Here is a 54,132-nt window from a genome sequence, read left to right as displayed (position 1 = left end):
TTCGGGCGCCCGAGCAGCTCGATCACCAGCACGATTTTCCAGGCGAGCGACAGGCCCGAGCGCGCCGCCGCCACCGCGAAGGGCTGCAATTGCGGCACCAGCACGTGCGCGATCCAGGTGCGGCGGTCGAAGCGGTAGGTGCGGGCCATCTCCTCCAGCTGCGGATCGAGGCCGCGCGCCCCTTCGCGCAGGATCACCGCCACGTTCGGCAGCTTGTTCAGCACCACGGCGACGATCGCCGCCGCCTCGTTCAGCCCGACCCAGATGTAGGCCAGCACCGTGATCACCAGGGCCGGCGTGTTCAGGAGGATGAGGAGCGGCGTGTCGAGGACGAGGTTGAGCCGGCGCGAGCGCCCGAGCGCGATGCCGAGCAGCACGCCGAGGGTCATCGCCAGGAGAAAGGAGATGCCGACCCGCGTCAGCGTGATCCCGACATTCCACCACAGATCGCCGGTCGCGGATTCCCGCGCGATGAAGCCGAGGATCGCCAGGGGCGCCGGCAGCAGCCGGGAGCCGGCGGCCGAGGCCGCGACCTGCCAGCCGGCGAGCAGCACCAGCACCGAGACGAGACGGGTGGCAAAGCCCATGGTTCAGGGCGTCAAGGACGGCGCGTGCGAGCGCGGCTGCGCTTCAGCCATTTCCGCTGCCGTCGAAGTAGAGGCCCGGCGGCAGCGTGGAGCCCGCCCCGACGAGGCGTTCGCCCCCGAGCCGGGCCATGACGGCGAACAGCTTCTCGCCGTCGCCGCGCTCGCTGGCGAGCGGACGGCGCGGGATGCCGGCCAGGAAGTCGCGCTTCAGGGCCAGGAAGGTCGCTTCGTCCTCGACTGCCATCAGCGGGCGCACCACGTCCCAGGCGGAGGCGTCGTTGGCGAGCGCCTCCTTGGCGGCCTTGGAGGCGCGGGCGAAGCCCGCCACCGCCTCGGGCTTGTCCCGCAGGGTCTCGGCGTCGAGGAGGTAGCCGATCAGCGCCATCGAGCCGGTGGCGCCGAAGGCGCGCATGATGTCGTCCGAGCCGATCAGCCGGCGGAAGCCCTTGGGCTCCAGGCGGGCGCAGTAGGTCCAGTACAGGAGCCCGGCATCGAGTTCGCCCTGCTCGAGCTTGAGCGCCAGGAGCGGCGGTGCCCCGAAGGCGAGGGTCGCCTGGGTCTCGAGGTCGATGCCGGCGGCGTCCCGGGCCTGCGCCTTCAGGAGAAGCCAGTTCTTGTCGAGGGGGCCTCCGGCGACGCCGAGGCGCTTGCCCTTGAGGTCGGCCAGGGTCCGGATCGGGCTGTCGCCCGGCACCATCAGCGATCCTTCGGTGGTGGAGTAGGGAAAGAAGCGGATCGCGCGGCCCTCGTTGCCGAGGCGCGCCGCCCAGAGCAGGTCGCCAACGATGGTGTCGACCTGGGCGCCGAGGAAGGCGATCCGCGCCGCATCGTTGCCGGCGAGCTTGACGACGTCGAGGGTGAAGCCGTTGGCGGTGTCGAGGCCGCGCGCCTTGATCACGGCCGCCTCCCAAGAGACCGTGCCGAAGGGCAGGCTGCCGACCCGGATCGTCGGGGCCGCCGCCCGTGCCGGCCGTGCCAGACCCAAGGACAGAGACAATCCGGGCAGGGGCAACAGTGCCGCCGTCGCGAGCAATCCGCGCCGTGACAGCATGGGGCACACTCCCTGGATTCGACGTCGGACGCTCGGATCGCCCCGTGAAGGCCGGCGTCGGTTGGACCCCTTCATAGGAGGTCGGGCCTGGGGCGTCCACAGGACGATTCGGCAAGGCGTCGCGTGGGGCGGGTGGCTGATGGTCGCTGCCGCTTGGGTGGCTTGCAAAGGTCAGGCCCGCTTGCACGGGCCCGGAACCCGGCGCACGCTTCAGCGCACTTTCGGGGAGGATGACGATCATGGCCGGCACACGCGACGACGTGCTCGACGACGCCACCATTACGGCGCGGTTGGCGCAGGACCTACCGGCCTGGCGCCTGGAGGAGGGCTGGATCAAGCGCACCTACAAGACGGCCGGCTGGAAGGGCACGCTGATGGTCATCAACACGGTGGGGCACCTGGCGGAGGCCGCCTGGCACCACCCGGACATCACCGCGTCCTATGCCTGGGTCGAGGTGCGCCTGACCAACCACGCGGCCAAGGGCGTTACCGAGAAGGACTTCGCGCTCGCCTCCAAGATCGAGGAGGTGGTCGGCTGGCAGCCCGGCGCGGAGGGCGGCGCGCTGGAGGGCACCCCCACCGATCCGCGATTCGCCTACATCAAGTATGAGAAGTAGCGGGGCGAGGCCGATACCGGCCGGTCAGTCCGCCTGCTTCACCCGGCGGCATTCGGTCTTGAGGTAGCTCGTCTTGCCGACCTCGTCGCGCAGGTCCGTGCGGGCGATGATCTCCTGCCAGCCGTTGGTGCAGCCGAGTTCGTTGGCGACGCGGACCTTGCGGACTTCGCTCGCCTTGTCGTCGGTGCAGGCCTCGATCGGGATGCCGTTGGCGCAGACGAGGACGACGGCGATGAAGGCGTTCATGAAGGATCTCCGGCAAGACTTCAGGACATGTACGCGGCCCGCTCGGCTCCGGTCTCAATCGATCGTGAGAATGTGATCGGCCGAGAAGTCCCGCCCCTCCACCGGGTTGGCGACCCAGCGGGTGCGGCCGACCCGCAGGTCGTGTCCCGCGTGGAAGTGCCCCGAGACCCAGAGGTCCGGCCGGGCCGCGTCGGGCAGGTCCTCCAGCACCGTGGTCGCATAGAAGGCCGGCAGCCACCAGGGCACGCCGGGGGCGTGGCGGAACGCGTCCGCCGCGCGCGGGCTCGCCGGATGGTGCGTGACGCAGACGGTCGGGCCGTCATGGGGCCGCGACAGGGCGGCGATCAGGCCGGCCCGCTCCCGCGCATGGGCCGCCATCGCGTCGGCGGGCGACCAGACCGTGCCGTCCCCGTTGCGGATCGAGCCCCGGAATTCGCGCGAGCCGGTGACCGGGTCGGTCATCCGCGCGGCCGCATAGGCGACGGGGTCTTCCGGAGCGTCGGGCACCGTCCCGTCGAGCCAGCGCCCGGCCAGGGACCAGTCGCTCCACAGGGTGGTGCCGACGAAGCGCACGCCATCGAGCACGATGGCCGAACCCCTCTGGAGCAGGTGGATCGCCGCCCCCGCCCCGTTCAGCCGCGAGACCTCCGTCTCCAGGGCGGCGAGGAGTTCGGGGGCGGTGCGCCCGTCTCCGGTGGGGGCGTAATGCTCGTGATTGCCCGGCACCAGCACGATCGGACGCCCCTGCGCCAGGGCCAGCAGCGCCGCGAGGCCGGATTCGGGCCGGCCCTCGTGCAGGTCGCCGGGGCAGACCAGCACGTCGAAGGCCTCCGTCGGGCGCGGGATGACGTCGAGGCGACGGCGTTCCAGGTGGAGGTCGGAGATCGGGAACAGGCGCATGGATGCCGCTCGAAGTCGCTGACGGAAATTCGCTTAAGGCGTGGGGGGCTCGGGCAGGGCCTTGGCCGCGCGCCACTCCGCCCGGGCCGCCCGCAGGATGTCCCCCGCCGAATCCGCGTTGAGGATGGCGATACCGGCCGCCGCGATGAGGTCGGGCCAGGCGGACAGGGTCAGGGCGGTGGCGATGCCGGCGGCGATGATGGCGAGGTTGGCGAAGGCGTCGTTGCGGGCGGACAGGTAGGCCGCCCGGGTCAGGCTGCCGCCGCCCGCGCGATGGCGGGCCAGCATCATCGCGCAGGTGAGGTTGACGGCCAGCGCCCCCAGTCCCGTGAGCGTGAGAGGAATCGGGGCCGGCGCCGCCATCGTGGCGAACTTGGCCCAGGCCGCGTAGGCGGTGGCGAGGGCCGGCAGCAGCAGGATGAGGGCCAGCACGCCCCCGAGGCGGGCCCGGTTGCGCACGCTCCAGCCGATCCCGGCGAAGATCAGCAGGTTGATGGCCGCGTCCTCGAGGAAGTCGAGGCTGTCGGCGATGAGCGCCAGCGAGCCGATCGCCAGGGCGACGCTGATCTCGATGCCGAAATAGGCCAGGTTCAGCCCGGCGACGCGGGCGACCACCGGGCGCAGGGTGGCAGAGGGGGTGGTGGACACGGGGGGTACGGCTCGACCTTGGTTCGGGCGGAACGTCCGCGCGGCATCGGGAATCACGCCGCGCGGTGGCGATCTCCTTGGCGCGGGAGGCGGCCGGCTGTCGAGGCCCGCCTCACGCACTCCCGCCTTGCGCCCTTGTGCTTTTCAGGGCGCCGATACTGGATTTGACCCGCTGCCTGTGCGAGGCGGAAGGCCAGCCGCGCGAAATGTCGCGTGCGACGAACCGAAATCAACGCCCGACGTCGGAGGGAAGCCGCCCATGATGCCCGAACTGCGCGTCCTGTACTTCGAGGATCTCGAAGTCGGCCTGTCCGAGACGCTGAACAAGGTCATCGCCTCCTCCGACGTGGTGGGCTTTGCCGAGATCACCGGCGACCGCAACCCGATCCACCTCTCCGAGCATTTCGCGGCGCGCACCCCCTTCGGCACCCGCATCGCCCACGGCCTCTACACCGCCGGCCTGATCTCGGCGGTGCTCGGCACCCGGCTGCCCGGCCCGGGCGCGGTCTACATCAGCCAGACCCTGAACTTCCGCGCGCCCGTGCGCATCGGCGACACGGTCGAGGTCACCGTCGAGGTGGCCGAGCTGGTCCCCGAGCGCCGCCGCGCGCGCCTCAAATGCACCTGCTCCGTGGCCGGGGAGGTCGTGCTCGACGGCGAGGCCCTGGTGAAGGTGCCGACCAAGGCCGAGGCCGATCCCCTCGCGGTGCGCATGGGTGGACGTCCGGCGACCCCCTGACGCCCCCTTCGCGATCCCCCTGGTGACGTTCTCGGCGGTTCCCATCGACGACCCGGCGGACCCGCGCCTCGCGCCCTACACGGCGATGCGCGAGCGCGACCTCGTCGGGCGCGAAGGGCGGTTCATCGTCGAGGGCGAGGTCACCCTGCGTGTCATGCTCTCGGGCCGGGCCCGGTTCGGCCTCCAATCGGTCCTGCTCGCGCCGGAGCGCCTGGACGCTTTGAGCGAACCCCTCGCCCGGCTGCCCGCCGACGTGCCGGTCTTCTGCGCGTCGAAGCCGGTGATGAGCGCGATCACCGGCTTTCCGATCCATCGCGGCGTCCTCGCCGTCGGCCTGCGCGGTGCCGAGACGGAGCCGGATTTGCCCGCCGCCCCCGGGCCGGCCCTCGTGGTCGGCCTCGTCGGCCTGACCAACCACGACAATGTCGGGGGCCTGTTTCGCAACGCCGCCGCCTTCGGGGCCGACGCGGTGCTCCTCGACGCGGCCACCTGCGACCCGCTCTACCGCAAGGCGATCCGGGTCTCGGCCGGCGCGGCGCTGACGGTGCCGTTCCGGCGTCTCGCGGATGCCGACGCGATCCTGGCCCATGCGGCCCGCCACGAACTGGTCCCCCTGGCGCTGAGTCCGAGCGGCGCCGAGACGCTCTCCGCCCTCAGCGCCCCGTCCCGGACCCTGCTCATCCTCGGGACCGAGGGCCCAGGCCTCGCGCCCGCCCTGATGGCGCGCCTGCGCACCCTGCGCATCCCGATGGCGCCGGATTTCGATTCCCTCAACGTCGCGACCGCGGGCGCCATCGCGTTGCACCACCTCGCGGCTTCCCGCTGATGCGCGGCACGTTTCCGCGCGGTCCCGCAATACGCGCGACATTGCGCCCCCATTGTCGCCCGCGCCGCTACGGTCAAGATTACGCGCACGGGCCCCGAGGCCTGGACGGACCAGCGTTCCGCGCCACATGCGCTTCGGGATGAGGGCACTGACGAAGGAGTCGCGAGCGTTGTTGCAGTCACGGGACGGCCTGCGGACCCTGTCCGGACGCCGGGTCATCATCGTCGGTGCCGGTCCCGGCGGCCTTGCCACCGCGCTTCTCCTGGCCCGCGCCGGGGTCCACGTCACGCTGCTGGAGAAGGATCCGGCGGTGGGTGGGCGCACCAAGACCGTGGAGGCCCCCGGCGGCTACCGCTTCGACATCGGGCCGACCTTCTTCCTCTATCCCCAGATTCTCGCGGACATCTTCGAGACCTGCGGCGAGCGCCTCGAGGACCACGTCAAGCTCGAACGCCTCGATCCGCAATACCACCTCGTGTTCGAGGGGAAGGACGGGATCTCGGGCGAGATCCGCGCCACCAACGACATGGACCGGCTCGAGGCCGAGGTGGCGCGCATCGCCCCCGAGGACGCCAAGAACGTCCGCAAGTTCTTCGCCGACAACCGGGTCAAGCTGAAGTTCTTCAAGCCGGTGCTGGAGCAGGCCTTCCACACCCTGCGCGCCATGGCCTCGCCCGCCATGATCGCCGCCCTGCCCCATCTTCATCCGGGGCGCAGCGTCGACAAGGATCTGCAGCGCTACTTCAAGGATCCCCGCGTCCGCCTCGCCTTCGCGTTCCAAACCAAGTATCTCGGCATGTCGCCGTTCCGCTGCCCGAGCCTGTTCACGATCCTGTCGTTCCTCGAATACGAGCACGGGGTCTATCACCCGGTCGGCGGCTGCGGCGCCGTCTCGGAAGCGATGGCGGGCCTGGCCCGCCGGATGGGCGTCGATGTCCGCCTCGGGGCCGGCGTCGAGCGGGTGCTGTTCGAGGGCAAGCGCGCCAGCGGCGTGATCTGCAACGGCGAGACGATCCCCGCCGACGCGGTGGTCATCAACGGCGACTTCGCCAAGGTGATCCAGGACCTCGTGCCCCAACGGCACCGGCCGCGCTGGCGCGATGCCAAGATCGACAAGGCGCGCCTCTCCTGCTCGACCTTCATGCTGTATCTCGGCCTCGACGGGCCGATGCCGGAGGCGCTCGGCCACCACACCATCCTGCTGTCCGAGGATTACGCGCGCAACATCCGCGAGATCACCGACGGCATCCTGCCGATGCAGCCCTCGCTCTACGTGCAGCATGCGGGCTTCACCGATGGCGGCATGGCTCCCCCCGGCCAGACCAGCCTCTACGTGCTGGTGCCGGTGCCGAACCTGAAGGCGGACATCGACTGGAAGGCCCTGCGCGCCACCTATCGCCAGCTCGTCCTCGACCGCCTGAAGCTGCTCGGCCTCGACGACATCGAATCGCGCATCCGCTACGAGCGCATCGTCGATCCGACCGAGTGGCGCGACGACTTCTTCGTGCACGAGGGCGCCACCTTCAACCTCGCCCACGACCTGATGCAGATGCTCTACTTCCGGCCGCACAACCGCTTCGGGCCGGGCCTCTATCTCGTCGGCGGCGGCACCCATCCGGGCTCAGGCCTGCCGGTGATCTACGAGGGCGCGCGCATCACCGCCCGCCTCCTGATCGAGGAGCTCTCCGCCGGGCGCGTCGCGGCGACGAGCGCCGGCATCCCCACCACCGCACCGCTCGCCGCCTCGGGCGACGCCACTTGAGGCGCGTGGCCTTCGCCCCCGCCCTCCTCGCCTTCTGTCTCCTCGGCCCTGGCCACGTGCGAGCCGCCAGCGTGGCGGTGGAGGTCGAGGGCATCGAGGCGGGCGGCCTCGTCTTCGTGGCCCTGTGCCAGGACGGGCTGACCGAGGCCGAGTGCCGGAACGGGCAGCAGGCCGCGCCGCGTGGCCCCACCCAGCGCTTCGTCTTCGCGGACGTGGTGCCCGGCACCTACGCGGCGATCGCTTACCAGGACACGAACGGCAACGGGCGCCTCGACCGGACCGGCCTCGGCCTGCCCCTCGAACCCTACGGCTTCTCCGGGGACGCGGCCCGCTCGGCCCGCCCGGATTTCGCCCGCGCGCGCTTTGGCGTGCGCGAGCCGGGCGCCGGCGTGCGGGTCCGCCTGTCGCGCGCCCTGCCCCGCCGCTGAGCGCGCCGTGAACGCCCGCCCCGAGCCGCTCCTGCGGGTGGCCGGCGCCGCCCTCGCCTATCGCGGCACCCGGGTGCTGGAGGGCGTCGACCTCGTCCTCGGCGCCGGCGAGACCCTGGCCCTGCTCGGCCCCAACGGTGCGGGTAAGACCTCCCTGATGCGCCTCGTCGCCGGCCGGCTGGCGCCGGGCGCCGGCCATGTCCGCATCGACGGCGACGATCCCCATCGCGCCCGCTCCGCGCGCCGGGCCATCGGCTGGGTGCCGCAGGAGATCGCCCTCTATCCCCGGCTCTCCGTGGCCGAGAACCTGTCCGTCTTCGCGCAACTGGCCGGGGTCGCGCGGCGCGAGCGGGCGGGCGCCGTCGCCACCGGCCTCGACCTCTGCGCCCTGGCGGACGTGGCGACGCGTCCGGTGGGCCTGCTCTCCGGCGGCTACCAGCGCCGCGTCAACATCGCCGCCAGCCTGATGGCGCACCCGCGCCTCGTGCTCCTCGACGAGCCGACGCAAGGGGTGGATCTCCACGCCCGCGCGGCGATCCACGCCGTGCTCGGCCGCCTGCGCGAGGCCGGCACCGCCCTCCTCGTCGCCACCCACGATTTCGCCGAGGCCGAACGCCTCGCCGACCGCGTCGCGATCCTGGCGCGGGGCCGCATCGTCGCGGAAGGGCGCCTGTCCGAACTCCTCGCCCGCATCCGCGCCGACGCCCCCGAGCACGAAGTGGCCCTCGCCGAGCCCGCCGACGCGGCGGCAGGGGCGCACCTGCGCCGGACCGGCTTCCAGCCGGTGGATACCGGCTCTACCTGGCGCGCGAGCCGGCTGGCCGGCCCCCAGCGTGACGGCGCCGCCCTGCTCGAAGCCCTCCGGAGCGCGGGCGTGCCCGTCGCGGAGATCCGCATCCGCGCGCCTGGCCTGGAGGCGGTCTATCGCGCGGCCCTCGCGGAGGGAGAGGCCGGGCTCGAGGACCGGAGCGTCGCGTCATGATCTCGGCCGCTATCCGCGTGATGCTGCTGGGGCTGGTGCGCGACCGCGCCGCCCTGGTCATGGCCTTCGTGCTGCCGACCGTGATCTTCGTGATCTTCGCGGCGATCTTCTCGGGGGCGCTCGGCGAGCGCATCCGCATCCATCTCGGCCTCCTCGATCTGGCGCGGACCCCAACGACGCAGCGCCTGATGCAGGCGCTCGAAGCCGACCCGTCCTTGCGCGTCGGGCACCTCGCGGCGGCCGACCTCGACGGGGCCGTCGCGGCGGTGCGGCGCGGCGAGGTCGATGTCGCCCTGGTTCTGCGCGGCGACCTCGACGCGGGATCGACGGGCGCCGGCCAGCCGGTGGTGCTCGTCGAGAACCCCGCCAAGGCCCTGGCGACGCCGATCGCGCTGGGCCAGCTCCAGCGCGTCCTCAACGAGGCCCTGCCCGACGTGGTCCTGGCCCGGATCGTCGCCGACGTGGAGCGCTCGGGCAAGATCGGCCCGGACGAGCGCGCCTTCCTCAACGACGCGTTCGCCGAGCAGCGCGCCCGCAAGGAGCCCTTCGCCTTCGCGTCCCTGGTGGAGCGGCGCAGCACCGCCTCCGGGCTCACCAACGACCGCGTCAGCTACTATGCCGGGGCCATCACCGCGGTGTTCCTGCTGTTTGCCGCCATGCAGGGCGCCCTCTCCCTGGTCGACGAGCGCCAATCCGGCCTCGCCGACCGGCTGATGGCGGGGCCGGGCGGGCTCGGCGTGGTGGTGCTCGGCAAGTTCCTGTTCCTGGTGGGCCAGGGCCTCGTCCAGGCCGGCCTGATCTTCACCGCCGCCGCCCTCCTGCACGGCGTCGACATCCGGCCGCATTGGGCGGCCTGGCTGCTGACCTCGCTCCTCGTCTCCGCCATGGCGGCGGGCCTGGCGCTCGCCGCCTGCGCGGCCTCCGCCACCCGCCAGCAGGCGCATCTGGCCGCCACCTTCGGCGTGCTCCTGCTCTCGGCGGTGGGTGGCAGCATGGTGCCCCGCTTCCTGATGCCGCCCTGGCTGCAGGAGGCCGGCTGGCTCACCCCCAACGCCTGGGCCATCGAGGGCTACCAGAACGCCCTGAGCGAGGGCTGGGCGGCGGCCCTGCCCGCCTGGGGCGTGATGGGGCTGGTGGCGATGGCCGGGCTCGGGGCCGCGCTGGGGCTGGTGTCGCGGCGGGCCGTCTGACGATCGGGACAGGGACGACGAAAGTCTGCGCCGCGACGGGTTAGCGCGTTGACCGCGCGCCTATCCGGTCTAGCTTCATGACAGCTAAGGGCTTTCGAACGAGCCCGGGGAGTGACACGAACATGCGGGCTGGGTCTTCGGTCGCCGTCGTCGGCGCAGGGTTGGGCGGCCTCGCGGCGGCCTGCGTGAGCGCCGCGCGCGGCCACACGGTCACGCTCTACGACAAGAACGATTGGCTCGGCGGCAAGGCGGCGGTCCTGCACGAGGGCGGGTTCCGCTTCGACATGGGCCCGACCATCCTCACCGTGCCGAAGGTGCTGGAGCGGATCTTCCAGGAGGCCGGGCGCGACATTCACGACTACCTGGATCTGCGCCGCCTCGATCCGCAATGGCGCTGCTTCTTCGACGACAACACCCATCTCGACCTCATGGCCGACGTGCCCACCATGGCCGCCGACATGGAGCGCTTCGCCCCCGGCACCGGGGCCGGCGAGGGCTACAAGAAGTTCCTCGAGATCTCCGAGCACCTGCACGACGTCTCGAACAAGTTCTTCTTCTGGAAGCCGGTCGAGGACCTGTTCGACACGATCAACATCCGCGCCAACATGAACCCGGGGACGCTCCGCGACGTGCTCTCCCTGCGCATGGGGTCGTCGGTGGCCGGCACCATCCGTTCGAAGGTCAAGGACGCGCGCCTCGCGCAGATGCTCGACCACTTCGTGCAATATGTCGGCTCCTCGCCCTACGGCGCGCCGGCCGTGCTCTGCGCCATCGCGCACATGCAGACGGCGGAGGGGGTCTGGTATCCGATGGGCGGCACCCGCGCGGTGGCCGAGGCGCTCACCAAGCTGGCCTCCGAACTCGGCGCCACCCTGCGGCCCGGCGACGAGGTCACCGGCCTTTCCATCGAGGGCGGCGCGGTCAAGGGCGTGAAGACGGCCTCCGGCATCACGCCGTTCGACGCCGTCATCTCCAACATGGATTCGGTGCGCACCTACCGCGAACTCGTCGGGGGCGCCGTCGGCAAGTCCTATGAGAAGAAGAGCTTCGAGCCGGCCTGTTCCGGCGTGGTGCTCTATCTCGGGCTGAACAAGCGCTACGAGCACCTGAACCACCACGACTTCGTCTTCTCCCGCGACCCGGAAGAGGAGTTCGACTACATCTACCACAAGGGCGAGCCGGCTCCGGACCCGACGGCCTACCTCGCGGCCCCCTCCTCCACCGATCCGTCCGTGGCGCCCGAAGGCGGCGAGGCGCTCTACGTCCTCGTGCACACGCCCTATCTCAGGCCGCACCACGACTGGTCGAAGATGTTCCCGGCCTACCGGCAGGTCATCCTCGACAAGCTCAAGCGCACGGCCAACATGCCCGACCTCGAGGAGCGCATCGTCGTCGAGCGCCACCTGACGCCGCAGGACATCCACGAGCGCTACAAGGTGCTCAACGGCGCCATCTACGGCCTCGCCTCGCACGGCAAGTTCATGGGCGCCTTCAAGCCCGGCAACCGCTCCCGGCAGGTGCGTGGCCTGTATCTGGCCGGCGGCGCCGCCCATCCCGGTCCCGGCATGCCGATGGTGATGATGTCGGGCTGGATCGCGGCCGACGCCCTCGACACTGACGCCCGCGCCGAGGTCCGTGCCAGCGCCTGAGGGTTCCTTCCGTGACGCGTGAGGAGGGACCCGCCCGCTCGCCCGCCCTGTGGCGGTTCATGGTCGTGTATTTCGACCGGTACGTGCGCCGCCACCTCAACGCCCTGCGGCTCGCCCGCTGGGGCGTGCCGACCTGCGCCGACCACCCCGGTCCCATCGTGGTCTATTGCAACCATCCGGCCTGGTGGGACGCCGCGATCGTCATCCTGCTCGCCGGGCGGCTGTTTCCCCGCCGCGAGAGCCACGCGCCCTTCGACGCGCGGATGCTGGCGAAATACGCGGTCTTCGCCCGCATGGGCGCCTTCGCGGTCGATCTCGATTCGGCCCGGGGCGCCGCGCAGTTCCTTCGGGCCTCGCGGCGCATCCTCGCCGCGCCGGACCGGATGATCTGGATCACCGCGCAGGGGCGCTTCGCCGATGTGCGCGCCCGGCCACTCGGCCTGCGCGCCGGCATCGGACGCCTGCCCGAAATCGCCCCCGACGCCCTGTTCGTGCCGCTGGCGCTGGAATACGCGTTCTGGGATGAGCGCGGCGGCGAGGCCTTCGCGGCGTTCGGCACGCCGGTCCCGGGCACCGCGCTGCTGGCCCTGTCGCGGCCCGAGCGCCTGGCCCGCATGGAGGCGGACCTCACCGCCACCCTCGATGCGTTGAGCGCCGACGTGGTGTCGCGCGAGGCGGAGCGCTTCACGCCGCTCGCCTCCGGTGCGAAAGGGGTCGGCGGGGTCTACGATCTCTGGCGCCGCCTGCGCGCCATCCTGGGCGGCCGGCGCTTCGAACCGGCCCACCGACAGAAGGGAGACCCGGTTCCGTGATGCTCGCCCTCGCGATCCTGGCACTGGTCTGCGCGGGTCTGTCCGGCCTGATCGCCTGGGTGAACCTCTCCCTGCTGCGTACCCCCGAGCCCGACCTCGACGTCCGCGCCCGGGTCTCGATCCTGATCCCGGCCCGCAACGAGGCCGCGATCATCGAAGCGACCGTGCGGGCGGCCCTGGCGAGCCAGGGCGCGTCGGTCGAGGTGCTGGTGGGCGACGACCAGTCCACCGACGACACCGCCGCGATCGTCTCGGGCCTCGCGGCCGGGGACCCGCGTCTGCGCCTCGTCCCCATCCCGCCCCTGCCAGAGGGCTGGACGGGAAAGAACCACGCCTGCGCGCGGCTCGCCGAGGCCGCGCAGGGCACGCATCTCCTCTTCGTCGACGCTGACGTGACCCTGGCACCCGCCGCCGCCGCCGCCCTCGCCGCCCATGCCCGGCGCACCGAGTCGGCCCTCGTCAGCGGCGTGCCGCGCCAAGTCATGGGCTCGCTCGGCGAGCGCCTGACGGTGCCGATGATCAACTTCCTGCTCGTCGGCTACCTGCCGATGGCGATGATGCGGGCGTCCCTTCGCCCGAGCCTCGGCGCCGCCTGCGGGCAGCTCGTCCTGGTGGCGCGCGAGGCCTACCGGGAGATCGGCGGCCACGGGGCGTTGCGCGCCAGCCTGCACGACGGCGTCGCGCTGCCGCGCCGGTTCCGCCGGGCCGGCCACCGCACCGACCTCGTGGCGGCGCACGCGCTCGCCACCTGCCGGATGTACCGGGGCTTCGCGCAGAGCTGGGCGGGTTTCTCGAAGAACGCCCACGAGGGCATGGCGACCCCCCGCGCCCTCCCGGTCTGGACCCTGCTGCTGGCCGGCGGACATGTGTTGCCTTGGGCGCTCCTCGGGCTCGCCCTTTGCGGGTTCGGCTCGGGCCCGGCCACGTTCGTGGCCTTCGCGGCGGCCCTGGTCTCCCTGGCGACGCGGGCCGCGATCACCCTCGTCACCCGCGAGCCGGCGGTCACGATCCCCCTGCACCCCCTGGCCGTGCTGGTGGCGCTGGCGATCCAGTGGGGCGCGCTCCTGCGGCGCAAGGGCGCCGGGACGCCCCTGTGGAAGGGGCGCAGCTACCCGATCGGTCCCTCCTGAGGGTCGGGCGTCGTCTCCGCCAGGATCCAGGCGACCGTGTCGGGGTCGGCGCCGGCGGTGGGGAGATGCAGGATGATCGGCGTCTCGTAGGGGTGGCGCGCCTTCAGGGCGGCGCCGAGCGCCTCGACGAGACCCTCCCGGCTCTTCAGGATCGCCACCACCTCCGTGCCCCGCTCCACCACGCCCTTCCAGGCGTAGACGGATTGCATCCCGGGCAGGACGTTGACGCAGGCCGCGAGCCGCAGGCGCACCAGTTCCTCTCCCACATCCAGGGCGGTGCTGGCATCCGGGAAGGTGGTGTAGACGAGAAGCGCGCGCTCCATGCTATGGGTCTCCGACCAGGGCCCGGACGTTCCGGCGGCGCGCGTGCCGACGGAACCGGGTGGGAGACGCTGGCGCGAAGGCTTCGCGCGGGCAAGGTGTTCGGCAAGGCGGATGTGAGCCCATGGCGCGGCGTTTCGAACGGCTTGCCTTCGTCGCGAGTCCCACGCCGGACGCCCGGCAGGCCGCCGACACCCTGATGCGGCGCTACGACCACGTGCCGCCCGACGAGGCCGACGTGGTCGTGGCGTTGGGCGGCGACGGCCTCATGCTCCAGACCCTGCACCGCTTCATGCATGCCGGCACGCCGATCTACGGCATGAACCGGGGCACCGTCGGCTTTCTCATGAACGAGTTTCGCGAGGAAGGGCTGATCGAGCGCCTGGAGAACACCAAGCGCAGCATCATCCACCCGCTGATGATGACGGCGGTGGACACCGAGGGGCGCCGGCACGAGGCGCGAGCGCTCAACGAAGTCTACATGCTGCGCCAGACCCATCAGACCGCCAAGCTGCGGATCTCGGTCGACGGGCATGTCCGGCTGCCGGAACTCATCGCCGACGGCGTGCTCGCGGCGACGCCCGCCGGCTCCACCGCCTACAACCTCTCGGTGGGCGGGCCGATCCTGCCCCTCAACGCCCGCCTGCTGGCGCTCACGCCCATTTCGGCCTTCCGGCCCCGTCGCTGGCGCGGCGCGCTGCTGCCCGACTTCGCCCGCATCCTGATCGAGGTGCTCGACGCCGAGCACCGCCCCGTGGCGGCGGTGGCCGACCACACGGAGTTCCGGCGCGTCTGCACGGTGGAGACCTGGCTCGACCACGCCACCAACCTGACCCTGCTGCACGACCCCGGCCACAGCCTCGACGAGCGCATCCTCCGCGAGCAGTTCGGCTGAGAGCGGTTCAGGCGGCGATCCGCGCCCGGTCGTCGCGGTAGCTGGCGATCAGGGCCTCGGGGATCGCATCGAGCACGACCTCGACGGCCACGGCGCGCGTCCGCTCGCGGCCGCCCTGGAACGCGGCCAGGATCGCGTCGGGGAGCGCGTCCAGGATGAGGCCGACCGGATCGGTGCGGGCCGCGTCCTCGCCCTGTGCGATCTCTCGGACCTGCGCGATCTCTCGGACCTGAGCGGCGTCGGGCGGGTCCAGCACGTTCGGAGCCTGGGCGATGTCCGGAGGCGACGGGACTTCCATGACCGCCGCGACCTCGAAGACCGGCGTGATCTCCGGCGCCTGCTGGGCTTCCACCTCCGGGGTCGCCTCGGGGGCCGGCGTGGCTTCCGGCATCAGGTCCGGCGCTGAAGCGGTCTCGAAGGTCTGGGTGATGAGGCGCTGGGCCTCGCGCCACTCGCCGTCGAGGATCTCGTTCTGAAGGCGCAGGGTCTCGGCCTCTTCGGCCTCCGCCGCGAGTTCGCGGGCGATCACGCGCGCCTCCTCGCGGGCGGCCTCGGCCTCGAAGCGGGCGAGCAGCGCCATCACCCCTTGCGCCTCGGCGAACGGCATGGCCTCGCAGGCGGTCAGGGCCCGCTCGATCATCAGGCGGGACAGGCCGGCCCCGGTCCTGGCGATGCCGCCCTGGCTGGCCTCGCGCCACGCCGACAGGGCGGCGGTGAAGGCCGGGAGCAGCACGGGCGGCAAGCCGGCCTTGCGGTGGAGGGCGGCGAAGGCGGCGGCGGGCGCATCCTGCATCAGCCCCGCCACCCGCCGCGCGGGCAGGCCCGCGAGGTCGGCCAGCGCCGTTTCCGCGAAGGCCATCTGGCCCGACAGGATGGCGCGCAGGAGCAGGCCGGCATTCAGCTGGCCGCAGGCCTTCAGGTGGGCCACTAGGCGGGCGAGGTCGACGGGGTGCGCGTCGGCGCTGAAGGCGAGGGTCGCGCGCTCCTGCGCCTCGCGGCTGGCGCGCTCGCTGCGCGCCGGGGTGAGCCAGCCCGAGGACACCGCGAAGGCCGAGAGCGATTCGGCGAGCCGCGTCGTCACGCTCTGGCGCACCTCGAGGGGCAGGTCGGGCCGGGCGAGGACCGCCTCGCGCAGGCGGGCCGCGTCGCCGTGGCGCTCGACCATGCGCATCAGGCTGCCGGTGGTGATCTGGGCGCCGCGGTTGCGGGCGAGCGCCACCAGGGCCTCGGCCTCGCCGATCTCCGCCAGGGCTCCGGCGACGGCGGGCGACAGGTTCGGCCGCCGGGCGATGGCGAGGCGGACGGTGAGGCACCCGATGGCGACGCCGTCCACGAGGTCCGCGTCGCCGAGGACCGGCGAGCGGGCGAGGACGATGGCGGCGATCTCGGCCTGGTCGCCGGCGAGCCCGACGATCAGCGTGCGCGGTGCCGTGGCGCAGCCGGCACAGGCCTCCGCCAGGGCCCGCCGCACGAGGCTCGAGGGATCGTCGAGGAGCGCGAGGAGGGTGGCCTCCGCTTCCCAGGCGATGTCGTCCGAAAGGCCGTCGTAGAGGTAGGCGCGGGCCAGGGCGCCCGCCGCCTCCGCCCGGCGCGCGGCGGAGCTGTGCTGCGTCCAGGCGAGGAACTGGCGGATGATCATGAGCCGCTCCGGATCGTGAAGAGGGACAGGTCGAGGGGCGCGCCCGGCCGGGGCGCCTGGCCCGAGGCACCGAATTCCGCCGGCCGGCGCGGCGGCAGCGGCGCGCCGACCAGGGCGGCGCCGGGAGCCGGGATCGTGGCGGCGGGGGCGGGATCGGTGCCGGTCGCCACGGTCGGTGCCGGGGCGGTGTCGGTGCCGTCCGAGCGCGGGAAATAGGTCGGGGCGCTGCGGCTCGCCTGCGGGTTGCCTGCCGGCTGCCCGCTCATCTCCTGCCTGCCCGTATCCTGGCCGCGCGCCTGCCACAGGCGCGCGACGCCGGCGGAGACGCCGCCCTGCTGGCGCGGGTCGGTCTGGAACATCGAGCGCAGGCCCCCCTCGTTGAGGGAGGCGTAGGCGGTGGTGCCCTCGGGCAGCGCGATCGTGGCGGTGGACGCGGCCGGCTGTGCGCCCGTGCGGGCGGTCGCCAGATGCGCGTAGAGCTCGGCCGCGCCGCGCGGGCGCCCGGACCTGTCGTAGAACAGGCCGCGGTTGGCGGCGGCCGCCTCCGGCATGTCGAGGGCGGCGGCCCGGGCCGGGCTCGCCTGCGCCGTCGAGATCAGGGACGCCGCGCCCCGCGCGCCGAGGACGTGGGCGGCGTAGAGGTCGCCGCCCGTCGGCTCGCGCCCGAGGGCCGCCGTCAGGGTCTCGCGGTTCCGCTCGGTGAGCGCGCCCGCCATGGTGGCGGCGATCTTCGGGTCGCGCCGGAGGTCGAGGATGGTCTGCCGGGCGCCGGCGTCGCTCACCGTGTAGGTGCCGTCGGCCCCCTTGGTGATCGCGTCCGCATAGGTCGAGAGGCCGAGCCGGGGGCCGGCATTCTTCATGGTGCCGAGCCAGGTCTGCTCGATGAATTGGAACAGCCCGGTGGCCGAGGAGGTCCCGGCTTTGGCGGAAGGGTCGAGGGAGGATTCGCGCTGGGCCGTGGCGAGGAGATAGTCGAAGCCGGCACCCGAGGTCTGCGCCCCGTCGCGGATCGCCTGGACGACCCCGTTCGACCCGGCGGCCCGCCCGGTCGCACCCGCCGGATCGCGCGTGCCCGCGTCCCGGCTGGCGCCGGTGTCGCGGGGGTTGGCGGTGGGCGTGGTGAAGAGGAACATGGCCGTCCGGCTGGGGGCGGAATCCGGTGCTGCCCCGCCGACAACATTTGTCTCCGCTATGGTAAAGAAAGCTTGAAAGAACAGGCGTAATCGCACGGCTCATCGTGGGATTCGATGGGCGGCACCGTGGCACCTCGCGCGAAAGCCAGCCCCTCGTCCGCCCAACCCGTGAGGCCCCCGAGCATGAGCTTCACCGGCCGTCCGAGTTCGGCGAGCCGCAAAGCCGCCCGGTCGGCGCCGTTGCAATGCGGCCCGGCGCAATAGACCACGAACAGCGTATCCGCGGGCCAGGCGGCCACGCGCTCGGCCGTGATCAGGCGATGGGGCAGGTACACCGCACCGGGAACGTGGCGCGCCTCGAACGCCGCCTGCGAGCCCGCCACGTGGAGCAGCACGAAGTCGACGGGGCCGCCCTCCAGCGCCGCCGCCACCTCGGCACAGTCGGTCTCCAATCCCAGGCGGCGGCGGAAATGCTCGCGCGCGATCGCGGACGGGCTGGCGGGAACGGCGCTCACGAGGCTCATCTTGGCGTCTCCGGGTTGGTGGAGGACAGGAGGCGGTGGAGGACAGGTCTAGCTTCGGGCGTGCAGCTTGGCGCCGGGCCGGATTGCCAGTTAGCGTTGCGTTCATGCCAAAGCCGCAGGTGCCCCTCTCCCCCGCCCGTCGCCTCGTGGTGGTGCTGGCCTATGACGGGCTCTGCACCTTCGAGTTCGGGGTCGCCGTCGAGATCTTCGGCCTGCCGCGCCCCGAGATGGGCGAGGCATGGTACCGCTTCGCGGTGGCCGGCCTCGATCCCGGCCCGATGCGGGCGGAGGGCGGCGTGCGCATCCTCGCCGACGGCGGGCTCGACCTCTTCGAGCAGGCCGGCACCATCGTGGTGCCGGGCTGGCGCGGACCCGGGATGCCGGTGCCCGAGCCCCTCGTCACGGCGCTGCGCGCGGCGGCGGAGCGCGGGGCCCGCATCCTGTCGATCTGCTCCGGCGTCTTCGTCCTGGCCGCCTCCGGGTTGCTGGAGGGGCGGCGCGCCACCACCCATTGGCGCCACGCCCGCGCGCTGGCCGAGCGGCATCCCGGCATCCGCTTCGTCCCGGATGTGCTCTACGTCGACGAGGGCGCGATCCTGACCTCCGCCGGCAGCGCCGCCGGGATCGACCTCTGCCTGCACCTCGTGCGCCGCGATTTCGGTGCCGCCGCCGCCAACCGGGTCGCGCGCCGCCTCGTGGTGCCGCCCCACCGCGACGGCGCGCAGGCGCAGATCGTCGCCGAGCCCGTGCCGGTCGTGCACGAGGCCGCGCGGCTCGGGCCGCTGCTCGATGCGATGCGGGCGGAGCCGGGCCGCGACTGGCCGATCGCCACCCTCGCGACACGGGCCGGGATGAGCCGGCGCACGCTGCTGCGCCGCTTCTCGGCCGCGACGGGGACCACACCGGCCCGGTGGCTGCTCGGCCTTCGCCTCGACCGGGCCCGCGACCTCCTGGAGCAACCGGACCGGGCCCTGGAGGCGGTCGCCGAGGCGGCGGGCTTCGCCACGGCCGCCACCCTGCGCCGGCACTTCCGGCGGCGGTTCTCGGTGACGCCGTCCGCCTACCGCGCGGGGGCGACCACAAACACGAACGGCGCCCCGGAGGACGCCTGATATGTCGCGATGGATCGGAGAAGGAAACTGGAGCGGGCGAAGGGATTCGAACCCTCGACCCCAACCTTGGCAAGGTTGTGCTCTACCCCTGAGCTACACCCGCTCACAACCGTCCTGGCGGGCGAACCCATGACGGATCGTCGTCTCAACGAAGGATGACGCCGCTCTGCAACGGCGCCGCTTCGGTCGTCTCGTTCGGTAAATTGGAGCGGGCGAAGGGATTCGAACCCTCGACCCCAACCTTGGCAAGGTTGTGCTCTACCCCTGAGCTACACCCGCTCACAACCGTACCGCCGATGGATAGACCCGCCGGCGGCCCCGGACGGCGTCTCTAAACACCATTCCGCCGGGTGTTGCAAGCGCTGAATCCGGCGCCTGTTTGCCGGCGTCTAAGGCTGCCACTGCGCGGCGGGCGGCAGGCCCTCCCGGATCTCGCGCAGGCGCACACGGGTGGCTTGGGTGGTTTCCGGCGGGAGCGCGTCGAGGGGAAAGAACCCGCAGGCCGCGATCTCCCGGTCCGGCGCCTTCGGGGCGCGCACCGAAAAGGCGGGGGCGACGTAGAGCGCGACGTGGTCGCGGCCGGCCGCCGCCCGGTTGTGGTAGAACCCGTGCAGCCGCAGGGGCTGCGCAGGATCGACCACGATCTCGGCCTCCTCGCGGAACTCGCGGATCATCGCCTCCGCCGCGCTCTCCCCCGCCTCGATGCCCCCGCCCGGCAGGTGCCAGCCCGCCACGTAGGTGTGCCGCACGAGGCAAACCCGACCCGCCTCGTCGATGGCGGCCCCGCGCACGCCGAGCGTCATGCCGCGGGTTGCCAGCGCCCCGAGGTGGAACAGCCGCCGGGCCCAGGAATGGTCGAGGATCAACCCTCAGACCACGTGGAGATGGATGGCGCCGAGGCCGTCGATGGCCGCGTGCATGGTCTCGCCCCGCTTGACCGCGCCGACGCCGGACGGCGTGCCGGTGAAGATGAGGTCGCCCGGATGCAACTCGAAATAGGTCGAGAGCAGCGCGATCTGCTCGGGAAGCGACCAGATCATCTCCGAGAGGTCGCCGCGCTGGCGTTCCGCCGCGTCCACCGCCAGGGTGATGGCGCCCCGGGTCGGATGCCCGATCGCGGAGGCCGGATGCAGCGGCCCGACCGGCGCCGAGGCATCGGCGGATTTGGCGAGATCCCAGGGCCGCGCCAGGCGCTTGGCCTCGTCCTGGACGTCGCGCCGGGTCATGTCGAGGCCGACCGCGTAGCCGTAGACGTGCCCGAGGGCGTCCGTCTCCGGGATGTCGCGGCCGCCGAGCGCCAGGGCCGCCACCATCTCCACCTCGAAATGGTAGTTCTCCGTGCGCGGCGGATAGGGGTGATCGACCGCCTCCGTGCCAGCCACGACCTGCAGGGTGTCGGCGGGTTTCATGAAGAAGAACGGCGGCTCGCGGTCGGGGTCCTTGCCCATCTCGCGGGCGTGGGCCGCGTAGTTGCGCCCGACGCAATAGACCCGCCGGACCGGGAACAGGTCGTCGCTGCCGACGATCGGCAGGGCGATGCGGGGCGGGTTCGGGATCACGGACAACATGGGATTCCAACCTCGACAGATGGCGGATGCGGCGGAGCGCCCCGTTCCTCGCCCTGCACAGGGCGCACCGCCTCCCCTATCATAGGGGCTGGACCCGGCCGCGCCATCCCAGCTGGTCCCCACCGCCCGCGCGAGACCTCTTCGTGACCGACGCACCCGCCCTTCTGACCCGTCTCACCGAGCGACTCGGGCGCGCCCATGTCCTCACGGATGCCGCCGACCTCGCTCCCTACCTTTCGGAGACGCGGGGCCTGCGCCGGGGCCACGCCCTCGCGGTGGTGCGGCCGGCCGACACCGCCGAGGTCGCCTTCACGGTGCGGGCCTGCGCCGAGGCGGGCGTGGCCGTGGTGGCGCAGGGAGGCAATACCGGCCATGTCGGCGGGGGGCTGCCGCAGGGGGGCATCGTCGTCTCCATGGCGCGGCTGACGCGCCTGCGCGCGGTCGATCCGGTGAATGCCAGCATCACCGTGGAGGCCGGCATGGTGCTCAGCGAGGTGCAGGCTGCGGCGGAGGCCGCCGGGATGCTGTTCCCGCTCTCGCTGGCCTCCGAGGGCTCGTGCCGCATCGGTGGCAACCTCTCCACCAACGCGGGCGGCACGGCGGTGCTCGCCTACGGCAATGCCCGCGACCTCGTCCTCGGGCTCGAGGTGGTGCTGGCCGACGGCCGGGTCTGGAACGGGCTCAAGGGCCTGCGCAAGGACAATGCGGGCTACGACCTCAAGCACCTCTTCCTCGGCTCCGAGGGCACCCTGGGACTGATCACGGCGGCGGTGCTGAAGCTCCACCCGCGGCCCTTGTCGCGCGCGGTGGCCTTCGTGGGCCTCGCCTCCGCCGAGGCCGCGCTCGGCCTGTTCCGGGCGCTGCGGGACGAGGCCGGGGCGGCGCTCACCGCCTTCGAGTACATGGTGCCCTTCGGGCTGGAGATCGTCCTGCGCCATCGCGCCGGGGCCCGGCCGCCCCTGGCGGGCAGCCACGGGGCCTATGCCCTGGTGGAGGTCTCCACCACGCGGCCCGACGAGGACGCCGGCGAATTCCTGGCGGCGATGCTCGCCCGGGCGCATGGCGAAGACCGGATCGGGGATGCCGCCCTTGCGTCGAGCGAGGCGCAGGCTCGCGATTTCTGGGACCTGCGCGAGAGCCTGTCCGAGGTCCAGAAGGCCGAGGGCGGCTCGATCAAGCACGACGTCTCGGTGCCGCTCTCGCGCCTGCCCGAATTCCTCGACCGGGCCACGCGAGCCTGCGAGGCTGCGTTGCCGGGCCTGCGCGTCTGCGCCTTCGGGCATTTCGGCGACGGCAACATCCACTTCAACCTGAGCCAGCCGGTCGGCATGGACCGGGCCGCCTTCCTGGCCCTGTGGGAGCCCTTCAACCGGATCGTGCACGACATCGTGTACGCCCTCGACGGATCCATCGCCGCCGAACACGGCGTCGGCCTGCTGAAGCGCGAGGAACTCGGGCGCTATGCCGATCCGGTCGCCCTCGACCTGATGCGCACCCTCAAGGCGGCCCTCGATCCGCGGAACATCCTCAATCCGGGCAAAGTCCTGCCCATCAAAGTCCTGCCCGGCGAAGTCAGGCCGGGCTTCGACGTTTGAACCGGCATCAACAAAAATTTAGCCGGAACTCCGTCGCGGGCTGCGGGATTACTATTGTGCGTCGCACAAAGAGACGTCAGATTGTTGACCGCAACGCGCCATAAATCGGCTGCGCTGGTCAGAGTAAGAGTTTGAACCGCAACGGTGGCGGGTTGGGTGCGCTGCGGCGGGTTAGCCCGGCCTTAACCCTTTCGCCCTCTCATCGGAGAGGACAGCGCCATCGCGACACGGCGGCCCGCCGGGGTGGGTCGACGACCGAAGACCGAGCAGGAGACGCGTTCGATGCCGACTTCCCAGGCGAGAGTTCCGACGGCCGAGGCGAGCCGCTACCTGAAGCAACTCTGCCGCCACTGGAGCCACAAATTCCCGGTGGAAGCCACCGATGCGGCCGGCCGCGTGCCGTTCGGCGAGGACCGGGTCTGCACCTTCGAGGCCGGTCCCGACGCCCTGCTGATGCGGGTGGCGACCCCCGATCCGGCGGCGCTGACGCGCCTCGAGAACGTGGTCTCCGACCATCTCCTGCGCTTCGCCTTCCGCGAGAACCTCGGCGAGATCACCTGGTCGCGCGCCGCTTGAGCACCCAGACCGGTCGGCCCGTCGAGGCTTGACCTGCGGTCCCGGGACCCGATCTTGAGCGCGGGACGCTCGAGGTAGGACCGGGAGAAAAGCATGGACGGGATCGCGCAGACAGCCCACGGGGCCGCGCCGTCGAGCGCACCGCTGCACGCCGAGCGTTTGCAGCGCCTCGCGGAGGTCGCCGTCAAGGTTGGGCTCGGCCTGAGGGCGGGCCAGGAACTGGTGATCACCGCGCCCCTCGAGACGGTGCCGCTCGCCCGCGCCATCACGGAGGAGGCCTATCGGGCCGGCGCCTCCCTCGTCACCACCTTCTACTCGGACGACGCCGCCACCCTGGCGCGTTTCGCCCATGCCCCCGACGAGGCCTTCGATACGGCCGCCGGCTGGCTCTACGCGGGCATGGCCGAGGCCTATCGCAACGGCGCGGCCCGCCTCGCCATCGCGGGCGACGACCCGTCCCTGCTGGCGGGCCAGGATTCGACGAAGGTCGCGCGCGCCAACCGCGCCCGCTCGAAGGCCTACGTGCCGGCCCTCGAACTCATCGCCAATTTCTCCACGAACTGGACCATCGTCTCGGCGGCGACCACGCCCTGGGCCCGCACGGTGTTCCCGGACCTGCCCGAGGCCGAGGCCGTGTCCCGCCTGTGGGATGCGATCTTCGCCGCCTCGCGGGTGGACGGGCCCGATCCGGTGGCGGCCTGGGAGGCGCACAACGCGGCCCTTCACACCCGCATGCACGCGCTCAACGCGCACCGCTTCGCGGCCCTGCGCTTCGGCGGGCCCGGCACCGATCTCACCGTAGGGCTGGCCGACGATCACGAATGGTGCGGCGGTGCCTCGGCCTCGCGAAGTGGCATCGTCTGCAACGCCAACATCCCCACCGAGGAGGTGTTCACCACCCCCCACAAGGACCGGGTCGACGGCACCGTCACCAGCACCAAGCCGCTCTCCTACCAGGGCACCCTGATCGACGGCATCACGGTGCGCTTCGAGGGGGGCCGCATCGTCGAGGCGAGCGCCCGGACCGGTAACGACGTGCTCGCCAAGGTGCTGGAGACCGACGCGGGCGCGAGGCACCTGGGTGAGGTGGCCCTGGTGCCCGCCTCTTCGGCGATCTCGGCCTCGGGGCTCTTGTTCTACAACACCCTCTACGACGAGAACGCCGCGAGCCACATCGCCCTGGGCCAGGCCTACAGCAAGTGTTTTCGCAACGGCGGGGCGGATTACAGCGAGGACGATCTCGCGGCGCGCGGCGCCAACCGCAGCCTGATCCACATCGACTGGATGATCGGCTCCGACCGGATCGACGTCGACGGCCTCTCCGCCGAGGGGCGCGCCATCCCGGTGATGCGGGCCGGCGAGTGGGTCGACTGAGACGATCCTCCGCGCGATTGCCAGGGATGCCCTGACGGGGAGGCCCACAATGCGCAGCCTGGGGCCCGAATGCACCGGGCGTGCGGGACCACACGACATTCGCGTGCGTACCGTTGACGTGGGTAAATTTCCCACGCAATGAGAGGGGGTGGTCACGACGACCACGGACCCAACGACCGTCCGGGTGAGGCCGATGACCCGAACCTCGCCCCATCCGCCCGGTTCACCGATCATCGCGCCACGCGCGCTGGCCGGCGCTTGGAAGCCGGGATGTGGGCGGCCGGCCCCCTGAACGGGCGACCGTCGCAACCTGTCCCCGCATGCGCCATCTCCTCAGGGAGACAACGAGGATCTCATGATCAAGCCTCTTCTGCTCGCCGGCCCCGTGGCTGTCTTTGTTTCCGGAGCGGCCTTCGCCGCCGATCTGCCGCGCCGCGCGGCCCCACCCGTCTTCACGACGGTGCCGGTCTTCAGCTGGACCGGCTTCTATGCCGGTCTCAACGCCGGATACGGGTTCGACGCGGGCAGCGGCACCAGCGGGTCCACCGTCGTCACCACCTCGGCGGCCTCCGGCCTCATCGCCAATGGCGGCGCGCCGGGCGTCGCCACCTTCAGCAACGACCGGGCGAACAATGGTTTCTCGGGCGGCGGCCAGATCGGCTACAACTACCAGTTCACGCCGGGCTCCGGCTTCGTGATCGGTGTCGAGGCGGATGCCCAGTATCTCGGTTTCGGCGCCAACCGGAACACGGCATCCTTCACCGGCACGCCCAATGCCGACTTGACCTTCGTCAACCCGAACGGCCTGTCGAACCTCGATTACTTCGGCACCGTGCGCGGCCGCCTCGGCTATGCCTTCGACCGGACCCTCGTCTACGGCACCGGCGGCTTCGCCTATGGCGGCGGGGGCGGCTCCAGCTTCGGCCTGCCCAACAGCACCAGCGACTCGTTCCGCACGGGCTGGGCGGCCGGCGGCGGCATCGAGTACGCCCTGCCCACCGACTCGTTCCTGAACTTCTTCCGGTCCTCGGCGGTCACGGTGAAGGTCGAGGGGCTCTATGTCAGCCTCGACCGGAACAGCACCAACGGCGCCTTCGCGTATTCGAACAGCACCGGGACCGTCTACAACGTTTCCGGCACTGGATATGCGTCCACCACCGGCTACACCAGCCGCCGCTCGGACGAATTCGCCGTCGTGCGCGCCGGTCTGAACTACAAGTTCGGCACCTACTAACGCGGGGCCGGCACACCGGTTTGGCCTGAGCATCCCCAGCCCGATCAGACTGGCCGCTCGGTCAGACGGCACCCCGGGAGCGATCCCGGGGTGTTTCTGGTTCGGCCGAGCCCGCCCGCGAAAAAGCGTTCCTAGAAACCCGGTGCCTTGGCGGCGCCGAGGATGCGGCTGGGGCGTCCCTCGCTACCGCCCTGCAGAACCACGACGTAGGAATCGGCCTCCGCCACGCGGGCCGCATGACGCGAGACCTCGAAATGGGCCGCGCGCCCCGTCCAGGGGCCGATCCGGTGCATCCCGCGCACGACGTTGATGTAGTCGAAGACCTGGCCCTTGTTGTCGCCCCCGCCGATTTCGATGCGGCGGCGACGCATCACCGGCAGCAGCCAGAGATCGGCCGGGGCGTCCGCTTCGCCGCCCGCGCCGACATCGACGCAGATCCGGTCGCCTTCCTCCCAACTCCTGACCGAAACCTGGGACGGGCTGCCCGCCCGGGCCCGGCGCAGGGCGCGCTCCAGGGCGTTGCGGTCCGAGCGGATCATCGAGGGCTTGCCGTTGACGATGGCCTGGGGCGTGAAGACCTGTCGCTCGCCGCGCAGGGCCGCATAGGCACGCTGGCGCGCCGTGAACGCGGCCATGCCGTAGACGTCCTTCCAGCCGAGATAGTCCCAGTAGGTGATCGGGAAGGTCAGGGCGATCACGCCGGGCTCACGGGCGAACTCCGCGAGCACCCGCGACGCCGACTGGCAGGAGCCGCAGCCCTGGCTGGTGTAGAGCTCGATCACCACCGGATGCCGCTCGCTCGCGCTCGCCCGCGTCGCGCTGGCGCCCAGGGCGCCGGCGAGCAGCAGGCCGACGGTTCGGCGAGGCAGGAGGGTGGCGTCGCGGCTCATGCTGTCACGATACCGCCGGCTGGCGGTCGGCGGGTGTCACGGTCCCTCGATCGGCCTGTACACTCGCCGCCACTTCGGCACCTGGTGCCTTTTGGGTACTCGCCGCCTGCGGCCCACCGGGCTTCGGTTTGGGCAGCATGGCGGGGCGCCAGCGCCGGTGCATCCAGAGCCACTGGCCGGGGTTCTCGCGGATCCAGTCCTCGATCACCCGCGTCATCGCCTGCATCGCGCCCTGGACGTCGATGGCGCCGGTGGCGTCGCGCGGCAGGTCGAGGGGGGGCGTGAGTTCCAGGTGGAAGCGCGTGCCCTCGCGGCGCACCACCCGGGCCCCGTGGACCGGACACTCGTAATGGCGGGCGAGCTTGCCCAGGAGCGGGTTGACGAGGACGGGCTTGCCGAAGAACTCGACCACGACGCCACGGGTGAAGTGCTGGTCGATGAGCTGGCCGAGATGGCCGCCGCGATCGACGACGCCCTGCATGGCGAAGACCGCCCCCTGGCCGGCGGCCGCGAGACCCCCCATGGTCTGGCGGCGCACCTCCTGCACCAGCTGGGCGGAGGCCGCGTCGTTGGGCGGACGGAAGATCGCGGTGGCGTCGAGGCCGAACTTCGCCGCGCAGATCGCGGGCAGTTCCCAGTTGGCGAGGTGGGCGGAGAAGATCAGCCCGGGCTTGCCGTCGTCGCGCAGGTCCGCGAAGTGGTTCTCACCCGAGACCGTGATGTGCCGGCTCGCGGAGAGATCCGCCAGATCGAGGTCGAACAGGGTCTGGAGATGCGCGTATTCGGCGCCCGTGCGGCCGAGATTGTCCCAGGCCTGCCCGGCCAGGGCGCGGATCGCGGCCTCGTCGTGCTCGGGAAAGGCCGCCCGCAGGTTCGCCATGGCGGTGCGGTGGGCGGGGAGGAAGGGGCCAATGGTCCGGACGAGGCGTCCGCCGACCCGGCTCGCGCGCTCGGCGCCGAGCGCCCGCGCCAACAGGAACAGGCCCCGGATCAGGGGAATCATCGCGAGCCCGGCGAGCCGTGGCAGGTTACGCTTCAGGACGAGGGCAAGGCGAAGCAAAACGAATTCCGTGACGCGGGACGTTCCGGCGACGGCCCTGGTTCCTGGCATAATTCATTTCGGCGCGGGTGGGCACCCGTGCGCGCTGCAACTCAGAGCGTCACCAGGATTTTGCCGAAGACCTTGCGGGATTCCAGGCGCTCCAGCCCTTGCGCGAAGTCCGCCAGCGGCAGGATCGTGTCCACCACCGGCGTGATGCCCTGCGCCATCTTGGCCAGCGCGTCGCGGATGTTGGCCATCGAGCAGCCGAACGAGCCGGTGATGCGGTATTGCTGCTGGAACAGCTGCATCAGGTTCATGGTGGTGGAGACGCCCGAGGTGGAGCCGCAGGTGACGAGGCGCCCGCCGCGCTTGAGGCAGAGCAGCGAGCCGTTCCAGGTGTCGGGCCCGACATGCTCGAACACCACGTCGACGCCCTTGCGCTTGGTCAGGCGACGGACCTCGCCCTCGAAGCGCTCGTCGCGGTAGTTGATGACGTGGTCGGCGCCGAGCGCCCTGGCCTTCTCGCCCTTGCCGTCGTCGCCCACGGTGGTGAACACCGTGCAGCCGATGGCTTTCGCCATCTTGATCGCCGCCGTGCCGATGCCCGAGCCGCCGGCATGGACCAGGATGCTCTCGCCGGGTTCCAGGCGGGCATTGTCGAACAGCATGTGCTGCACGGTGCCGAAGGCCACCGGGGCGCAGGCCGCATCCGTGAAGCGGACGCCCTCCGGCATCTTGACCACGAGGCGGGCCTGCATGGTGACCCGCTCGCGGGCAAACCCGTCGATGTGGAAGCCCATGACGCCGGAGACGTTCTCGCAGAGGTTGTCGCGGCCCTCGCGGCAGGCCTTGCACTGCCCGCAGGTCTGCGCGCCGTACATCGCCACGGGGTCGCCGGGCGCCAGCCCCTCGACGCCCTCGCCGACGCAGACGATCTCGCCCGAGGCCTCGGCGCCGACGGTGAGCGGCAGCTTGCGCTTGGCGAAGGCCATGCCGCGAAAGCCCCAGACGTCGATGAAGTTCAGGCCCACCGCCCGCACCCGGATCTGGACCTCGCCGGGACCGGGGGCGGCGGGCTCCGCGACGTCCTCGAGGCGCAGGTCGCGGTCACCGTAGAGCTGGAGGGCTTTCATGAATGCGTCTTTCCGCAGGGATCGGACGGTCGCCCGTTCGAACAGCGTGCGAGATCTTCGGAATCGATCTCGGGTCCAAGGAACTGCGCCCGTCCTAAGCACGCCGTCCCGACGCATCAACCCGGCTCACTCGGGCGAAAGGTAGCGCCGTCGCGCCCAGCCCAGGATGGGGCCCGCCTTGACCCGGCACCATGTCAGCCCGCTCGGGGTGTCGCTGGTGCAACCGAAGCCGCGGATGCGGGCGCCGACCGGGACTTGGCCGAGGGCCGGCGCGGCGGCGTCCGGCGTCTCGCGGATGCTCAGGGTCTCGCTGCGCGGCAGGCCGCCGACGAAGAACGCCTCGGCGGCCGAAGCCGGGCCGGCGGCGAGCAGGACGAGGGCCAGGGCGGGGCGGAACGGGGACATCGAAGACCTGATCTCAGGAGCGGTGGACGCCCATCATCGCGGTGAGGCCGCCATCGACGGGCAGCACCGCCCCGGTGATGTAGGCCGCCCCCTCGCCCATCAGGAAGGCCGCGAGCGCCGCGACGTCCTCGGGTGTCGCGAAGCGCCCGGCGGGGATCTGGCGCTCCATGGTGGCCCGGTGGGCGGCATAGGGGGCCATCATCCCGGTGTCGATGAAGCCCGGCGCGATCACGTTGACGGTGACGCCGCGCTTGGCCGATTCGATCGCCAGCGTCCGGCAATAGGCGATCAGCGCGCCCTTGGTGGCGGCGTAGGCCGCGTTGCCGGGATTGGCCTGGAGGGCGGCCACCGAGCCGATGGCGACGATGCGCCCGGAGCGCGCGCGGATCATGCCCCGCACCAGGGCTTTCGCGAGCCGCGTCAGCGACCAGAAGTTCACCTGCATGGCCGCCTCGGCCCGGTCCTGGTCCAGCATCGCCGCGAGCGCGTCGTAGGACTGGCCGGCATTGTGAACGAAGCCGTGGAAGCCCACCTCCTCGGCCCGCTCGCAGAAGGCGTCGACCGCCCCGCGATCCGCCAGATCCAGGGCCTCCGCCGTGACGATCCGGTCCGGGTGCCGTTCCGAGAAGTCGGCGACGAGGCGTTCGGCCGCCTCCCCCGACGAGCGATAGGTGAAGGTCACGTCGTACCCGGCGGCGGCGAGCGCCCGCACGATGGCGGAGCCGAGGCCGGAAGCCCCCCCGGTGACGAGGACGCGCTTGGCGGGTTCGGAACTCATGCGGGCTCGTCCGCCAGCACGAGGCAGGTGTTCTGGCCGCCAAAGCCGAAGGAGTTCGACAGCACCCGGCGCACGGGCACGTCGCGGGCCTGCGCCACGATGTCGAGGGGGATGGCGGGGTCGGGCACCGCGTAGTTGATCGTGGGCGGGATGCGCCCATGCGCGAGGGTGAGGAGCGAGATCACCGCCTCGACCGCGCCGGCCGCCGTGAGCGTGTGCCCGATCATCGACTTGTTGGACGAGACCGGCAGGGTGCGGATGCGATCGCCGAACACGGCCGCGCAGCTCATCGCCTCCATCTTGTCGTTCTCCGGCGTCGAGGTGCCGTGGGCGTTCACTGTGTCGATGGAATCGGGCGCGGTGCCGGCATCGTCGAGGGCCGCGCGGATCGCCGCGATGCCGGGGGCCCCGTCGGGGCTCGACCGGGTGCGGTGGAAGCCGTCGCCCTTCTCGCCGCAGCCGAGGACGTAGCCGAGGATCGTCGCCCCCCGCGCCCGCGCGGCGTCCGCGTCCTCCAGCACCAGGGCGCCGGCGCCCTCGCCCATGACGAAGCCGTCGCGGTTCTTCGAGAAGGGTTTTGACGCGCCCTCAGGCGGATCGTTCTGGGTCGAGAGGGCGGAGAGCAGCGAGAAGCGGATCAGGGATTCCGGGTTCACCGAGCCGTCGGTGCCGATGCAGAGGGCGGCGCTCACCTCGCCGCGCCGGATCGCCTCGACGCCGAGCTGGATCGCGGTGGCCCCCGACGAGCAGGCGGTGGAGAGCGAGATCGGCGAGCCCTTGGTGCCGAAACGTTCGGCGATGTGGTCGGCCACGGTGCCGAAGATGAAGAGGTCGTGCCAGGAATCGAAGCGCCGGCTCGCGGCGGCGCGCTGCAGGTCGGTGTAGGTGATCGGCCCGTTCTGGCCGGAGGCCTCGGCCAATGCCTGGCGCTGCGGCCACTCGATCTCCACAGGGGGCACCGCGATGAACAGCGCGCCGGGAAAATCCCCCGGCCGGCCGATTCCGGCTTGTGCGATCGCCTCGCCGGCGGCCTCCTCGGCGAAGCGCTGCGACAGGGCGGGTGCCACCAGCGGATCGGTGTCGAGGAAGTCCACGGTGCCGGCGATGCGGGTGCGCAGGCCTTCCGTGGGGAAGCGCTTGATCGCGTGGATGCCCGAGCGGCCCGCCGTGAGGGCGGCCCAGTTGTCGGCCTGGCCCTGCCCGAGGGAGGTGACGATGCCGAGGCCCGTCACCGCCACCAGGGGGCGGCCTTTCGCGTCGCGGAGGGATCGGTTCGTCATCGCGCCGTTCTACACCGTTTTCCTGGAAGCCACCCGTGCCCGGGGCAGGCGCCGCGCGGTCAGGCCGCCATCACCCGAATCACGCCCTCGCCGCGCCGGTGGCCCACCACCGTGATCGCCACCTCGCCCAGCCCCCTCTCGGAGACCAGGGCCGCGGCGAGCGCGGCGCCGAGCGGTGCGGCCGTCTCCAGCGTATGGCCGGTGACGTCGCCGAGCGCCGTCACCGCGGCGCCGGGGGCGAGGCGCGCCAGGGCCGCGCCCTCCTCCACCGTGACCGGCTGGACGCCGGTGGCGGCGGAGATCACCGCGTCCGGTGCCTCGAGCCCCGTCGTCGCCCAGAGGGCGCTCAGGCTCGCCTCGGTGCTGCCGGGGCGGCGCCGGGTAAGGTCGCTCGCCACGGGCCCGAGGCGGGCCAGCGCCCGCGCGCCGCGGGCCGTGGCGTGCTCGGATGCTTCCAGCACCAGGAAGGCGGCGGCGCTGCCCAGGATGAAGCCCGCCTCGCCCGGTTCGCCCCGCTCGAAGACGGGGCGAAAGTCGCGGGCGCGCAGGTAGCCGCCCATCTCGTGGATCACCATCACGTCGGGCCGCTCGGCGCTGTAGGAGCCGCCCACCAGCATGCAATCGACCTGCCCCGAGGCGATCCGAGCCTGGGCGATGCGCAGGGCGTCGGTGCCGGAGGCCTCTTCGCCCATGAAGGTGCGCGAGGCTCCCGTGACCCCGTGGACGATGCCGATGTTGCCCGCGAGCAGGTTCGAGAGCTGGGCCAGGAACAGCGTCGGGCGCAGGTCGTTCAGCAAGTGCTCGTTGAGGTAGGCGCCCGGATCGGCCGCCTCGCGCAGGCCCGTGAGGATCGCGCCGTCGACGCCCGTGTCGCGCTCGCCGCCGCCGCAGGCCACCACGAGGTGCATGCGGCCTTTCAGGTCTGCATCCGCCTTCACCCCGGCGGAATCGAGGGCGAGCCCGGCGGCATAGACGCCCAGCCGCTGCCAGGGCTCCATCTGGCGCTGGTCGGACTTTTTCGGGATCTGCCCGTCCAGCGCCAGCGGTGCCACCGGATGAACGGTGTAGGGCGCGAAGCTTTCCGTGTCGGTGCGGGCCGGGGCGCCCGCACCGAGGGCCGCCAGATGCGCGGCGACCCCCTCGCCCGCGCAGGAGACGAGGCCGATGCCGGTGACGACGACGTCGCGCAGGGTGCTCATAGAGAGATGTTCATGGCGAGATATTCATGACGGCGTCCCGGCCCCTGGCTCGACGGCGGCGGGCTCGCCCGCGAGATCGAACAGGCCGATCCTGCGAGCCCGCTCGCGCATCGGCGCGTCGAGGCCGGCGGGGAAGGGCATGGTGCGGAAGCGCAGCTCGGCATTGGCGAGGGGCTTGCCGTCGTGGCGGATGGCCGCCTTGGTCACCGCGTAGCCGGAGCCGTCATGCTCCAGGCTCGCCTCGATGTGGAGTTCGGCGCCGGGCCCGACGAACGAGCGGAAGCGCGCCTTGTCGACGCCCATCAGGAACGGCATCTGGCGAAAGCCCAGATGGGCCAGCACGAGGTAGCCCGAGGCCTGCGCCATGGTCTCGGTCAGCAGCACGCCCGGCACCAGGGGGTGCTCGGGGAAGTGCCCCTCGAAGACGGGGCTCTCCATCGGCACGCGGGCCAAGGCCTCGATCCGGCCCGCCTCGCGGTCGAACCGGGTCACGGTATCGATCATCTCGAAATATTCGAGGCGCATGGCGTCCTACGGTCCCGGGCGGGCGGGTTTTTCGACGAAGCCGCGCCGGATCATTGCGGCCCGGCTCAAGCCTCGCGGATCAGGCTTTGGCGGCCTTCTCGGCCACCAGCGCGTCGATGCGCGCGCAGAGGTTCTTCAGGACGAAGTACTCCTCGGCCGGCACCTTGCCCTCGTTGACCTCCTGGGTCCAACGCTCGAGAGGAAGCTTGATGCCGAAGGCCTTGTCCACCGCGAAGGCGATGTCGAGGAAAGCGAGCGAATCGATCCCGAGATCGTCGATGGCGTGGCTCTCGGGGGTGATCGTGTCGCGCGGGATGTCGGCGGTGTCGGCGATGATGTCCGCGACGCGGTCGAAGGTGGCGGTGTGGGTCTGCTCGGACATGCGTTCTCGCCGTGTAACTGGGTATCCCGCCGGAACCGGCGCGAAGCCGACGCCGAGCCGGAACGGTCCGGCGCATGATGCCCGGTGCCCCCCGGTCGCGCAGCATGCCCGGTGGGCCGGCGTCTGCGCAGCCCTGGACAGTGAAGGCGGTCCCTTACACGAGGGGGGTAGCACGGGCAACCTTGGCCACCCGGGCGGCTTAGAATGGCGGGACGCGACCATTCCGATTCCGCCGCGGCGGACTAGATGCAGCGCACAGACGTGGAGGCCGCGCGGGCGGCCGCTCCGCACGAGGTCAGTTGAGACGATGGCAAACCTTCCCCAAGCCGAACGCCGTCCGGAGGCGCTCGGGTCGCCCGATTCCCGATCGATCGCGACCGAGCCCGGCGGGCCGCCGCGTGCGGGCCCGCACCCCCTGTCGGGACAGGCGCAGGGCGTGGCCCGCATCGCGCTGGTTCTGGCGCTCTCGGCCCTCGGCCTCTGGGTGCTGCACCCGTTCATTCCGGCCCTGGTCTGGGCGGTGATCCTGGCCATCGCCCTGGGGCCGCTCTACGCCCGGGCCGAGCGGCGCTGGCCGCCGGGCGGGCACAACATCGCCCTGCCGGCCCTGTTCACGGCGGCGGTGGCGCTGGTGTTCCTGCTCCCCCTCGTGGTCCTCGCCATCCAGGCGGCGCGCGAGGCCCACGACGTGATGGCCTGGGCCCGCTCCTTCGAGAAGACCGGCATCCCGGTGCCCGACCTCCTGGCCCGGCTCCCCTTCGGCGCGGCGCCGGCGCAAAGCTGGTGGGCGGAAAACCTGAGTCATCCGGCCGCCGGCTCGGAGCTGCTCCACCGCCTCGACAATTCCTCGGTGATCGGCGTGACGCGCAGCCTCGGGGCGCAGATCGTGCGCCGGGCGGTGCTGTTCGGTTTCAGCCTCGTCGCCCTGTTCTTCCTGTTCCGGGACGGGCGCGCGGTGGCCGCGCAGGTGCTGACCGCGAGCGCCAAGCTGTTCGGCCCGCGCGGCGAGCGCGTGGCGCGCCAGATGGTGGCCTCGGTCCACGGCACCGTGGACGGCCTCGTCCTGGTGGGGCTCGGCGAGGGCGTTCTGCTCGGGATCGTCTATTACTTCGCCGGCGTGCCGCATCCCGTGCTGCTCGGGGCGCTGACGGCGGTGGCGGCGATGATCCCGTTCGGGGCGCCGCTGGTCTTCGGGATCGCGGCCCTGATCCTGCTCGCCAACGGGACGGTGGTTCCGGCCATCGTCGTGGTGGTCTCGGGCTTCGTCGTCACCTTCATCGCGGACCACTTCGTGCGTCCGGCGCTGATCGGCGGCACGACCCGCCTGCCCTTCCTCTGGGTGCTGCTCGGCATCCTCGGCGGCGTCGAGAGCTTCGGGCTGCTCGGCCTGTTCCTCGGCCCGGCGGTGATGGCGGCGCTGATCCTGCTCTGGCGGGAATTCACGCAAGGCGCCGAGGCGGTGGAGCCCCGGGCCTGAGGGCCCGGGACCTCCCCGAAGGTGCTCAGGCCGGGCGCGGCAACTGGCAGCTGTCGAGGGCCGAGAGCGCCTTGGCGCGGGCCGTGTCGTTGAAGTAGCCGCTGGTGCGGTAGGCATCGAGCTCGCCCTTGTCGAGGCTGGCGAGCGTGCGGTTGGCGTAGCAGCCGCAGGGACGGGCCAGCGACACCTCGGAGACGTTCTGCAGGCGGCCCTGGGTCACGGTGCAGGCGTGGCGTACGCGGCCCGTGAGGTTGCCGGTGGAGGCGGTCTTCAGCGCCGGGTCGGGCGTGTAGCCGGCGAGCGACGCGGTCGGGCCGGGATTGTTGGCGTTGCAGGCGGCGACGAGCGAGAGCAGGCCGGCGGCGAGCAGGAGCCGGCCGGTGCGCGGGGCGATGAGGCGCATGGGAATGATAGGTCCGTGAAAGCGATTCGGGAACGAACCGGTTTCACGGGGGCGTCGCGCCCGCGCAAGGGCGCCGGGGCCACACTGGCCCCCAAACGCCGCCGCCCCGGATGGGAGCCGCGGCGCACGAGACGGCGATCAGCCGACGATGTCGGAATCCTGAAAGAACTGGGCGATCTCGGCCTTGGCGTTCTCGAGGCTGTCCGATCCGTGGTCGGTGTTCTCGCCGACCGATTCCGAGAAGGTCTTGCGGATGGTGCCCGCGTCGGCGTTGGCTGGGTTGGTGGCGCCCATCACCTCACGGTACTTCGCGACGGCGTTCTCGCCCTCGAGGACCTGCACCACGACGGGGCCGGAGGTCATGAACTCCACGAGCTCGCCGAAGAACGGGCGCTCCTTGTGGATCTCGTAGAACGTCTCGGCCTGGGCGCGGCTCATCTGGATGCGGCGCTGGCCGACGATGCGCAGGCCCGCCTTCTCGATCACGGCATTGACCGCGCCGGTCAGGTTCCGCTTCGTCGCGTCGGGCTTGAGAATGGAGAAGGTGCGCTCGGTGGCCATGGTCCGTCCGGTTGTGATCGCTCAGCCGAAAATGGCTTCGGCGCCGGGCTTATAGCGGGCGGGCTCCCCACCCTCAACCCGAGCCGGAATCCCCTGGGGACGGTGGACGATTCCGGACGGTCATGGCTTTGGCGCAACAGCGCCGGAAATTCGCCTGAATGCGGACGCCTCCTGTGGCCAGACGACCACGGCCCCCGGGCCGACTTCCCTGCCCCCACCACGCCTCAGGAGACCAGGACATGCGCGTCGCCCTCCCCGCCGCCCTCATCCTCGCCGGACTCGTTCCCGCCTCCGCCGCACCGGCCCAGGACCCGACGGGCACCTGGCTGACGGGCGACGGCCGCGCCAAGGTCCGCATCGACCGTTGCGGCCCGGCCGCCGCCAACATCTGCGGCAAGGTTGTCTGGGCCAAGTCCGCGACCAACGAGGACGGGACTCCGCGCACGGACATCAAGAATCCCGACCCGAAGAAGCGCAGCCGCCCGGTGCTCGGCCTCACCCTCCTCGACAACCTCAAGCCCGAGGAGGCGAAGTTCTCCGGCGAGATCTACAACGCCGACGAGGGCAAGATGTACCAGGTCAGCCTCGAGCGCGAGAGCGGCTCAGAGCTGTCGGTCTCCGGCTGCCTGCTCAAGGTGCTGTGCGGCTCCCAGACCTGGACCCGCGTGCCGGACGTGAATCAGCAGGCCGCAGCCCAGCCCGAGCCGGCCCCGAAGGTGGCGCCGAAGGCCGCTAAGGCGTCCCCCGCCAAGGCCGCTCCCACCGAGTAGGCGAGCCCCGTTACGCGGCGGTCCCTCAGACCGCCGCGAAGCCGCGTTTGACGGCTGGCCGCGCCATCACGCGATCGAGCCAGGCCCGCACGTTGGGCAGGGTCGCCAGATCGATGTTCTGCTTCTCGTGGTACTTGGCCCAGGGCAGGATCGCGATGTCGGCGATGGAGAAATCGCCCGCCACGTAGTCCCGTCCCGCGAGGCGCCCCTCGAGCACGCCGTAGAGGCGCTGGGCTTCCGTCGTGAAGCGCTCGATGGCGTAGGGGATCTTCTCCTGCGCGTAGATCCGGAAGTGGTGCGCCTGGCCGAGCATCGGCCCGAAGCCCGCCACCTGCCAGAACAGCCATTCGTCCACCGCCACCCGCGCCCGCTCGTCGGCGGGGTAGAGGCAGCCGGTCTTACGCCCGAGATATTGCAGGATCGCGCCCGATTCGAACACCGTGATGGGCTCGCCCCCCGGTCCGTCCGGGTCGACGATGGCGGGGATCTTGTTGTTCGGCGAGAGTGCCAGGAAGTCCGGCGCCATCTGGTCGCCCCGACCGATATTCACCGGCACCACTCGGTAAGGCAGGCCGCACTCCTCCAGCATGATCGGGATCTTCCAGCCGTTCGGCGTGCTCCAGGTGTGCACGTCGATGGGTTTTCCCGAAGCGTGTGCCATGCGGTTCTCGATCCAGCCCAGTTCAGGCCCAATCGCCTCGCCGAAACAATCCGGGACGCGCGTGGAAGGTTGCAGACTGCGTGCCATCGGCGCGAGCGGTGGATCGCGCCGGGACACGTGCGAATGGCGCTTGCCCTCGCCCAGGGTTGTGGCTGTGATGCGGCCGGCCCGCCGCACGGCGGCGCCCACAGATCCCGGGGGTCGTCATGCTGTCGTTCCGTTCGCGCCGCACCCATGCTTTGTTCGCGGCCCTGCTGCTTCTGGCAAGCCCCCTCGTTCTGACGAGTCCCGTCGTCAGCGGCGGTGCGCTGGCGCAGGCCGCGATCGCCCCCAAGGAGGCGAAGGAGCCCAGCGTCGGCCAGAGCGCGGCCCGCGAGCGCCAGAAGAAGTGCGGCGCCGAGTGGCGCGCCCTCTCGGTCTCCGACAAGGCCGCGCAGGGTCCGAAATGGCCGCAATATTTCAGCAAGTGCGTGAAGCGCCTGAAGCAGATCAAGGCGTGAGCCACCCCGCGCCGCACGCGGCCTTTCGCGTGCGCACAAGGAACGTAAGCCTGACCGCACCGGTTGCCGATCCGGTCAGGACTTGTCTCCAACGGGCACGACGATGCGGGAACGGAAGGCGCTGCAGCGCACGGTGGCTCTTGTGGCCCTGGTTCCGGTGGCCTCCGGCCTCTACGGCGTGCTGTTCGGCCTGAACGGGCTCGGCGGCAGCGGCCTCGTCGACGTCTCCGCCGACAGCCATTTCCGCTACCTCTCCGGCCTGCATATGGGCATCGGCATCCTGTTCTGGACCTGCGTGCCCGGGATCGAGGCCAAGACCACGCTGTTCCGCTTCCTCACCCTGGTGGTGGCGCTCGGCGGCCTTGCCCGCCTCCTCGGCCTCGCGCTGACAGGCCTGCCAGCCTTCCTGATGCTGGCGGCCCTCGGCGTCGAACTCGTCGTCACCCCCCTGCTCTGCCTCTGGCAGGCCCGGGTCGCGGCGCGGCACGGCGAGGCGACGCCCCGGGAAACGCTCGGGTGAGCGCCGGCGCGGACGCCCGGCTCTCCCTGCACGACCGGGCGCTTGCGTTCGCCGAGCGCGTGATCCCGAAGCCCGCCGCCTGGGCCTTCGCCGTCCGGATCTGGCTCGCCATGACGCTGGCGCTCTACGCGGCCTTCTGGTTGCAATTGTCGAGCGCCTCCTCGGCGGCGGTCTGCGTCGCCATCCTGGCCCAGCCCACGCGCGGGCAGGCGCTCTCCAAGGCGCTCTACCGCTTCCTCGGCACCATCGTGGGCGCCGTCGTGGCGATCGTGCTGATGGCGCTGTTCGCGCAGGACCGGGTGCTGCTCCTCGTCGGCTTCGCCACCTGGCTGGGGGCCTGCGTCTTCACCGCCCATTTCCTGCAGGATTCCCGCGCCTACGGGGCCATGCTCTCGGGCTACACCGTGGCGGTCATCGCCATCGCGCATATCGATGCGCCGCAGAGCACCTTCGACGCCGCCGTGGACCGGGTCGCGGCCATCACCCTCGGCATCGTGGCGATCACCTTCATCAACGACGCCCTCGGCTCGCCGAGCATCTGGCGCACCGTGCGCGACACTCTCGGCGGCGCCATCGCGGAGACGAAGGCCTTCGCCCGAGAGACCCTGACCCGAGGCGACCCGGGCTCGGAGCGCGCCGCCGCGCTGATCCGGAAGATCGCCGCGATGCGGGCCGACGCGAGCGCGATCGCGGGCGAACTCGACGACGGGCCCGACCGTGCGGCCGGCGCCCGCAGCGCCATCGCGGCGCTCTACGTGATGGCGGCGGCCGCCCGTCATCTGGCCGCGGCGATGGCGCGGCTGCCGGAGCCCTCCCCCGACGTGGCGGAGGCGCGCCGCCTCTGCCTCCGGCTGTGCGAGCCGGAGGATGATCCAGACGAGGCGGTCTTGCGCCTGTCGGATCTCGTGACGGCGGCCCTGCATGCGGGGCAGGCGCCCCTCGACGAGATCCTGGCCCTGCAGCGCGCCCTCGATTTCGCCCGCGCCGCCCTGTTCGCGCAGGATGGCCACCGCGCCCTGGCGCTCGGCGGACGGCCCCTGCGCGACGTGCCCCTGCCGACCCACCGCGACGTGCCGGAGGCCCTGCGCGGGGCGATGCGGGTCGTCGTCGCCTTCGGGTTGAGCGCGCTGCTCCTGATCGCCACCGGCTGGCCCGCGACCTCCTTCGCCCTGGTGCAGGTGGCCGCCACCTGCGCGCTGTCCTCCACCGCCCCCGATCCGCGCGTCTTCGCCAAGGGCGTGCTCATCGGCATGCCGCTCGCCGCACTCTGCGCCGGAATCGTGCTGTTCGGGGCGCTCGGCGGGGTGCAGGGCTTCCCGCTGCTCGCCATCGCCATGGCGCCCGTGGTCTTCGCCGCCTGCTTCCTCAGCCTCAACCCGCCGACCTTCGGCATCGGCTTCATCCTGCTGGTGTTCTTCCCCGTGCTGCTCTCCCCCGCCAACCCGCAGAGCTACGACCCGCAAGGCTTCCTCACCAACGCCTTCCTGGTCATCGTCGCGGCCCTGATCCTGTTCTTCACCGTCCGGACGATCCTGCCGATCTCCACGGCCCGGCACCGTGTCTTCGCCCTCGATTCCGCACGCCGCGCCCTCGTCGAGGCCCTCGCCGGCCAGGGCGGCGACGCCAGCACCCGCACCAGCCTCAACAGCGACCGCCTCCTGCAATTCGCCCGCTGGAGTTCGGGCAGCGCGGCCGTGCGACGGGCGAGCCTCGACCGGGCCTTCGACCTCGCCCGGATGGAATCGGCGGCCGCCCGCGCGCATGCGCAGCTGCGTGGTCTTACCCACGACGCGTCGCTTCGCGCCGTGGCGGAGCGTGCCCGCGCGGCGATCGAGGCCGTGGACGCCGCCCGGATGCGGGAGGCCGCGCAGGCGCTCCTGGCGGCTGGTGCGGGCGCCGCCTCTGAGACCCGCCTGCACCTCGCCCGCGCGGTGAGCGACCTCGCAACGGCGGCGCACGTCATCGAGGGGCAGGGCCGCTTCCTGCGCCGCCTCGGGCTCCTGGCCTGATGCGCAGCGACCTCGATCTCGGCGGCGTGCTGGTCTCCCCCTTCGTCGCCTACGCCGCCGGGGCCCTGGCGATCCTGGTCGGCCTGCGCGTCCTGTTCGCGCATCTCCGCATCGGCCGCTACGTCGCCAACCCGCCCCTGGCGGAGGCCGGCCTCTACGTCTGCATCCTCGCCCTCCTGATCGTGTTTCTCTGAACCATGGCCGACGACACGCACATCCGGACCGGCGCCCCTCCCGCATCCGAACCCCCGGACACCCAAACTCCGGATACGCGGCCGCGCCGGGCCGGCCAGGGCCGCCGGCTGCTGCGCCTGCTGATCACGGCAATCATCCTCGGCTGCGCCGTGGTGGCGGCGGCCCTGGTCTGGCAGTTCTACGTCACCGCGCCCTGGACCCGCGACGGGCGGGTGCGCGTGCAGGTGGCGAGCATCGCCCCCCAGGTCTCCGGGCAGATCACCGAGTTGCGCGTCGCCGACAACCAGGCGGTGAAGAAGGGCGACATCCTCTACGTCATCGATCCCTTCGACTTCGAGGTCTCGGTGACCTCGGCCCAGGCCGAGCTCGACAACCGCGAGGCCGATCTCGGGGTGAAGCGCACCCAGGCCGCCCGGCGCGAGGCGCTCACCACCCTCTCCACCTCCGTGGAGGAGAAGCAGCAATATGCCGGCACCGCCAAGATCGCGGAGGCGGCGGTGGCCTCGGCCAAAGCGCAGCTCGCGCAGGCCAGGACCAACCTGCAGCGCACCCAGGTGCGCGCGCCGGTGAACGGCCGGGTGACGAACCTGCTCCTGCGCCCGGGCGACTATGCCGCCACGGGGACGGTCAACATCGCGGTGATCGACACCGATTCGTTCTGGATCGACGGCTATTTCGAGGAGACCAAGATGGCCCACATCCACGTGGGCGACGCTGTCTCGGCCGAACTCCTCGGCTACGATCCGCTGATCCGGGGGCGCGTGGAGAGCATCACGCTCGGCATCAGCACCGCCAACGCGGCGGCGAGCACGCAGGGCCTGCCCAACGTCGACCCGGTCTACACCTGGGTGCGGCTCGCCCAGCGCGTGCCCGTGCGCATCCGCATCGAGCACCTGCCCGAGGGGGTGACCCTGGTCGCCGGCATGACCGCCACCGTCTCGGTGGGCGAACCCGGCCGCCACCGCGACGACTGGCTCGCCCGCCTGCGCAGCCGCATCAGCGGCACGCCCGCGCCGGCCCCCTGAGGCTGTGGCGACGGCCTCGCGGGTTGCAACGCGGGCCAAGGACCTGGGGCGACAGGATTTCTTAAGCCTGTCGCGATGGGAATGAATACAGTCCGGCGATCATGGAAATAGGCACTTGACGCCTGCTCGATTGGGTCGCAGTCTGATCAGGTGCTTCGACGGCAAAGCACAGCTCAAGCAACGAGGAGGCCTTGATCGGATAACGATCACGACCGACCGGACGCAGGAGATTTGGGAATGACGCCACCCCAGCAGGCGGCTGCGACGATCATCCGGGGCTGATTCGGCCCGGACGTAGAGCAGCGTACACGCGAATTCCGGGACGGAAGCGGTCCCTCGGGGCGCAGACGCGGCCAGCACGGCACGACGTCAGACATGCACCAAGCCCCACCTCGGCCGCTTCCGCCGCCGCTGTTCTTCGACATGCGGTGCACATCGTTCAACCTGTCCGTCTTGAGGCTCGACCGCCGCGCTTACGCGTTGGCGGGATTTGTTGTGATCGGATGCTGTCTCGACCGTCGTCGCGCGAATGTCCGTGCCTTGCCGCGATGCCCTTGCGGTCATTCCTGAGCGCCGCAGGCGAGCCCGGAATCCAGAGCCGCTGATGGTGCGGGGCTTTGCAGGGCTAGCGTTTCCGGCTCCCCGGCTCTCCGGTGCGCGGCCCCGGGATGACGGGGCGTTGAGAGGCTTCCGGGCAGTCCGAAACCGCAACACGATGGACGGATCACGCAGCTTGCGCCGTCCCTCTCGCGGAGGAGGCTGGACCTGCGCTCTGCCTTGCTCCTCGGGCAACACCGCACCTCTGGCAACACTGCCGCGCGTAGCCGGGTCCATCAGCCGGAACGGCGCTCCGCCCTGGCTCCCGCCATCGACGGCGATCGCGCGCTACTCGATGCCGAGCTTGGCCTTCAGCAGCGCGTTCACCGCCGCCGGGTTGGCCTTGCCGCCGGTGGCCTTCATGGTCTGGCCGACGAACCAGCCGAGCAGGGTCGGCTTCTCCTTCGCCTGGGCGACCTTGTCGGGGTTCTTGGCGATGATGTCGTCCACCGCCGCCTCGATGGCGCCGGTATCGGTGACCTGGCGCATGCCGCGCGATTCCACCAGGGCACGCGGGTCGCCGCCCTCGGACCAGACGACCTCGAACAGATCCTTGGCGATCTTGCCCGAGATCACGCCCTCGCCGATGAGGTCGACGATACCGCCGAGCTGAACCGCCGAGACCGGGCTCGTCTCGATGGTCTTGCCCTCCTTGTTGAGGCGCCCAAACAGCTCGTTGATGACCCAGTTCGCCGCGGCCTTGCCGTCGCGGCCCGTGGCCACCGCCTCGAAGTAATCGGCCGAGGCGCGCTCGGCGATGAGCACGCCCGCATCGTAGGGGGAGAGGCCGTAGGCCGCGATGAAGCGCGCCTTCTTGGCGTCGGGCAGTTCCGGCAGGCCCTCGGCGAGGGCGTCGACATAGGCCTGGTCGAATTCGAGCGGCAGCAGGTCCGGGTCCGGGAAGTAGCGGTAATCGTGCGCCTCTTCCTTCGAGCGCATGGAGCGGGTCTCGCCCTTGCCCGGGTCGAACAGGCGGGTCTCCTGGGAGATCGTGCCGCCATCCTCGATGATCGCGATCTGGCGGCGCGCTTCCGTCTCGATGGCCTGGCCGATGAAGCGGATCGAGTTGACGTTCTTGATCTCGCAGCGGGTGCCGAGCGGGTCGCCGGGTTTACGCACCGAGACGTTCACGTCGGCGCGGAGCGATCCCTTCTCCATGTCGCCGTCGCAGGTGCCGAGATAGCGCAGGATGGTGCGCAGCTTGGTCACGTAGGCGCGCGCCTCCTCCGACGAGCGCAGGTCGGGGCGCGAGACGATCTCCATCAGGGCGACGCCCGAGCGGTTGAGATCGACGAAGCTCTGGGTCGGGTTCTGGTCGTGCAGCGACTTGCCGGCATCCTGCTCCAGGTGCAGGCGCTCGATGCCCACGGTGATCGATTCCCCGTCGGGCAGATCGACCAGCACCTCGCCCTCGCCGACGATCGGGTCCTTGAACTGCGAGATCTGGTAGCCCTGCGGCAGGTCCGGGTAGAAGTAGTTCTTCCGGTCGAACACCGAACGGTGGTTGATCTGCGCCTTCAGGCCGAGGCCGGTGCGCACCGCCTGGGCCACGCATTCCTCGTTGATGACGGGCAGCATGCCGGGCATGGCCGCGTCCACCAGCGAGACGTGGTCGTTCGGCTCGCCGCCGAATTCCGTCGAGGCGCCGGAGAACAGCTTGGAGCGGCTCGTGACCTGGGCATGGATCTCCATGCCGATCACGACCTCCCAGTCGTGCAGGCCGCCCTTGATGAGCTTCTTGGGGTTCACGGCAGCGGTCATGATGGCCCGGATTCAGTGTTGGACGACGCGACGCGCCGTCAGAGTGAAAGCCGTCGCCCGCAGGGTCAAGCGAAGCGCCGGTAGATCTGGTGCGCGAGAAAGCCGAGCGCGCCCCACAGGAAGGCCGCGATCCAGCGCACGGGGAAGAAGGTCGGCCCGTCGTGGCTCACGGGCGCCGGCCAGGGCACGCCGATGGCGGTGACCGCCCACGACACCAGCACCGAGACGGCGAACGCCATCAGCGCCACGAGGATGATCTTCACGAACTGGTCGGACTTCCAGCCCATCACCAGCGCGATGGCGATCAGCACGGGATCGAAGGCGGCCCAGATCCAGACCTCGAAGGGGTAGACCGGGACGGTCATGGCCGTACTTTCATGCCCACCACGCGGCCGGGAGCTTGGTGCGTCCCGCAGCCTCTTCGATCACCTGCGCGGCGGCGAACAGCGTCTCCTCGTCGAAGGGACGGCCGATGAGCTGGAGCCCGAGCGGCAACCCCTGCGCGTCGAGGCCCGCCGGCACCGAGATGCCGGGCAGGCCCGCCATGTTCACCGTGATGGTGAAGACGTCCTGCAGGTACATCTCGACGGGGTCGCCCGAGCCCTTCTCGCCGATGCCGAAGGCCGCCGACGGCGTCGCGGGCGTCAGGATCGCGTCGATGCCGGCGGCGTAGGCCTGCTCGAAATCGCGCTTGATCAGGGTGCGGATCTTCTGCGCCCGCACGTAATAGGCGTCGTAATAGCCCGCCGAGAGCACGTAGGTGCCGATCATGATGCGGCGCTTGACCTCGCGGCCGAAGCCAGCGGCGCGGGTGTTCTCGTAGAGGCTGGCGATGTCCTTGCCGGGCACCCGCAGGCCGTAGCGCACGCCGTCGTAGCGGGCGAGGTTCGAAGAGGCCTCGGCCGGCGCCACGATGTAATAGGCCGGCAGCGCGTAGGGCGTGTGCGGCAGCGAGATCTCCCGGATGGTGGCGCCCGCGTCCTTCAGCATCGCCGCGCCCGTGTCCCAGAGCGCCTGGATCTCGGCGGACATGCCCTCCACCCGGTATTCCTTCGGGATGCCGATGGTCAGGCCCTTCACCCCACGCGCCACCGCCGCCTCGAAGTCGGGCACGGGGAGATCCGCGCAGGTGGTGTCGCGGGCATCCTCGCCCGCCATGGAGCCGAGCAGGATGGCGCAGTCGCGCACCGTGCGGGCGATCGGGCCGGCCTGGTCGAGGGAGGAGGCATACGCCACCGTACCCCAGCGCGAGCAGCGCCCGTAGGTCGGCTTGATGCCCACCGTGCCCGTGAAGGCGGCGGGCTGGCGGATCGAGCCGCCGGTATCCGTCGCGGTGGCGCCGAGGCAGAGATGCGCGGCCACCGCCGCCGCCGAACCGCCCGACGAGCCGCCCGGTACGAGCCTGGTCTCGGAGTTGGGCCGGCGCCAGGGCGAGACCACGTCGCCGTAGGCGGAGGTCTCGTTCGACGAGCCCATGGCGAATTCGTCGAGGTTGAGCTTGCCCAGCATCACGGCGCCGTCGCGCCAGAGGTTGGCGGTCACGGCCGATTCGTAGGCCGGCGTGAAGCCCTCGAGGATCTTGGAGCCGGCGGTGGTCGCCACCCCGTCGGTGCAGAACAGGTCCTTGATGCCGAGGGGAATGCCCTCCAGCGGACGGGCCTCGCCGGCGGCGATCTTCGCGTCCGCCGCCTTGGCCATCGCCAGCGCCCGCTCGGGCGTCTCGACGAGGTAGGCGTTGAGGCCGCGCGCCTTCTCCATGGCGGAGAGATGCGCCTGGGTCAGGTCGGCGGCGGAAAAGGCCTTGGCCTTCAGCCCGTCGCGGGCTTCCGCCAGGGTGAGTTCGTTGAGGATTGTCATGGGCGCTCGTCCTGTTGAGCCCCGGTGCTCCGCCGTCGCCGCTGCGTGGGCGCCAGGCGAACCGTCCATCGGGGCGGCCTCGTTCGCTAAGGGCGGGGCGCGCCCCTACTCGACGACCTTCGGCACGAGGAAATAATGGTCCTCGGTCTCGGGCGCGTTGGCCACGATGGCGTCGGCCTTGGCCCCGTCGGTGACGACGTCCCGGCGCTTCTTCATCGCCATCGGCGTCACCGAGGTCATCGGCTCGATGCCCGTCACGTCGACGGCGCCGAGTTGCTCGACGAAGGCCAGGATCGCGTTGAGTTCGCCCTGCAGGGGCGCCACCTCGTCCTCGCTCACCGCGATGCGCGCCAGGTGCGCGATGCGCCTCACCGTCGTTGCGTCGACCGACATGCTGTCTTCAGATCCTCAAGGCTCCGTTCGCGGCATGGCGGGGTTCGCCGGCCGGGGAGCGCTCGGCCGGGCTATAGCACCCGCCTTCGCGGGCTCGCAACGCCGCGCGTCCGGATCGAGCGCGTCTCCGGATCGCGGATGTCAGGTGATCACGTGGTGCGGCATCGCCGGCGCCTCGATGAGGATGCCGGTCTGGCGCGGGGTCAGGTCGACCTGGCGGAAGCCGACCAGGAGGATCTCGCAGGCGAGCGCCAGCATCAGCTTGTGCCGCAGCGGCATCGTCCGGCGCGTTGGCTTCGGCTCGGGATTGGGCGGCGTCATGGGGCGGGCATCCGGTCCGTTAATGGTTCCTTAACGATGCTCTGGCCGATCCGGTCCGCGCAAGGCTATGACAACGTTTCTTTAAGGTTAACGCGTGCGGAGGGACGGATTCATGTGGGAGACGGTGTTCGCGCCCTGCGCGCCGGGGCCGGTGTCCACGCAGGCGGAGCTGGAACGCGCCGAGGCCGACCTCGGCTTCGCGCTGCCCGAGAGCTACCGCGCCTTCTGCCGCACCCTCGGGGCCGGGCTCGCCAACGGGCATTTTCGCGTGGCGATCCCGAGCCCCGACCCGGAGGCCGACCTCGTCGGGCGCTCCGAACTCATGGCCCACAGCATCTCGGCGGTGCTGGCCGACCGGCCGGACCATCGCTTCGAGGTGGAGGGCGACGATCCGGGCGTGATCGACCGGGCCTGCTTCTTCGGGCAGACGGAGGCCGGCGAGTTCCTGTTCTGGGACGTGGTGCCCGGGCGCGACGAGTACGAGATTTGGGTGCTGGGGGCCGACCTCGAGGCGATCCGGTTCGGGGGCGCCGACCTCCTGGACCTGATGCGGCGCAGCCGGGGGCCGGCCGTGCGCGGCATCCTCGGCATGGGCGCCGAGCCCCTCTCCGCCGCCTTCGTGGGCGACGACATCGAGGGCTCGGCCGGCCTGCACTGAGGCCCCTTGCCCACGGGAGCCCGATCCATCAGGAGAGGGCCCTCAACGAGAGAGGGACGGACATGGACGAGGCCGAGATGCGCGCCTTCGCGCAAGCCTCGCAGGGCGGGCCCCGCCTGATCGGGATCGACCTCGGCACCAAGACGATCGGGCTCGCGCTGTCGGATGTCGGGCGCCAGATCGCCTCGCCGCTGGAGACGATCCGGCGGGTGAAGTTCACCCCCGACGTCACGCGCCTGCGCACCTTGTGCGAGAAGCACGGGGTCGGCGGCCTGGTGATCGGGTTGCCGCTCAACATGGACGGCAGCGAGGGCGTGCGCGTCCAGTCGACCCGCTCCTTCGTGCGCAACATGAAGCCGCTGCTGCCCCTCCCCGTCCTCTATTGCGACGAGCGGCTCTCCACCGCCGCCGTCACCCGGGCGCTGATCGCGGCGGATGCCTCGCGGGCCAAGCGCGGCGAGGTCGTGGACATGCTGGCCGCCGCCTACATCCTTCAGGGCTGCCTGGACCAGATGCGCCATGCGCTGGGCCAGGAAATGGACGACGAAACGGACGATCAAGCGCACCACGAGGCCTGACGCGAGCGCGCCCGCGCGGTCGAACGGCCGTCTCTATCGCAGGAGCGACACCGCTCCGCTGCCGTGGCGCTCGATGCGGCCGTCGAGTTCGAGTTCGAGCAGGGTGGTCTGGACGATGCGGGCGCTGAGGCCGGCGGCGCGGGCGAGTTCGTCCGTGCCGATCGGGGTGGGGCTGAGATAGCCGATGAGGCGGGCCCGGTCGTCCGCCGGTTCGGGGGCGTCGCGGGCCTCCTCGAACAGGGGCGGCGCCGGCCCGTCGACATCGAGTTCGTCCCAGAAGATGGGCGCGTCGGCGAGATCCGGACGGTCGACCGCCAGGGCGCCCTCCCCTTGCGAAAAGGCGCCGCCCTCGATCAGCGGCGCGATCGCGTCCGTGACGTGCGCGACCTCGGCCACCAGGGTCGCGCCCTGGCGGATGAGGTCGTTGGTGCCCTCCGCCCGCGGGTCGAGGGGCGAGCCCGGCACCGCGAAGACCTCGCGGCCCTGTTCGAGGGCGAAGCGCGCGGTGATCAGCGAGCCGGAGCGCCGGGCGGCCTCGACCACGACGGTGCCGTAGGCCAACCCCGAGATGATGCGGTTGCGCCGGGGGAAGTCGCGCCCGCGCGGTTCCCAGCCCATCGGCATCTCGGCCACGATGGCGCCCTGGGCCTCCAGGATCGCCTCCACCAGCGCGGCGTGGTTGGCCGGGTAGATCCGGTCGTGGCCCCCCGCCAGCACCGCCACGGTGCCGGGCAGGAGCGCGGCCTTGTGGGCGCGCGCGTCGATGCCGCGCGCCAGCCCCGAGACCACCGCGAGGCCCGCCTCCCCGAGGCCGCGCGCCAGGCGCTCGGTGAAGGACAGACCGGCGGCGGAGGCGTTGCGCGAGCCCACGATGGCGATGGCGGGCCGGTTCAGGATCGCCGGATTGCCCCGGATGGCGAGGAGGGGCGGCGCGGAGTCCGCCGCCTGCAGGAGCCTCGGGTAATCCGCCTCCCCCAGGGCGACGAGGCGGGCGCCGAGCCGGGCGGCGGCGGCGATCTCGGCCTCGGCCTCCGCCCGGCTCGGCGGCGTCACGCGCTTGCCGCTGCGCCCGGTGAGGTGCGGCAGGGCCTCCAGGGCGCCGCTCGCTCCGCCGAAGCGGTTGATCAGGGTGCGGAAGCTGCGCGGGCCGATGCCTTCGCTGCGGATCAGGCGCAGCCAGTCGAGGCGCTGGGCATCGTTGAGCTGCATCACCCTCTCCCATCCGGAGCGGGCGCCGGCCTGTCAGCCCTTCTGCCCGATGCGCCCCTCGGTTCCGTCGATCAGCCGACGGATGTTGGGAGCGTGCTTCCACCATAGCAGGGCGGCGAGCAGGAGAAACAGAAATGCAACCGAGGGCTGTCCCAGCACCCAGAGCACGAGGGGGGTCAGGGCGGAGGCGGCCAGTGCCGCCAGCGAGGAGTATTTCAGCGTGAAGGCGAGGCCGAGCCAGATGGCCGCGAAGGCGAGGAGGCCGAGCGGGCTCAGCGCCAGGAGCACGCCGAGGAAGGTCGCCACCCCCTTGCCGCCCCTGAACCCGAGCCAGACCGGGAAGAGGTGGCCCAGGAAGGCGCCGAGCCCGGCCACCAGCGCGGGCTCCAGCCCGAACCGCCCGGCCAGCAGCACGGCGGCCGTGCCCTTGAGCGCATCGCCCAGCAGGGTCGCGGCCGCCAGGCCCTTGCGCCCTGTGCGCAGCACGTTGGTGGCGCCGATGTTGCCCGAGCCGATGGCCCGCACGTCCCCGAGCCCGGCATAGCGGGTCAGGATCAGCCCAAACGGGATCGAGCCGAGGAGGTAGCCCCCCGCCAGGGCTGCGAGCAGGAGGGGCCAGGCGAGGGACGCCGTGTCGAAGGCGCTCACGCGGCGGCCTCGGTCTCGTCGGGGGCGCGGAACACGATCCGCCCGCCCACCATCGTCAGGAGGGCGGCGCCCTGAAGGCGCGCCTCGTCGAAGGGCGAATTCTTCGAGCGGGATTTCAGCCGGCGCTTGTCGATTATGTAGGGCAGATCGGGGTCGATCAGCACGAGGTCGGCCGGCGCCCCGGGCGCGAGACGCCCGGCCTCGCGCCCGAGCAGGGCGGCCGGGCTCGCGCTCAAGGCTCCGAGCAGGCGCGGCAGCGAGACGTCGCCGGTGTGGACGAGGCGCAGGGACGCGCCGAGCAGCGTCTCGATGCCGAGGGCCCCGTCGGCGGCCTCCGCGAAGGGCAGGCGCTTGGTCTCGACGTCCTGCGGGTTGTGGTCGGAAACGACGACGTCGATCACGCCCTCGTTGAGCGCCGCCACCAGGGCGAGGCGGTCGGTCTCGTGCCGGAGAGGCGGCGAGAGCCGGCAGAACGTCCGGTAGTGCCCGATGTCGCCCTCGTTGAGCACGAGGTTGTTCACGGAGGCGCCGCAGGTCACGGGCAGGCCGTCGGCTTTCGCCCGGCGCACGATCTCGACGGAGTCGGCGCACGAGATCATCGCCGCGTGGTAGCGGGCCTGCGTCAGGCGCACGAGGCGGATGTCGCGTTCCAGCATCACCGTCTCGGCCTCGCGGGGGATGCCGAGCAGGCCGAGGCGGGAGGCCATCTCGCCCTCGTTCATCACGCCGTCGCCGACGAGATCCGGCTCCTCCACGTGCTGCATCAGGAGGACGCCGAAATCGCGCGCATAGGTGAGCGCGCGGCGCATCACCTGGGCGTTCCTCACCGCCTTGAGGCCGTCGGTGAAGGCGACGGCCCCCGCCTCCTGCAGCAGGCCGAACTCGGTCATCTCCTGCCCGAGCAGGCCCTTGGTGATGGCGGCGGCCGGCAGGACGTTGACGCTCGCCGTATCGCGCGCCCGGCGCAGCACGAAATCCACGATGGCCGGCCCGTCGATGACCGGGTTGGTGTCGGGCATGCACACGAGGGTGGTGACGCCGCCGGCGGCCGCCGCCGCGCTGGCGCTCGCCAGGGTCTCGCGATGCTCGGCGCCGGGCTCGCCCACGAAGGCGCGCAGGTCGATGAGCCCGGGGCCGAGGACGTGGCCGGCGCAATCGATCGCCTCGGCCTCGTCCGGAACCCCGGCGAGGGGCCCCCAGGCGACATCCTCGATCCGGCCGTCGCGCACGATGATATGGCCGGGCTGCTGGCGGCCCGTGGCCGGATCGCAGAGCGTGGCGTTGGTGAGCAGGATGGGACGCATCGTCATGCCTCGCGGTTTCGACCGGGCGCGACGTGGCGTCAAGCGGGCCGTCCGTCCGTATCGACGGGCCCTGCAGCCGATTGCCCACGGGAGGCCGAAACGGTCGACGTCTCGTCCGGCTAGCGAGCCTGGACCGGAAGACGTTCCGCGCGCCACGCCTCCCGGGGATTTCCGGAGGGCGCCGGTCAAACCTCGAAGATGGGGTCGTTGGCCGAAGCCTTGTTGAGCTTGAGGCCGTTGAGGCAGTCCGCCTTGGCCACGTAGCTTTCGCTGCTCCTGGAGATCTCCTCACCGTTCTTCGCGTAATAGACCCAGTACCATTGCGCGCGCGTGTCCTTCTTGACCTTGTAGCAGGGGTAGGAAATGCCGGCCATCGTTCCGCTCCGGAGTTCCGCCGTCGGCACCGTGGATGGGTGCGTCGTGGCATGTTATTCAAACTCTAGGTTTGATATCCGGATATTTATTAACTTGAAGTAGGCCTTTCAAGAACCGCTGCCGCAGAAAAAAGACCCCGCCCTTGCGGGCGAGGCCTCCGGTATCACAGGGCCGAAGCCCGAGCCTTACGCCGCGAGCGAGCGCAGTACGTAGGGGAGAATACCGCCGTTGCGGAAGTATTCCAGCTCGTCGAGGGTATCGATGCGGCAGGTCAGGGGGACCTCCCGCTTGGTGCCGTCGGCGGAGGTGATCTCGGCGATCATGGTCTGGCGGGGCTTGAGCTCGCCCGAGAGGCCCCGGATCGAGACCGTCTCGTCGCCCTTGAGGCCGAGCGAGGCCCAGCTCGTCTCGCCCTGGAAGACCAGGGGCACGATGCCCATGCCGACGAGGTTCGAGCGGTGGATGCGCTCGAAGCTCTCGGCCACCACGGCGCGGATGCCCAGCAGCTTGGTGCCCTTGGCCGCCCAGTCGCGCGACGAGCCGGTGCCGTATTCCTTGCCGGCGAAGACGACGAGGGGCGTGCCCTCCGCCTGATACTTCTGGGCGGCGTCGTAGATGAACATCCGCTCGCCGGACGGCTGGAACAGGGTCCAGCCGCCCTCGACCACGTTGCCGGTCTCGTCACGGACCATCTGGTTCTTGATGCGGATGTTGGCGAACGTGCCGCGCATCATGACTTCGTGGTTGCCGCGGCGCGTGCCGTACTGGTTGAAGTCCTGCACCCGGACCTGATGCTCCTGCAGGTAGGCGCCCGCCGGGGAATTCGCCCGGATGTTGCCTGCCGGCGAGATGTGGTCGGTGGTGATCGAGTCGAGGAACAGGCCCAGGATGCGGGCGTCGACCACGTCCTCCACCGGCGCCGGGGTCTTGGTCATGCCCACGAAATAGGGCGGGTTCTGCACGTAGGTGGAGGTCGAATCCCACTTGAAGGTCTCGGCCTCGGTGACTTCGACGGCCTTCCAGTAATCGTCGCCGCCGAAGACGTCGGCGTAGCGGGACTTGAACAGGGTCGAGGTAATGTTGGCCTCGATGAACTCCGCGACCTCCGCCGTCGAGGGCCAGATGTCCTTGAGGTAGACGGGCTGGCCGTCCGAACCGATGCCGAGGGGCTCGGTTGTGATGTCGATCTGCATCGAGCCGGCGAGCGCGTAGGCCACCACCAGCGGCGGCGAAGCGAGGTAGTTCGCCCGCACGTCCGGGTTCACGCGGCCCTCGAAGTTGCGGTTGCCGGAGAGCACGGCCGCCGCCACCACGTCGTTGTCGTTGATCGCCTTCGAGATCGGGGCCGGGAGCGGCCCCGAATTGCCGATGCAGGTGGTGCAGCCGAAGCCGACGAGGTTGAAGCCGAGGGCATCGAGGGGCTTCTGCAGGCCGGCGCTCTCGAGGTATTCGGCCACCACCTGGGAGCCGGGGGCGAGGGAGGTCTTCACCCAGGGCTTCGAGCGCAGGCCCTTGGCCACCGCGTTGCGGGCGAGCAGCCCGGCGCCGATCATCACGCTCGGGTTCGAGGTGTTGGTGCAGGACGTGATCGCGGCGATCACCACGTCACCGTGCCCGATGTCGAAATTGGCGCCCTCCACCGGATAGCGCCTGGCGATGTCGGCGGCCTTCTTGAACTCGGTCTCCATGGAGCCGGCAAAGCCCGGCTTGGCGCCGTCGAGCAGCACCCGGTCCTGCGGGCGCTTGGGGCCGGCGAGCGACGGGCGCACGTCGCCCATGTCCAGTTCCAGCGTGTCGGTGAAGACGGGGTCGGGGGTCTGCGCATCGCGCCACATGCCCTGCGCCTTGGCGTAGGCTTCGACCAGCGCGATCCGGTCGTCGGCGCGGCCGGTGACGGTGAGGAAGTCGATGGTCTTCTGGTCGATGGGGAAGAAGCCGCAGGTGGCGCCGTATTCGGGGGCCATGTTGGAGATCGTGGCGCGGTCGGCCACCGCCATGTCGTCGAGACCGGGGCCGTAGAACTCCACGAACTTGCCGACCACGCCCTTCTTGCGCAGCATCTGCGTGACGGTGAGCACGAGGTCGGTGGCGGTGGTGCCCTCGGGCAGCTTGCCCGACAGCTTGAAGCCGATGACCTCGGGGATCAGCATGGAGAGGGGCTGGCCGAGCATGGCGGCCTCCGCCTCGATGCCGCCGACCCCCCAGCCGAGCACGGCCAGACCGTTGACCATGGTCGTGTGCGAATCGGTGCCGACCAGGCTGTCCGGATAGGCGAGCTCGGTGCCGTCCGAAGAATCTGGATCTTGCTTGGTCCAGATCGTCTGCGACAGGTATTCCAGGTTCACCTGGTGGCAGATACCGGTACCGGGGGGCACGACGGAGAAATTGTCGAAGGCCGACTGGCCCCATTTGAGGAAGGTGTAGCGCTCGCCGTTGCGCGAGTATTCGAGCGCCACGTTGTCGGCCAGCGCCTTCGGCGTGCCGAACTCGTCGACGATGACCGAGTGGTCGATCACGAGGTCGACGGGCACCAGCGGGTTGATCTTCTGGGGGTCGCCGCCAAGCGCCACCATGGCGTCGCGCATGGCCGCGAGATCCACCACGGCGGGCACGCCCGTGAAGTCCTGCATCAGCACGCGCGAGGGACGGAAGGCGATCTCGGTCTCGGTCTTGCCCTTGTTGCCGAGCCACGCGACGGTGGCGGAGATGTCGTCCTTCTTGACAGAGCGGTCGTCCTCGAAGCGCAGCAGGTTCTCGAGCAGCACCTTCATGGCGAAGGGCAGCGCGGTGGCGTCGGCGAGGCCGGCCTTCTCGGCATGCGGAATCGAGTAGTAGGTGTAGGACTTGTCCCCGACGGTGAGCGTCTGGCGAGACTGGAAGCTGTCGAGCGATGCCACGGCGGTCTGTTTCCTCACGAGCGGTTGGTCGAACACGCGCAGGCATAACCTGCGCCACGAGTACACGTGTTCGGCTGGGAGCGCTTTGGAAGCGCGCGCCGCCCCGGGGGTGCCCGGATGAGGGTGATGCGCGAAGGGCGATTTGGACGCCCTGAAGCTCGCGCGGCGCAGCCTGACCGCTTCATAGAACACTTCGAAACTGGCCGCTACCGGGAGCCTGACAGAGTGGTGCGTCTGTTCG

Annotated in this window: 58 protein-coding genes and 2 tRNA genes (1 of these 60 only partly in view); 25 read left to right on the top strand and 35 right to left on the bottom strand. The window is 71.2% G+C overall.

Translation table 11 applies throughout. From position 1 onward, the window contains the following. On the bottom strand, positions 1-587 hold the 5' portion of the coding sequence (locus JWQ05_RS11270) for an ABC transporter permease (RefSeq protein WP_299658531.1). 151 nt of this gene lie to the left of the window's left edge; 587 of the gene's 738 nt are visible here — the first part of the coding sequence; its start codon is at positions 585-587; its stop codon lies off the left edge, out of view. 43 nt (positions 588-630) lie between these two features. Then, entirely contained in the window at positions 631-1,638 is a 1,008-nt protein-coding gene (locus JWQ05_RS11265) for an ABC transporter substrate-binding protein (protein WP_299658530.1), read from the bottom strand. 239 nt (positions 1,639-1,877) lie between these two features. On the opposite strand from JWQ05_RS11265, the gene JWQ05_RS11260 reads away from it, so the two are divergent. Continuing rightward, positions 1,878-2,255 (top strand): 4a-hydroxytetrahydrobiopterin dehydratase, encoded by a 378-nt coding sequence (locus tag JWQ05_RS11260; protein WP_299658529.1) that lies wholly within the window; start codon positions 1,878-1,880, stop codon positions 2,253-2,255. Positions 2,256-2,279: 24 nt separating this feature from the next. On the opposite strand, the gene JWQ05_RS11255 is transcribed toward JWQ05_RS11260, so the two are convergent. Genes JWQ05_RS11255 through JWQ05_RS11245 form a run of 3 tightly spaced genes read right to left on the bottom strand, consistent with a single transcriptional unit; the run spans position 2,280 to position 4,049 of the window. Next, entirely contained in the window at positions 2,280-2,501 is a 222-nt protein-coding gene (locus tag JWQ05_RS11255; protein ID WP_055949561.1) for a hypothetical protein, read from the bottom strand. A 54-nt stretch (positions 2,502-2,555) separates the two neighbouring features. Beyond that, positions 2,556-3,401, bottom strand: a complete 846-nt coding sequence (locus JWQ05_RS11250; protein ID WP_299658528.1) for a metallophosphoesterase — start codon at positions 3,399-3,401, stop codon at positions 2,556-2,558. A 33-nt stretch (positions 3,402-3,434) separates the two neighbouring features. Beyond that, entirely contained in the window at positions 3,435-4,049 is a 615-nt protein-coding gene (locus JWQ05_RS11245; protein ID WP_299658527.1) for a cation transporter, read from the bottom strand. A 259-nt stretch (positions 4,050-4,308) separates the two neighbouring features. Between JWQ05_RS11245 and croR the strand changes: the two genes are divergently transcribed. The 9 genes from croR to JWQ05_RS11200 all read left to right on the top strand — a co-directional run bounded on the left by croR (position 4,309) and on the right by JWQ05_RS11200 (position 13,567). Next, entirely contained in the window at positions 4,309-4,788 is a 480-nt protein-coding gene (croR, locus tag JWQ05_RS11240) for a 3-hydroxybutyryl-CoA dehydratase (RefSeq protein ID WP_299658526.1), read from the top strand. Positions 4,789-4,873: 85 nt separating this feature from the next. Continuing rightward, on the top strand, positions 4,874-5,614 hold the full coding sequence (locus JWQ05_RS11235; RefSeq protein ID WP_299658547.1) for an RNA methyltransferase: 741 nt from the start codon (positions 4,874-4,876) through the stop codon (positions 5,612-5,614). Positions 5,615-5,783: 169 nt separating this feature from the next. After that, entirely contained in the window at positions 5,784-7,376 is a 1,593-nt protein-coding gene (gene crtI / locus JWQ05_RS11230; protein WP_299658525.1) for a phytoene desaturase family protein, read from the top strand. A 5-nt stretch (positions 7,377-7,381) separates the two neighbouring features. Next, a complete protein-coding gene (locus tag JWQ05_RS11225) occupies positions 7,382-7,804 on the top strand; it encodes a DUF2141 domain-containing protein (protein ID WP_299658524.1) in 423 nt (140 codons plus the stop codon). Positions 7,805-7,811: 7 nt separating this feature from the next. Beyond that, entirely contained in the window at positions 7,812-8,786 is a 975-nt protein-coding gene (locus JWQ05_RS11220) for an ABC transporter ATP-binding protein (RefSeq protein WP_299658523.1), read from the top strand. Continuing rightward, on the top strand, positions 8,783-9,976 hold the full coding sequence (locus tag JWQ05_RS11215; RefSeq protein WP_299658522.1) for an ABC transporter permease: 1,194 nt from the start codon (positions 8,783-8,785) through the stop codon (positions 9,974-9,976). Before JWQ05_RS11220 ends, JWQ05_RS11215 begins: the two co-directional genes overlap by 4 nt. A gap of 122 nt (positions 9,977-10,098) precedes the next feature. Then, positions 10,099-11,625, top strand: a complete 1,527-nt coding sequence (gene crtI / locus JWQ05_RS11210; protein WP_299658521.1) for an NAD(P)/FAD-dependent oxidoreductase — start codon at positions 10,099-10,101, stop codon at positions 11,623-11,625. 59 nt (positions 11,626-11,684) lie between these two features. Beyond that, on the top strand, positions 11,685-12,437 hold the full coding sequence (locus tag JWQ05_RS11205; protein WP_299658546.1) for a lysophospholipid acyltransferase family protein: 753 nt from the start codon (positions 11,685-11,687) through the stop codon (positions 12,435-12,437). Continuing rightward, positions 12,437-13,567, top strand: a complete 1,131-nt coding sequence (locus tag JWQ05_RS11200) for a glycosyltransferase family 2 protein (RefSeq protein WP_299658545.1) — start codon at positions 12,437-12,439, stop codon at positions 13,565-13,567. The genes JWQ05_RS11205 and JWQ05_RS11200 overlap by 1 nt, the downstream gene beginning before the upstream one ends. Here the strand turns inward: JWQ05_RS11200 and cutA are convergent. Continuing rightward, a complete protein-coding gene (gene cutA / locus JWQ05_RS11195) occupies positions 13,546-13,890 on the bottom strand; it encodes a divalent-cation tolerance protein CutA (protein WP_299658520.1) in 345 nt (114 codons plus the stop codon). The two genes, JWQ05_RS11200 and cutA, sit on opposite strands and share 22 nt — an antisense overlap. Positions 13,891-14,012: 122 nt before the next feature. Between cutA and JWQ05_RS11190 the strand changes: the two genes are divergently transcribed. Beyond that, a complete protein-coding gene (locus JWQ05_RS11190; protein ID WP_299658519.1) occupies positions 14,013-14,783 on the top strand; it encodes an NAD kinase in 771 nt (256 codons plus the stop codon). 7 nt (positions 14,784-14,790) lie between these two features. Here the strand turns inward: JWQ05_RS11190 and JWQ05_RS11185 are convergent, their stop codons facing one another. From JWQ05_RS11185 to JWQ05_RS11175, 3 genes are read right to left on the bottom strand one after another with little or no spacing between them, the layout of a single operon-like run. Then, positions 14,791-16,422: a DUF2336 domain-containing protein gene (locus tag JWQ05_RS11185; protein ID WP_299658518.1), complete on the bottom strand. Its 1,632-nt coding sequence runs from the start codon at positions 16,420-16,422 to the stop codon at positions 14,791-14,793. After that, positions 16,419-17,555, bottom strand: coding sequence for a lytic transglycosylase domain-containing protein (locus JWQ05_RS11180; protein WP_299658517.1), 1,137 nt, complete (start codon positions 17,553-17,555; stop codon positions 16,419-16,421). The genes JWQ05_RS11185 and JWQ05_RS11180 overlap by 4 nt, the downstream gene beginning before the upstream one ends. A 56-nt stretch (positions 17,556-17,611) precedes the next feature. Continuing rightward, a complete protein-coding gene (locus JWQ05_RS11175; protein ID WP_299658516.1) occupies positions 17,612-18,079 on the bottom strand; it encodes a rhodanese-like domain-containing protein in 468 nt (155 codons plus the stop codon). A gap of 104 nt (positions 18,080-18,183) precedes the next feature. On the opposite strand from JWQ05_RS11175, the gene ftrA reads away from it, so the two are divergent. Beyond that, on the top strand, positions 18,184-19,191 hold the full coding sequence (gene ftrA, locus JWQ05_RS11170) for a transcriptional regulator FtrA (protein ID WP_299658515.1): 1,008 nt from the start codon (positions 18,184-18,186) through the stop codon (positions 19,189-19,191). A gap of 28 nt (positions 19,192-19,219) precedes the next feature. Here ftrA and JWQ05_RS11165 read toward each other — a convergent pair. The 4 genes from JWQ05_RS11165 to JWQ05_RS11150 form a co-directional block, all read right to left on the bottom strand. Next, positions 19,220-19,294, bottom strand: a tRNA-Gly gene (locus JWQ05_RS11165). A gap of 101 nt (positions 19,295-19,395) precedes the next feature. Then, positions 19,396-19,470 (bottom strand) — tRNA-Gly (locus tag JWQ05_RS11160). Positions 19,471-19,580: 110 nt separating this feature from the next. Continuing rightward, the gene (locus JWQ05_RS11155; protein ID WP_299658514.1) at positions 19,581-20,057 is read right to left on the bottom strand and encodes an NUDIX domain-containing protein; all 477 of its coding nucleotides are present in this window, start codon (positions 20,055-20,057) and stop codon (positions 19,581-19,583) included. A gap of 3 nt (positions 20,058-20,060) precedes the next feature. After that, positions 20,061-20,759 carry a fumarylacetoacetate hydrolase family protein gene (locus JWQ05_RS11150; protein WP_299658513.1) on the bottom strand — a complete coding sequence of 233 codons (699 nt, stop codon included), beginning with the start codon at positions 20,757-20,759 and terminating at the stop codon, positions 20,061-20,063. Between the two features lie 143 nt (positions 20,760-20,902). Between JWQ05_RS11150 and JWQ05_RS11145 the strand changes: the two genes are divergently transcribed. The 4 genes from JWQ05_RS11145 to JWQ05_RS11130 all read left to right on the top strand — a co-directional run bounded on the left by JWQ05_RS11145 (position 20,903) and on the right by JWQ05_RS11130 (position 25,538). Then, positions 20,903-22,354 (top strand): FAD-binding oxidoreductase, encoded by a 1,452-nt coding sequence (locus JWQ05_RS11145; protein WP_299658512.1) that lies wholly within the window; start codon positions 20,903-20,905, stop codon positions 22,352-22,354. Positions 22,355-22,636: 282 nt separating this feature from the next. Then, positions 22,637-22,930, top strand: a complete 294-nt coding sequence (locus JWQ05_RS11140) for a DUF2218 domain-containing protein (RefSeq protein ID WP_299658511.1) — start codon at positions 22,637-22,639, stop codon at positions 22,928-22,930. 93 nt (positions 22,931-23,023) lie between these two features. Next, positions 23,024-24,304, top strand: a complete 1,281-nt coding sequence (locus tag JWQ05_RS11135; protein WP_299658510.1) for an aminopeptidase — start codon at positions 23,024-23,026, stop codon at positions 24,302-24,304. Between the two features lie 355 nt (positions 24,305-24,659). Next, the gene (locus tag JWQ05_RS11130; RefSeq protein ID WP_299658509.1) at positions 24,660-25,538 is read left to right on the top strand and encodes an outer membrane protein; all 879 of its coding nucleotides are present in this window, start codon (positions 24,660-24,662) and stop codon (positions 25,536-25,538) included. A gap of 131 nt (positions 25,539-25,669) precedes the next feature. Here the strand turns inward: JWQ05_RS11130 and JWQ05_RS11125 are convergent, their stop codons facing one another. From JWQ05_RS11125 to JWQ05_RS11085, 9 genes are all read right to left on the bottom strand, one after another. Continuing rightward, positions 25,670-26,428: a thioredoxin family protein gene (locus tag JWQ05_RS11125; protein ID WP_299658508.1), complete on the bottom strand. Its 759-nt coding sequence runs from the start codon at positions 26,426-26,428 to the stop codon at positions 25,670-25,672. A 4-nt stretch (positions 26,429-26,432) separates the two neighbouring features. Then, positions 26,433-27,488 carry a lipid A biosynthesis lauroyl acyltransferase gene (locus JWQ05_RS11120; protein WP_299658507.1) on the bottom strand — a complete coding sequence of 352 codons (1,056 nt, stop codon included), beginning with the start codon at positions 27,486-27,488 and terminating at the stop codon, positions 26,433-26,435. Between the two features lie 92 nt (positions 27,489-27,580). Next, entirely contained in the window at positions 27,581-28,603 is a 1,023-nt protein-coding gene (locus JWQ05_RS11115; RefSeq protein WP_299658506.1) for a zinc-binding dehydrogenase, read from the bottom strand. 126 nt (positions 28,604-28,729) lie between these two features. Continuing rightward, positions 28,730-29,008, bottom strand: a complete 279-nt coding sequence (locus JWQ05_RS11110) for an SH3 domain-containing protein (protein WP_299658505.1) — start codon at positions 29,006-29,008, stop codon at positions 28,730-28,732. A 13-nt stretch (positions 29,009-29,021) separates the two neighbouring features. After that, positions 29,022-29,786, bottom strand: coding sequence for an SDR family NAD(P)-dependent oxidoreductase (locus JWQ05_RS11105; protein ID WP_299658504.1), 765 nt, complete (start codon positions 29,784-29,786; stop codon positions 29,022-29,024). After that, the gene (locus JWQ05_RS11100; protein WP_299658503.1) at positions 29,783-31,066 is read right to left on the bottom strand and encodes a beta-ketoacyl-ACP synthase; all 1,284 of its coding nucleotides are present in this window, start codon (positions 31,064-31,066) and stop codon (positions 29,783-29,785) included. Before JWQ05_RS11100 ends, JWQ05_RS11105 begins: the two co-directional genes overlap by 4 nt. A gap of 59 nt (positions 31,067-31,125) precedes the next feature. Further along, on the bottom strand, positions 31,126-32,265 hold the full coding sequence (locus JWQ05_RS11095) for a beta-ketoacyl-ACP synthase (RefSeq protein ID WP_299658502.1): 1,140 nt from the start codon (positions 32,263-32,265) through the stop codon (positions 31,126-31,128). A 24-nt stretch (positions 32,266-32,289) separates the two neighbouring features. Next, the gene (locus tag JWQ05_RS11090; RefSeq protein ID WP_299658501.1) at positions 32,290-32,790 is read right to left on the bottom strand and encodes a 3-hydroxyacyl-ACP dehydratase FabZ family protein; all 501 of its coding nucleotides are present in this window, start codon (positions 32,788-32,790) and stop codon (positions 32,290-32,292) included. Positions 32,791-32,869: 79 nt separating this feature from the next. Further along, entirely contained in the window at positions 32,870-33,172 is a 303-nt protein-coding gene (locus JWQ05_RS11085) for an acyl carrier protein (RefSeq protein WP_244012312.1), read from the bottom strand. A 307-nt stretch (positions 33,173-33,479) separates the two neighbouring features. On the opposite strand from JWQ05_RS11085, the gene JWQ05_RS11080 reads away from it, so the two are divergent. Then, positions 33,480-34,649, top strand: a complete 1,170-nt coding sequence (locus tag JWQ05_RS11080; RefSeq protein WP_299658500.1) for an AI-2E family transporter — start codon at positions 33,480-33,482, stop codon at positions 34,647-34,649. A gap of 25 nt (positions 34,650-34,674) precedes the next feature. Here JWQ05_RS11080 and JWQ05_RS11075 read toward each other — a convergent pair whose 3' ends face one another. Both JWQ05_RS11075 and ndk read right to left on the bottom strand, forming a co-directional pair. Beyond that, positions 34,675-35,052, bottom strand: a complete 378-nt coding sequence (locus JWQ05_RS11075) for a hypothetical protein (RefSeq protein ID WP_299658499.1) — start codon at positions 35,050-35,052, stop codon at positions 34,675-34,677. Between the two features lie 138 nt (positions 35,053-35,190). Then, positions 35,191-35,613, bottom strand: coding sequence for a nucleoside-diphosphate kinase (ndk, locus tag JWQ05_RS11070; RefSeq protein WP_299658498.1), 423 nt, complete (start codon positions 35,611-35,613; stop codon positions 35,191-35,193). Between the two features lie 239 nt (positions 35,614-35,852). Here ndk and JWQ05_RS11065 point away from each other — a divergent pair, with 239 nt between their 5' ends. Next, positions 35,853-36,383 (top strand): DUF2147 domain-containing protein, encoded by a 531-nt coding sequence (locus tag JWQ05_RS11065; protein ID WP_299658497.1) that lies wholly within the window; start codon positions 35,853-35,855, stop codon positions 36,381-36,383. A 25-nt stretch (positions 36,384-36,408) separates the two neighbouring features. On the opposite strand, the gene JWQ05_RS11060 is transcribed toward JWQ05_RS11065, so the two are convergent. Next, positions 36,409-37,044 (bottom strand): glutathione binding-like protein, encoded by a 636-nt coding sequence (locus tag JWQ05_RS11060; RefSeq protein ID WP_299658496.1) that lies wholly within the window; start codon positions 37,042-37,044, stop codon positions 36,409-36,411. Between the two features lie 239 nt (positions 37,045-37,283). On the opposite strand from JWQ05_RS11060, the gene JWQ05_RS11055 reads away from it, so the two are divergent. From JWQ05_RS11055 to JWQ05_RS11035, 5 genes are all read left to right on the top strand, one after another. Next, positions 37,284-37,544, top strand: a complete 261-nt coding sequence (locus JWQ05_RS11055) for a hypothetical protein (protein WP_299658544.1) — start codon at positions 37,284-37,286, stop codon at positions 37,542-37,544. Positions 37,545-37,647: 103 nt separating this feature from the next. After that, positions 37,648-38,064 carry a DUF4345 domain-containing protein gene (locus JWQ05_RS11050; protein WP_299658495.1) on the top strand — a complete coding sequence of 139 codons (417 nt, stop codon included), beginning with the start codon at positions 37,648-37,650 and terminating at the stop codon, positions 38,062-38,064. Beyond that, positions 38,061-40,073: an FUSC family protein gene (locus JWQ05_RS11045; protein ID WP_299658494.1), complete on the top strand. Its 2,013-nt coding sequence runs from the start codon at positions 38,061-38,063 to the stop codon at positions 40,071-40,073. The genes JWQ05_RS11050 and JWQ05_RS11045 overlap by 4 nt, the downstream gene beginning before the upstream one ends. Continuing rightward, complete coding sequence (locus tag JWQ05_RS11040; RefSeq protein WP_299658493.1) at positions 40,073-40,267, top strand: DUF1656 domain-containing protein; 195 nt, start codon at positions 40,073-40,075, stop codon at positions 40,265-40,267. The genes JWQ05_RS11045 and JWQ05_RS11040 overlap by 1 nt, the downstream gene beginning before the upstream one ends. A 3-nt stretch (positions 40,268-40,270) precedes the next feature. Further along, entirely contained in the window at positions 40,271-41,293 is a 1,023-nt protein-coding gene (locus tag JWQ05_RS11035; protein WP_299658492.1) for an HlyD family secretion protein, read from the top strand. A gap of 885 nt (positions 41,294-42,178) precedes the next feature. On the opposite strand, the gene gatB is transcribed toward JWQ05_RS11035, so the two are convergent. The 5 genes from gatB to JWQ05_RS11010 form a co-directional block, all read right to left on the bottom strand. Beyond that, on the bottom strand, positions 42,179-43,651 hold the full coding sequence (gene gatB / locus JWQ05_RS11030; RefSeq protein WP_299658491.1) for an Asp-tRNA(Asn)/Glu-tRNA(Gln) amidotransferase subunit GatB: 1,473 nt from the start codon (positions 43,649-43,651) through the stop codon (positions 42,179-42,181). Positions 43,652-43,716: 65 nt separating this feature from the next. Further along, positions 43,717-44,016, bottom strand: a complete 300-nt coding sequence (locus tag JWQ05_RS11025; RefSeq protein ID WP_299658490.1) for a hypothetical protein — start codon at positions 44,014-44,016, stop codon at positions 43,717-43,719. Positions 44,017-44,026: 10 nt separating this feature from the next. After that, a complete protein-coding gene (gatA, locus tag JWQ05_RS11020) occupies positions 44,027-45,508 on the bottom strand; it encodes an Asp-tRNA(Asn)/Glu-tRNA(Gln) amidotransferase subunit GatA (RefSeq protein WP_299658489.1) in 1,482 nt (493 codons plus the stop codon). Between the two features lie 105 nt (positions 45,509-45,613). Further along, on the bottom strand, positions 45,614-45,901 hold the full coding sequence (gene gatC / locus JWQ05_RS11015) for an Asp-tRNA(Asn)/Glu-tRNA(Gln) amidotransferase subunit GatC (protein ID WP_299658488.1): 288 nt from the start codon (positions 45,899-45,901) through the stop codon (positions 45,614-45,616). Positions 45,902-46,042: 141 nt separating this feature from the next. Beyond that, positions 46,043-46,222 (bottom strand): hypothetical protein, encoded by a 180-nt coding sequence (locus tag JWQ05_RS11010; protein WP_299658487.1) that lies wholly within the window; start codon positions 46,220-46,222, stop codon positions 46,043-46,045. A 112-nt stretch (positions 46,223-46,334) separates the two neighbouring features. On the opposite strand from JWQ05_RS11010, the gene JWQ05_RS11005 reads away from it, so the two are divergent. Then, positions 46,335-46,880, top strand: a complete 546-nt coding sequence (locus JWQ05_RS11005; protein ID WP_299658486.1) for an SMI1/KNR4 family protein — start codon at positions 46,335-46,337, stop codon at positions 46,878-46,880. 62 nt (positions 46,881-46,942) lie between these two features. Further along, positions 46,943-47,458 (top strand): Holliday junction resolvase RuvX, encoded by a 516-nt coding sequence (gene ruvX / locus JWQ05_RS11000; RefSeq protein ID WP_299658485.1) that lies wholly within the window; start codon positions 46,943-46,945, stop codon positions 47,456-47,458. Positions 47,459-47,491: 33 nt separating this feature from the next. Here the strand turns inward: ruvX and dprA are convergent, their stop codons facing one another. The 5 genes from dprA to acnA all read right to left on the bottom strand — a co-directional run bounded on the left by dprA (position 47,492) and on the right by acnA (position 53,891). Continuing rightward, a complete protein-coding gene (gene dprA / locus JWQ05_RS10995; protein WP_299658484.1) occupies positions 47,492-48,667 on the bottom strand; it encodes a DNA-processing protein DprA in 1,176 nt (391 codons plus the stop codon). Between the two features lie 33 nt (positions 48,668-48,700). Beyond that, positions 48,701-49,315 carry a glycerol-3-phosphate 1-O-acyltransferase PlsY gene (plsY, locus tag JWQ05_RS10990; protein ID WP_299658483.1) on the bottom strand — a complete coding sequence of 205 codons (615 nt, stop codon included), beginning with the start codon at positions 49,313-49,315 and terminating at the stop codon, positions 48,701-48,703. Beyond that, entirely contained in the window at positions 49,312-50,619 is a 1,308-nt protein-coding gene (locus tag JWQ05_RS10985) for a dihydroorotase (RefSeq protein ID WP_299658543.1), read from the bottom strand. Before JWQ05_RS10985 ends, plsY begins: the two co-directional genes overlap by 4 nt. A 185-nt stretch (positions 50,620-50,804) precedes the next feature. Then, positions 50,805-50,993 (bottom strand): DUF1508 domain-containing protein, encoded by a 189-nt coding sequence (locus JWQ05_RS10980; protein ID WP_299658482.1) that lies wholly within the window; start codon positions 50,991-50,993, stop codon positions 50,805-50,807. Between the two features lie 186 nt (positions 50,994-51,179). Then, complete coding sequence (gene acnA, locus JWQ05_RS10975; protein ID WP_299658481.1) at positions 51,180-53,891, bottom strand: aconitate hydratase AcnA; 2,712 nt, start codon at positions 53,889-53,891, stop codon at positions 51,180-51,182. Positions 53,892-54,132 lie beyond the last annotated feature (241 nt).

It is taken from the genome of Methylobacterium sp. (genome assembly GCF_028290105.1).
Classification (GTDB): Bacteria; Pseudomonadota; Alphaproteobacteria; order Rhizobiales; family Beijerinckiaceae; genus Methylobacterium.
The sequence above is the reverse complement of the archived record's forward strand: the minus strand, read 5'-3'. Positions and strand labels throughout refer to the sequence as shown.

Coding starts and splice junctions, on each gene's coding strand:
- JWQ05_RS11265 (WP_299658530.1), bottom strand. CDS start 1,638: ATGCTGTCACGGCGCGGATTGCTCGCGACGGCGGCACTGTTGCCCCTG.
- JWQ05_RS11260 (WP_299658529.1), top strand. CDS start 1,878: ATGGCCGGCACACGCGACGACGTGCTCGACGACGCCACCATTACGGCG.
- JWQ05_RS11255 (WP_055949561.1), bottom strand. CDS start 2,501: ATGAACGCCTTCATCGCCGTCGTCCTCGTCTGCGCCAACGGCATCCCG.
- JWQ05_RS11250 (WP_299658528.1), bottom strand. CDS start 3,401: ATGCGCCTGTTCCCGATCTCCGACCTCCACCTGGAACGCCGTCGCCTC.
- croR (WP_299658526.1), top strand. CDS start 4,309: ATGATGCCCGAACTGCGCGTCCTGTACTTCGAGGATCTCGAAGTCGGC.
- JWQ05_RS11235 (WP_299658547.1), top strand. CDS start 4,874: ATGCGCGAGCGCGACCTCGTCGGGCGCGAAGGGCGGTTCATCGTCGAG.
- JWQ05_RS11215 (WP_299658522.1), top strand. CDS start 8,783: ATGATCTCGGCCGCTATCCGCGTGATGCTGCTGGGGCTGGTGCGCGAC.
- crtI (WP_299658521.1), top strand. CDS start 10,099: ATGCGGGCTGGGTCTTCGGTCGCCGTCGTCGGCGCAGGGTTGGGCGGC.
- JWQ05_RS11205 (WP_299658546.1), top strand. CDS start 11,685: ATGGTCGTGTATTTCGACCGGTACGTGCGCCGCCACCTCAACGCCCTG.
- JWQ05_RS11200 (WP_299658545.1), top strand. CDS start 12,437: ATGCTCGCCCTCGCGATCCTGGCACTGGTCTGCGCGGGTCTGTCCGGC.
- cutA (WP_299658520.1), bottom strand. CDS start 13,890: ATGGAGCGCGCGCTTCTCGTCTACACCACCTTCCCGGATGCCAGCACC.
- JWQ05_RS11190 (WP_299658519.1), top strand. CDS start 14,013: ATGGCGCGGCGTTTCGAACGGCTTGCCTTCGTCGCGAGTCCCACGCCG.
- JWQ05_RS11185 (WP_299658518.1), bottom strand. CDS start 16,422: ATGATCATCCGCCAGTTCCTCGCCTGGACGCAGCACAGCTCCGCCGCG.
- JWQ05_RS11180 (WP_299658517.1), bottom strand. CDS start 17,555: ATGTTCCTCTTCACCACGCCCACCGCCAACCCCCGCGACACCGGCGCC.
- JWQ05_RS11175 (WP_299658516.1), bottom strand. CDS start 18,079: ATGAGCCTCGTGAGCGCCGTTCCCGCCAGCCCGTCCGCGATCGCGCGC.
- ftrA (WP_299658515.1), top strand. CDS start 18,184: ATGCCAAAGCCGCAGGTGCCCCTCTCCCCCGCCCGTCGCCTCGTGGTG.
- JWQ05_RS11150 (WP_299658513.1), bottom strand. CDS start 20,759: ATGTTGTCCGTGATCCCGAACCCGCCCCGCATCGCCCTGCCGATCGTC.
- JWQ05_RS11140 (WP_299658511.1), top strand. CDS start 22,637: ATGCCGACTTCCCAGGCGAGAGTTCCGACGGCCGAGGCGAGCCGCTAC.
- JWQ05_RS11135 (WP_299658510.1), top strand. CDS start 23,024: ATGGACGGGATCGCGCAGACAGCCCACGGGGCCGCGCCGTCGAGCGCA.
- JWQ05_RS11130 (WP_299658509.1), top strand. CDS start 24,660: ATGATCAAGCCTCTTCTGCTCGCCGGCCCCGTGGCTGTCTTTGTTTCC.
- JWQ05_RS11125 (WP_299658508.1), bottom strand. CDS start 26,428: ATGAGCCGCGACGCCACCCTCCTGCCTCGCCGAACCGTCGGCCTGCTG.
- JWQ05_RS11115 (WP_299658506.1), bottom strand. CDS start 28,603: ATGAAAGCCCTCCAGCTCTACGGTGACCGCGACCTGCGCCTCGAGGAC.
- JWQ05_RS11110 (WP_299658505.1), bottom strand. CDS start 29,008: ATGTCCCCGTTCCGCCCCGCCCTGGCCCTCGTCCTGCTCGCCGCCGGC.
- JWQ05_RS11105 (WP_299658504.1), bottom strand. CDS start 29,786: ATGAGTTCCGAACCCGCCAAGCGCGTCCTCGTCACCGGGGGGGCTTCC.
- JWQ05_RS11100 (WP_299658503.1), bottom strand. CDS start 31,066: ATGACGAACCGATCCCTCCGCGACGCGAAAGGCCGCCCCCTGGTGGCG.
- JWQ05_RS11095 (WP_299658502.1), bottom strand. CDS start 32,265: ATGAGCACCCTGCGCGACGTCGTCGTCACCGGCATCGGCCTCGTCTCC.
- JWQ05_RS11090 (WP_299658501.1), bottom strand. CDS start 32,790: ATGCGCCTCGAATATTTCGAGATGATCGATACCGTGACCCGGTTCGAC.
- JWQ05_RS11085 (WP_244012312.1), bottom strand. CDS start 33,172: ATGTCCGAGCAGACCCACACCGCCACCTTCGACCGCGTCGCGGACATC.
- JWQ05_RS11080 (WP_299658500.1), top strand. CDS start 33,480: ATGGCAAACCTTCCCCAAGCCGAACGCCGTCCGGAGGCGCTCGGGTCG.
- JWQ05_RS11075 (WP_299658499.1), bottom strand. CDS start 35,052: ATGCGCCTCATCGCCCCGCGCACCGGCCGGCTCCTGCTCGCCGCCGGC.
- ndk (WP_299658498.1), bottom strand. CDS start 35,613: ATGGCCACCGAGCGCACCTTCTCCATTCTCAAGCCCGACGCGACGAAG.
- JWQ05_RS11065 (WP_299658497.1), top strand. CDS start 35,853: ATGCGCGTCGCCCTCCCCGCCGCCCTCATCCTCGCCGGACTCGTTCCC.
- JWQ05_RS11060 (WP_299658496.1), bottom strand. CDS start 37,044: ATGGCACACGCTTCGGGAAAACCCATCGACGTGCACACCTGGAGCACG.
- JWQ05_RS11050 (WP_299658495.1), top strand. CDS start 37,648: ATGCGGGAACGGAAGGCGCTGCAGCGCACGGTGGCTCTTGTGGCCCTG.
- JWQ05_RS11040 (WP_299658493.1), top strand. CDS start 40,073: ATGCGCAGCGACCTCGATCTCGGCGGCGTGCTGGTCTCCCCCTTCGTC.
- JWQ05_RS11035 (WP_299658492.1), top strand. CDS start 40,271: ATGGCCGACGACACGCACATCCGGACCGGCGCCCCTCCCGCATCCGAA.
- gatB (WP_299658491.1), bottom strand. CDS start 43,651: ATGACCGCTGCCGTGAACCCCAAGAAGCTCATCAAGGGCGGCCTGCAC.
- JWQ05_RS11025 (WP_299658490.1), bottom strand. CDS start 44,016: ATGACCGTCCCGGTCTACCCCTTCGAGGTCTGGATCTGGGCCGCCTTC.
- gatA (WP_299658489.1), bottom strand. CDS start 45,508: ATGACAATCCTCAACGAACTCACCCTGGCGGAAGCCCGCGACGGGCTG.
- gatC (WP_299658488.1), bottom strand. CDS start 45,901: ATGTCGGTCGACGCAACGACGGTGAGGCGCATCGCGCACCTGGCGCGC.
- JWQ05_RS11010 (WP_299658487.1), bottom strand. CDS start 46,222: ATGACGCCGCCCAATCCCGAGCCGAAGCCAACGCGCCGGACGATGCCG.
- JWQ05_RS11005 (WP_299658486.1), top strand. CDS start 46,335: ATGTGGGAGACGGTGTTCGCGCCCTGCGCGCCGGGGCCGGTGTCCACG.
- ruvX (WP_299658485.1), top strand. CDS start 46,943: ATGGACGAGGCCGAGATGCGCGCCTTCGCGCAAGCCTCGCAGGGCGGG.
- dprA (WP_299658484.1), bottom strand. CDS start 48,667: ATGCAGCTCAACGATGCCCAGCGCCTCGACTGGCTGCGCCTGATCCGC.
- JWQ05_RS10985 (WP_299658543.1), bottom strand. CDS start 50,619: ATGCGTCCCATCCTGCTCACCAACGCCACGCTCTGCGATCCGGCCACG.
- JWQ05_RS10980 (WP_299658482.1), bottom strand. CDS start 50,993: ATGGCCGGCATTTCCTACCCCTGCTACAAGGTCAAGAAGGACACGCGC.